Origin of the sequence: Stenotrophomonas sp. ASS1 (genome assembly GCF_004346925.1) — a bacterium.
GTDB lineage: Bacteria > Pseudomonadota > Gammaproteobacteria > Xanthomonadales > Xanthomonadaceae > Stenotrophomonas > Stenotrophomonas maltophilia_A.
In genome coordinates, this window is record NZ_CP031167.1 from 1,910,381 (window position 1) to 1,965,394 (window position 55,014).

The window sequence follows — 55,014 nt, forward strand, 5'->3', positions numbered from 1 at the left end:
GCGCTACCCGGCGCAGGCCTTTGCTGCGCCGGTAGGGGCGTTCGTGCTGCTGCTGCGCGATGGTGTGGCGATCTCCGGCGGTGCCTTCATGCCGCACCGCGATCCGGACACCGCCGAGTTCAAGCGCATCTGGACGCTGCCGGGCCTGCGCCGCCAGGGCATCGCGCGGCGTGTACTGCAGGAACTTGAGGACCAGGCGGCGCGCCAGGGTTACCGACGGGTGTTCCTGACCACCGGCTTCCGCCAGCCTGAAGCCGTCGGCCTGTACCTCAGCCACGGCTACACCGCGCTGTTCGATCTGGAGGCCGATCCGGAATCCATCGCCCACTTGCCGTTCGAGAAGCACCTGGGCGTATCGGCGCCAGCCGTCGTGCCATCACAGACCGTGCTGCACGGAGCCCACGCATGAGCACGCCTTCGACCGCGCTGGATGGCATTGCCACACGCCCGGCGCCAACCCCGGCGTTGAAGATCGTGCCGGCCCGGCATCCGCTGCAGGTGGTCGGAACCCTCCTCGCGTTGGCGCTGATCCTGATCGGGCTGCAATCGGTGTTGGGCAATCCGCGCTGGGGCTGGGGCACGTTCGCCGAGTGGTTCTTCGCACGCCCGGTGCTGGAAGGCCTGGGTCGCACACTGCTGCTGACCGCGCTCGGCACCGGCCTCGGCTTCGCGCTGGGTACCTTGCTGGCGTTGGCCCGCGTGTCCGGCTCGCCCCTGCTGTCGGCGGTGTCGTGGGGCTATGTGTGGCTGTTCCGTTCAATCCCGCTGCTGGTCCTGTTGCTGCTGCTGAACAACCTGGGCTACCTGTACAGCACCATCGAGCTGGGCGTGCCGTTTACCGGCATCAGCCTGTTCTCGTACCCGACCACGCAGCTGATCGGTGTGTTCAGCGCCGCAGTGCTGGGTCTCACCTTGAACCAGGCCGCGTTCTCGGCCGAGGTGATCCGTGGCGGCATTCTGTCGGTCGACCATGGCCAGTACGAAGCCGCAGCGGCGCTTGGCCTGCCACGTGGCCGCCAGGTGCGCCGCATCATCCTGCCGCAGGCGATGCGTTCGATCCTGCCGGCCGCGTTCAACGATGTGATCGGCCTGGCCAAGAGCACCTCGGTGGTCTACGTGCTGGCGCTGCCTGAGCTGTTCTACACCGTGCAGGTGATCTACCGGCGCAACCTGGAAGTGGTGCCGCTGCTGATGGTGGCCACGGTCTGGTACCTGGTGATCCTGACCGTGTTGTCGCTGCTGCAGCGGCGCGTGGAGCAGCGCTTTGCGCGCGGCCAACTGCAGCGCGAGCGTTCGGTATCGCGTGTCTCGTCACCGACGCGCGCCACAGGTGAGGCTGCACCGCGCGTGGTCAATCGCCCGCGCATTGCCGCGCAGGTTGAAGCGGGCGAGGGGGCATCGGTGTCGCTGCATGGCGTAGGCAAGGTGTTCGGCGACCAGCCGGTGCTGGAAGACGTGAACCTGGACCTGCGCGCTGGCAGCGTGACGGTGCTGATCGGCCCGTCCGGCGCTGGCAAGTCCACGTTGCTGCGGCTGATAAACCACCTGGAACGTGCCGACAGCGGTTACGTGACCGTCGGCGGGCAGCTGATCGGCTACCGCCGCGATGGCGACACCCTGTACGAGCTGCCCGAACGTGAGATCCGCCGCCGTCGTGCGGAAGTGGGCATGGTGTTCCAGGGCTTCAACCTGTTCCCGCACCTGACCGCGCTGGAGAACATCATCGAGGCGCCGATCGCGGTGCGCGGCGTGCCGCGTGCGCAGGCTGAGCAGCAGGCGCGCACGCTGCTGGAACGGGTCGGCCTGGCCGACAAGGCCGATGCCTTCCCGCGCCAGCTGTCCGGCGGCCAGCAGCAGCGCATCGCGATTGCCCGCGCACTGGCGCTGCAACCGAAGGTGCTGCTGTTCGATGAACCGACCTCGGCACTGGACCCGGAGCTGGTGGCCGAAGTGCTTAGCGTGATCGAGGAGCTGGCCCGTTCCGGCACCACGCTGGTGATCGTCACCCATGAGCTGAGCTTCGCCCGCCGCGTGGCTGACCACGTGGTGATGATGGACCAGGGCCGGGTGATCGAGCAGGGCACGCCCGAGGCGCTGTTCGAACGTCCGCGCCAGCAACGCACCGCCGATTTTCTGGCCAAGACCCTGTAACCCCGGAAGGAAGACCATGAGCCCTGCAGCACCGCGTCGCCCCTCACGCAGCACCCTGTTGATCGTGGGCGTGCTGGTCATCGGCATCGCCGGCATCGTCTATTCGCGCGTGCGTCAGGCACCGGATGCCGGCACCGTGGCCGCAACCAGCCTGGCGGGTGCGAACACCGCAATCCTGAAGGGCACGCTCGATCCGAAGGCGCAGGCGTTGATTCCGGCCGACTATCGCTTTGTCACGCCTGGTACGTTCACCGTGGCCACCCATCCGGGGCAGCTGCCGCTGGCCGACTATGGTACCGACAGCAAGGACGTGGTCGGCATCGAGCCGGACATCGCGCGGCTGATTGCCGATGGGTTGGGCCTGAAGCTGGTGATCGTGCCGGTGGCGTGGGCCGACTGGCCGCTGGGTCTGGAATCAGGCAAGTACGATGCGGTGCTGTCGAACGTGACGGTGACCGAAGAGCGCAAGAAGAAGTTCGATTTCTCCAGCTACCGTTACGATCTGCTGGGAATTTACACGCGCACTGATGGGCCGATCCAGAAGATCGAAAAGCCGGCCGACGTTGCCGGGCTGAAGGTGGTGGTCGGTGCCAGCACCAACCAGGACCAGATCCTGCGCCAGTGGGACCAGCAGAACATCGCCGCTGGCTTGAAGCCGGTGGAGTACCAGTACTTCGATGACGCCGTGGTTGGGCGGCTGGCAGTGATCACCGGGCGCGCCGATGTCTCGTTCGAGCCCAACGCCACCGGCGCCTATTCGGCGCGCGATGGCAAGGTGCGGCGTGTGGGCCTGTTCCCGGGGGGCTGGCCGAACGCCGCGGCGATCTCGGTGACCACGCGCAAGGGCAGCGGCCTGGCTGATGCGGTGACGCAGGCGCTGAACACCCAGATCGGCAGTGGCACCTATGCGCAGGCGCTGAAGCGATGGAATGTGGCCGAGGAGGCCGTGCCGCAGTCGCAGACCAACCCGCCGGGGCTGCCGACGCTCTGACGCCGGGCATGGCCCGGCAGCTACCGCTGCTTTTGTAGAGCCGAGCCATGCTCGGCTGCAGTTCGCGTGGTGTGCGATGCGTCGAGAATGGCTCGACTCTACAAGAGCATCCACGCATGGCGTGGATCTACTCGCAGAGTCTGATTTCTGTAGAGCCGAGCCATGCTCGGCTGCATTACCAGACCGCTTCCAACGTCCGGAACGGTTTCGCCAGGCGCACGCCCTCGGCATCGAAGTCGGAAACGCTGCGTCCATCCACGCGCACAGACTTCGGCGCGGTCCGGTTCGGCCACCACATGCGCACGGCGGTGTCCTTGCGCAGCCCCTCGCCAATCACCACCGTCAGCAGCCCGTCGCGCTGCCGCGCCTGCATCTGCAACGTGCCATACGCGGTCGGCAGGCGCTCCACCGCCACCCCTTCGCCAGCAACCCACGACGGCGGTGTGCCCGGTAGCAGCGACAGTGCGTCATCGTCCTCGCGCATCAGCATGCCGAACAGCGTGCGGCCGTACTCGGCGCCGATCCAGGTATGCGGCATGTCGCCCAGGTAGCGCGGGAAGCGCTGCCGCGAATGCACGACCTCGGCCAGCACCTGCCATTCAAGCGGGCGTCGATCATGCAGCAGGCCCTGCAGCAGTTCGTCGGCTGCTTCGGGTTGGCCCAGGTGCACATAGCTCAGCACATTGCGGATTTCGTAGGGCGTATAGGCGTACAGCGCGCCGGGCTGGTTGCGCTTGCGTACGTCTTCCAGATAGCGGGCGAAGGTGGTCCGCAATGCATCTGCCGGCAGCACGCTCTGCGCACCGGTGGGGTCCAATGCAATCGAAACGCCGGTGGGATCACCATCGCCCAGATCCGCCGAGGACGGAATGAAGTCGATGCCCTTCCACGCCATCGTCGCCCGGATAGAGGCATGCAGTGCGTCGTACAGCAGCTTGTACTGTTCGCGCGCCCAACGGGCGGTTTCATGGTCGCCAAGTGCCTCTGCCAGCCACGCGCCGTCGTGCCAGCCCTTCAGTCCCCAGTAGTCATCCCAATAGCTGTGGGTGGGCGAAGGGTAGCCCTCGTGGCTGATCGACGGCGCAAGAATGCCCGCGAAGCGCTCCGGCGCTGGCTGGTCAGCCATGTAACCCGCTACCAGCGTGCGCTCGCGCAGCTGCTGCAGGAAGCGCAGCGCCGCCTTCACTTTCGGCAGGTACGCGCGCACCGACTCCGCACCGCCATCGAGGCGGGCGACATCGGCGACCAGTGCCACATACTGGCCCTGGCTGTCGTACTCGATGTCCGAACCAAAGCCGGTGTTGACGCTGCCATCGTCGTTGAGGATCGGCGAGACCAGTCCGCTGCCGTGCACGCCGTGCTGGCTGTACCACGCCAGGTAGTCGCGCGCGACCTTGGCTTCGCCCATGCGCAGCAGCACCGCCGAGGTGGCCATGCCATCGCGGATGAAGGAGCGGTTGTAGTTGCGCGGGCCGGGCTGCATGGCCGGGCCGGTCTGGTTGATCAGCATGTAGGCAGCCTGCGCGCGCAGCATGTCGACCAGCGAGGGATCGGGCAGGCGCAGGCCGACCTGGCCCAGCCGCGCCTGCCAATCTGCGGACGCCTGCGTGGCCAGCGTCTCGAACGCTGCATCGGCATCACGGGGCAGCGTGGCCAGGTCAAGCGCAGGCGCCTCGGGCAGCACGCCATTGGCATCGGCAGCGGCGGTACCGAGTGGGAACGCCACGACCACCGCATCGCTGGCACCGGGCGCGAGGCGGATCCGGTAGCTCAATGCGGCTGCGGCCAGTCCTTGCTCATCGCGCGCCTGCTGGGAGGCAGGCAGACGCCCGGCTGCGATGCCGGCGGTGATTTCCGTTTCACCTTCGTTGCCGAACTGCGCAGCGCCGGCAGCATCCACCGGCGTGAGCGAGCGCAGCAGCGTGCGGCCGTTCACGCGCACCGTGTTGGCTTCGACGGCGACCTCGCGGATCGGCGACAGCCCGCCGTTCTGCCACGGCGGGTTCATCTGCATCGGTCGTACCGCCAGTGTCAGCGTGCCGTCGATCGTGGTGGTGCCGGTGTTGTGCAGTCGATGGCGGAGGAAGGTCACCGGCTGGCCATCGCGCTCGATGGCGAACACCTCACTGCGCAGCTCCAGCCCAGGCTGCGGCGACCAGGTGGCCGAAGGCATCGGCTTCCAGCCGTCGCGCAGTGCGTGCTGCACCTTCTGCCCGGCGGCACCGGCTGTGCTGCCATCGGCATTGCGCCAGATCGGCTGCACCAGCGGTGCGCCCTTGAATGCCTCGATGTTGCCGTACTCGTCGAAGATCGACTTCTGCCGGCCCGCATGAACGCCGACCGCAGTCCAGTAGGTCTGCTGCATCTGCAGCGAAGCGGGGAACAACGCGCGCTGTGCACCGCTGGCGGCGATCTGGTAACGCTTCATCGGCGTCATCACCGCCTTCGGGCCGAGCAGGCGGATGCGTGCCACCTGGGGTGCATCGCCGTCGACCGTCAACCGCAGTGCCTGCAGGTCCAGCGGCGCGCTGGCCGCGAGCCAGCTCTGCTGCCGGGTTGCTGCCTGCGTATCTGCGGCCAGTTCGTGCCAGCGGCCCTGGGCATCGCGTGCCTGCAGGCGCGCAGCGCCGTGCTCATTTGCCCAGTCGACCGCCAGCCCGGTGCTGGACTGCGCGCGCGGCAGAACGATGTCGAGCGTGTGGGTGCCGCCCTTGCCGGCGGGGATCGCCACCGCGCTGCCGCCCTGCCAGAGTGCGGCGGACTGCGTGGCATCGAGTCCGGCCACGCGCGCACTGAGCGTGCTGTCCAGCGGTTCCATTTCGAAGATGGACACGCCCCAATCGGAGGTGCGCTGCGGGTTGGCCAACCGCAGGTAGCGCGCCTGGCGTGGCGCGAAGTACAGCGTTTCGATGCCGCCGAGCGAATCGGCCATGGTGTAGGCGGTCTGCCACTGCATGCCGTCCAGCGAGGTCTGCAGCGAATAGCCCTCTGGATTGGAGACATCCCAGGTGAGGCGTGCGCCGGCCAGCATTGTTGGCGCGCCGAGGTCGATCTGGAACCAGTGGCCCGGACTGAAGGCACCGCCGGTGACGGTCTTGGGGTCGCCGTCGATCAGATGGCTGATGGCCATCGCCGGAACCTGCTGCGAGGAGGCGCTGGCCTGCCATTGGCTGCGTGGTGGCAATGTCTGTGCCTGCGCGGAGGATGCCAGGACGGTGAGCATCAGAGTGGCGGCAGGTCGCCATGGGGCAGGTGGGCGGGAGACCTTGGAGCGTTCGGCGCGCAACGTCATTACGGACAGCCTCGCAGGTTCGACCGGAATCGGGCGAGCGCTACGCTAGCAAGGGATGTAATCGGTTACATGACGCACTGCAGCGCCGCCGGGCGCTGGCGCTGCCATCGCGGGAGCGCTGACGGATGTGGCTCTGGACGGCTGCCGGCTTGCCCCTATCCTGACTGGCAGCGACCACCGATCTGAAATGGATTGATGATGGAATTCAGTTTCACGCTGATGTACCGAGTGCCTGATACCGGAAAAGATCTCAGTGCATTTGAGCGAGGTCTTGCAGAGGTGGGGTGCGACGATGCGCTGCTGGGCAGTGGTTCGCCGGGCGTATTGGCGTTGCGATTCCAGCGAGAAGGCACAGCCGCAGACGATGTCGCGCGTGCCGCATGCGTGCAGGTTCAGAGTGCGCTACCGGAAGCCGAATTGATAACCGTGCATGTCGATGTCAGCAATGCTGCCGGCGTCTCCAATTGCGGTGCCTCCAAAGCTGAGCTTGTTTGACGTCCACGGCGCATTTCTCGGAAGGAGCCGAGCATGGCTCGGCTCTACATGGCTTCCGGCAGGTCAAGCGGCATCCCCCATTACAGCTCCACCGTCTCCCACCAGCGTGTACCCGCCTGCGGCGCCTGCATGTCCAGCGCTTCGCCCATCATCGGCGTGGCCACCGGCACGTTCTTTGCGGCGGCCAATGCGGTGATGCGCTCGAACGGCTGCTGCCAGGCGTGCAGCGCCAGATCGAAGGTGCCGTTGTGGATCGGCAGCAGCCACTTGCCGCGCAGGTCCAGGTGCGCCTGCAGGGTCTGCTCGGGCTGCATGTGCACGAAGGCCCAGCGCGGGTCGTAGGCACCGGTTTCGATCATGGTCAGGTCGAACGGGCCGTACTTCTCACCGATGGCCTTGAAGCCGTCGAAGTAGCCGGTGTCGCCGCTGAAGAAGATGCGGAAGTCATCGTCCTGGATCACCCATGACGCCCACAGGCTGCGATCGCTGTCGCCCAGACCGCGGCCGGAGAAATGCTGGCCCGGGGTGGCGGTCAGGCGCAGGCCGCTGGCTTCGGTCGATTGCCACCAGTCCAGCTGTTCGACCTTGCTGGCGTCCACGCCCCACGCAATCAACTGGTCGCCCACGCCCAGCGGTGCGATGAAGCGCGCGGTCTTGCCGGCCAGCTGCATCACCGCGGCATGGTCCAGGTGGTCGTAATGGTTGTGCGAGAGGATCACGCCGGCGATCGGCGGCAGTTCGTCGATGCTGATCGGCGGTGCGTGGAAGCGCGCCGGGCCCAGCCACTGTACCGGCGAAGCGCGCTCGGAGAACACCGGATCGGTCAGCCAGTATTGGCCACGCAGCTTCAGCAGGATCGTGGAATGCCCGAGCCGGAACAGGCTGCGATCAGGCGCGGCGTCCAGGGTGGCACGGTCCAGCGGCAGCACCGGAATGGGGTGGGTGGGCACGGTGCCCTTGGGCTTGTTGAACAGAAACGTCCACCAGATCTCCGCGCCATCGCGCAGGCCCATCGCCGGACGCGGCAGGGCATTGCGGAACTTGCCGTCGCGGTACTGCGGCGAATCGGGGAAGTCGGGGAGGGACCAGGACTTGCAGAAGGTGTAGGCGGTCACGGCGAGGATTCCAAGCAAAAGGACAAGGAGCAGGCGCTTCATGGGTGACGTCCGCTGGGTACACTGCACAGTGTAGTTTCGTGTTTTTCAAAAGTACACTGCCGGGTGTAAAATGGTGGCGTCCGTTCAGCTATCCGGTTTCCGCCATGTCTCGTGTCCCGCAACGCCTGACCGACCGCAAACGCGAAGCCATCGTGCGTGCGGCGGTGGAGGAGTTCCGTGCATCGGGCTACGAGGCGACCAGCATGGACCGCATCGCCGAGGTGGCCGGGGTCTCCAAGCGCACCGTCTACAACCACTTCCCGAGCAAGGAAGCGTTGTTCTCGATGATCCTGGAGGAGCTCTGGGAGCGCAGCGTGGCCAGCGACGCACTGCCGTACCGCGCCGACCAGCCGCTGCAGGCGCAGCTGATGCAGCTGCTGGGGCAGAAGCTGGAGCTGCTCAGTGATGCCAACTTCATCGACCTGGCACGGGTGGCAATGGCCGAGATCATCCATTCGCCGGAACGTGCGCAGGCCATCGTCTGCCGCATGGGCGAGAAGGAAAGCGGTGAGAGTGCGTGGATCCGCGCGGCAATCGCCGATGGCCGGCTGCGCCAGGTCGATCCGGAGTTCGCCGGCCACCAGCTGCACGGGCTGGTGAAGAGCTTTGCATTCTGGCCGCAGGTGACGATGGGGCAGGCGCCGTTGAACGAACAGGAGCGCGCACGCGTGGCCGAATCGGCGGTGGCGATGTTCCTGGGTTACTACGCGGTCTAGCTGGCGGCGAAGCGGCGGAACTCGTCGGCCGGCAGCGCCGCCGAGTACAGATAGCCCTGGCCGACATCCACACCCAGTGCGCGCAGTTGCTGTTCCTGCGCGAGGGTTTCGGTACCCTCGGCCACCACGATCGCACCGCAGCGATGCGCGACTTCGACGATGAAGCGAACGATCGACTGCGACTTGGCGTCGGACAGGGTGGCAATCAACGCCTGCTCGATCTTGACCTCGGCGATGGCCAGCTGCGAGAGCAGGATCAGGGTTGAATAGCCGGCACCGAAATCATCCAGTGACAGCGTGACCTCCGCCGCCAGCAGCTGTGCGATGTTGGCATCGACCACGTCGCGTTCGACGATCTCGGTCCATTCGACGATCTCCAGGCGCAGCATCACGCCGGGCACATCGTGCAGTGCCAGCAATTCCTGCAGGCGCAGGCCGAAGTCGGGCAGGCGCAGTGACTCGGCCGAAACGTTCACGGCGATCTTCAGCTGCGAGCCATCGCGTCGGCACTGCTGCAGGAAGTGGATGGCCGACTGCAGCGTGGCCCATTCCAGTTCAGCCAACCGCCCCTGCCGGCGCAGCAGCGAGATCACCCGCATCGGCGCGATCAGCCGGCCCTCGCCGTCGCGCATGCGCAGCAGTGCTTCGGCGCCGACCAGCTGGCGATCCTGCAGGCGATGCTTGGGCTGGTAGCACAGGGGGGCATCTCCCTGCTGCAGCCAGCGTTCGAGGGCGACTTCGATCAGGGCGTCGATCTCGCTGTCGCGCTGGATCGGGTCGTCGAAGAACACGACGCCGGATTCGATCGCACTCAGCGCCACGGTGATCGCGCGGAACGGAAGATGTCCTTCGTCGGCATCGGAGGGGGGCTTCAGTTCGACCACCGCACAGCGGAACAGCGGCCGGAAGCCGGGCCAATCGCGGCCGACCCGATCGGCCAGGTTGCTGGCCAGCTCGGTGATCTGCGGCTGCGTGCGCAGTTCGAACAAGGTCAGGTCGCGCACCAGGATCGCCAGCGCGGCATCGCCGAACTGGTAGATCTCCAGCTGCCCGGCTGGCAGCGAGGGCAGCAGCCGATGCACCTCGTCGGTGCTGTCGCGCTGCCACAGGCCGTTGTCCTGCAGCGGCCCGTAGCGCAGGCGCAGATCGCGCAGGTTGCCCATCTCGGCCACGATCAGGCAGGCCTTGCCGATGCCGTCGTTGTCGCGCCAGTAATGCTGCAGGCGTTCGCCAAGTGCACGCATGTTGGGCAGGCCACTGATCGGATCGATGCGCAGCCAGGCCTGTTCGCGCTGACGCTGTGCATCGATCTGCGCATCGTTGTAGACCAGCGCGAACACCGCGCCCAGCATCAGCAGCGATAGTGGCAGTGCCAGCAGGCGCTGGATTGCCAACTCCTCCACGGGCAGCTGATTGGCGCCGATGATTGCGACGCCCAGTGCCAGGCCCAACGCAGTGACGGCGATACGCACGCCCCAGGCCTGCAGGATCACGCGCAGCGAGAGCTCATTGAGCATGCGCGGGTGCAGGCGCCTGCGCAGCCAGACGCCGGCCAGCATCTGCAGCGTGGCCTCGAGGCCGGCCGGCAGGAAATACTGGGTGCCGGCAAACTGGTAGCGCGCCAGCAGGCTGGCGGCCAGGCAGGTCAGGCCGCCGCGCCAACCGCCCAGCAGGCCACTGACCAGCAGGATGTCGAAGCCGAGGTGCAGCTTGACCACACCCTGGGTGTAACGGGCCACGAACCAGGAATTGAACAGGTAGATCAGGCCCAGCGCCACGCCGACATACAGGCGACGGCCTTCAATGGCGTGCCCGGCGCGGCGGGTGGCGATCAGCAGCACGCCGATCATGCCGATCACCGCCGTGGCCTGCAGCAGGTACAGCGGCAGGCTGGGCAGGGCGCTGTCCAGGACCTGGGCCGAGACCCGTGAAAGCGCATCCATAGCAGGTTCCCGCCTGTGACCGACGGCCAGTGACGAGCAGCGTAGTCGCAGCAGGGCGCAGGTTCAATTGCACTGGCTGGGTTCGGGCAGGAGGTGGTCGGCCATGAAATCGACAAACGCGCGTACACGCGGCTGCTGATGGCGATGGCTTGGCCAGAGGGCCCAGAAGGTGCTGCGCTCGGTGCTCCATGGGTCCAGGACGCTGACGAGTTCACCGCGGTCCAGCGCATCACGCGTGGCGAAGTCGGGCAGGCACGCAATGCCATGGCCATCAATGGCCATGTGCAGGATCGTCTCAAGATGATTGGCGGTCATTGCGGTAGTCAGCCGTGGCTCAGTGCCTCCCTCATGCGTGGGCAGCGGCCAACGTTCGATCAGGCCGGTGCCGGGAAAGCGATGGAGAAGGCACGCGTGGCCGCTCAGATCCTCCGGGTGCTGTGGCGTGCCGCGCTTGGCGAAGTACGCAGGGGCGCCCACACAGAGCAGGCGGGCACTGCCGAGGTTGCGGCCGTGCAGCCTGGAGTCGGCGGGGTTGCCCGTGCGGACAACGGCGTCGAAGCCCTCCTCGATGACATCGACAAGACGGTCGCTGAAGTGCAGGTCGAGTTCAATGGCGGGAAAGCGGTGCGCAAAGGCCGATAGCACCGGCAGCATCAGTCCGCTGGCGAGTGGAAGACTGACCTTCAGGCGACCGCTGGGCGCGGCCTGGGCGTCGGTCAGCTCGCGCTCCGCTGCGGCGACCTCGGTCATGATGCGACGGCAGCGTTCAAGGAACTGCTCGCCTTCGGCAGTCAGGCTGACGCTGCGGGTATTGCGATTCAGCAGGCGGGCACCCAGGCGCTCTTCCAGCCGGGCGATGGTCTTGCTTGCCGCCGAAGGGGTGATGCCACGCTGTCGTGCTGCGGCCGCGAAGCTGCGTGCCTCGGCGACCAGAACGAAGAGGCTGAGACCGGCAAAGCTGTCCATGACGTGGCCATTGATGACGTTCATGTCATTAAAGCACGGACACAACGATGGATTTTTACGCGATAGCGTCGTCGATAGCATCAATGGGGTGGCGCCTGGCCACGCTGGAGCTTCATCGACATGTCTGTTGCCTCTGCTGAGACGGCCGGATCATCACGCTTTGGAGTGGTGCTGGCGGGCTGCCTGACGGCGCTCACCATTCCGTTGAGCATTGCCAGCCCCGCCGTGGGCATTCCCGCCATCCGCGCCGCGCTGGGTGGTTCGCCTGCGGCGTTGTCCTGGATCATCAACGCTTATCTGTTGACCTACGGCTGCACCACGCTGGTGGCCGGTGGGCTGGCCGATCTGCATGGCAGGCGCCGGATCTGGCTTCTGGGCGGCGCGTCGTTTGCGCTCGTCACCGGCCTGATCCCCTTGATGCCCGATGTGGCGTGGATCAATGCACTGCGACTGCTTCAGGGGATGGCGGCGTCGGCTGCGTTTGCCGGTGCGATGGCGTCGCTGGCGCAGGTGTTCGACGGCCAGGCGCGGGCCAGGGTGTTCAGCCTGATCGGCACCACCTTTGGTGCAGGAGCCGCAGGCGGTCCGCTGCTGGCAGGCGGATTGATCGATGCGCTGGGCTGGGAATGGGTGTTCTTCCTGCCTGCGTTGCTGGCCGCCCTGACCGTACCGTTGGTCGCCCTGTCATCCGTCGAATCGAAGAGCACCGGTTCGCCACGCCTGGATTGGCTGGGCGCCGTCACCTTCATGCTGGCGCTGGGGGCACTCACCTACGCCATGATCGTGCTGCCGGAACGCGGCCTGTTGCATCCGCAGACGCTGGTACTGCTGGCGCTCTCGATGGTGTTGCTGGCCGCGTTCATTGCCGTCGAGCGCTCCCATCGAACACCGCTGCTGGATCTCGGGCTGTTCCGCAACCGGCGCTTTGTCGGCGTGCAGATTCTCGCCGCTGCGCCTGCGTTCTCGTACGTCGTCCTTCTGGTGGTGCTGCCGGCGGGGTTCATCGGTGTTGAAGGGCTGCGGCCCACCGAAGCTGGACTGGCGATGGCAGCACTGTCTGCACCCTTGCTGGTTGTTCCCCTGGTTGCGGGTCACCTGCTGCGCTGGATTCCGGCGCGGACGCTGTGTTGTGCGGGCCTGTTGATCGGCGCGCTTGGGCTGGCATGGCTGGCGCAGGTGTTCCAGCTACCTTCTGTGCGCTGGATGCCGATGCTGGTCATCGGGATCGGCATCGGTCTGCCTTGGGGGATCATGGATGGCCTGGCGGTCAGCGTGGTTGGCAAAGAGCAGGCAGGCATGGCCGCGGGCATCTTCAACGCAATGCGACTGGCAGGCGATTCCATTGCCCTCGCGCTTGTCGGCATCATGCTCTCATCCCGCATTGGTGGGAGTATGGCGCTTGAGGCCAGCGTCGTGGCCCGTGCCGCCGTGCACAGGCTGTCCATGGGCGACCTTGGCGGAGCGGTGGAGGCATTGCCCGGCGTTTCGAGAACGGCGCTGGCCCAGGCATACATGGAGGCCGTCCGTGGCCAGCTGTTTGTCCTGGCGATGGCGACCGTGCTGACCGCCATCGTGCTCGGGTACCTGTTGCGCGAAGAGGTCGAGCCTGGCCTGCGCAGAGTCGGTCAGTAGCGCGGGTCGGCGATGGCCGGCAGCACCAGTTCGCGCACGAAGCCGGACGGTGACAGCCGCAGCAACGCGCGCACCATCGCAACGACGTCGTGCACCGGCACCAGCTCGCCGTCGCCGCGCGCTGCGGCCTCGGCCACCGGCACTGAAAGTGCATCGTCGGTGTTGAGGTAGCCCAGCTGCAGGCTGGTCACCGCCAGGCGGCGATCGCGGAAGCCCTCGCGCAGTGCATCGGCGATGCCGTTGAGCGCGAACTTGGATGCGCCGAACGCCACTTCCGGGCGGCCGCTGCGTGGCAGTGCCGAGGTCGAGCCGGTCAGCACCAGCTGCGGGCGTGGCGCGCCCAGCACCCGCGGCAGCAGGCGCTGCAGCAGCACCAGGGTGGCGGTGATGTTGACGTCGACCAGTTGGGTGAGCGCGGCATCGGTTTCGTCGAGGAAGGCGTACTCGTCGCTGAAGGCGGTCTGTTCCCAGATGCCCAGGTTGTGGATCAGCACATCCAGATCGGCAGGTGCCTGTGCTGCGATGTGGTCGGCAGCCACGGTCGGCTGGGACAGATCGGCTTCGATCCACTGCAGGGTGACGCCCTCGGGGCATTTAATATCGCGCGGTCGGTTGCGTGAAACGCCGATGACGGTGTCGCCTGCACTGCACAGGCCTTCCACGAACGCCCGACCGAGGCCCCTGCTGGCGCCGATGACCATCAATTTCATGTTGCTTCCTTGTTGTACTGCGGCGGCCTCAGTCGGCAGCCAGAATGGTGTCCCAGTCGGCGAACGCGCGCAGGCCGCTGTGCTCGGCGGTAATGATCGAGGCGGTGTTGTCGAGCTGGCAACGGTACTGAGGCTGCAGCCCGGCCGCCTGCGCGGACACGGCCATGGCGTGTACCAGCTGGCGCGCGTGCCCGCGACCGCGGGCCTCGGGCAGGGTCAGCACGCCCATGTCGGCGAGGGCTGGATCCAGGCTCCACGGGTACATGCTTCCCGCGGTAACCAGCCGCTCGCCATCGAAGGCGCCGAACACCTGCCAGTGGTCCAGCTCGACCCAGGCGGCATCCAGATCCTCCTCGCTCGCGCTGGCCTGGAACCCGTCGAACGCGGCTGCGTCGGCCGGGCCAAGACGGCGGATATGTGGCGGTGCAGGGCGCTCGGCCAGGGCCGCAAGTTCTGCGGCGGGGAAGTAGAAGACGCGATCCGCGCCATGCGTGCGCTGGCCGAGCTGCTGCAGGCGCAGTTGCAACTGCGGGAGCGTCCAGTGCGGCTGCGCGTGCAGTTGCAGGCGAGCGGCCAGGGCCGGGCGCAGCAGTGCGCGCGCGGGGCCCACGACCGGCTGCAGCAGCATGCCGTCCTCGCCCTCATCGAAATCATCGCTGCACGCCAACTGCAGCAGTGGATCATCCTGCAGCATGCGCTGCCCGGAGAACACGCTGCGCCAGGTCGCATCGATCAACGGGGCAAACACATCATCCATGACCGGTGTCTCGCTCAGTGCCGGGGCAGGTCCACCTGCAGGCCGGCGGCCTTCCATTCGGGGTAACCGGCGGCGAGCCGCTGCGCGGTCAGTCCGGCCTCGCGCAGCATCGCCACCGCATCGTTGGACAGCACGCAGTAGGGACCGCGGCAGTACGCGACAATGTGGACGGCACGCGGCAGTTCGTCCATCCGTGCACGCAGTTCCGTAACGGGAATGTTCAGCGCGCCGGGCAGGTGTCCCAGATCGAATTCCTCACGCGGCCGCACATCCAGCAGCACCACGCTGCTGCGTTGTTCCAGCAACTGCTCGACAGTCAGGCCTTCCAGAGCATCGCGGCGCTGCAGGCTGTCGTGGATCACGCCGTGCATCTCGCTGCGCTGGTGGTCGGCATAGTCGCGCAGCGCGGCCAGCAGGTTGCCCAGCGGGCCATCACCACTGCGGTAGAGGATGCGCTTGCCATCGCGTCGGGTCTGAACCAGGCCGGCACGGCGCAGCTGCTGCAGATGCTGGGAGGTATTGGCCACCGACAGCCCGGTCAGTTCGGCCAGGCGCTCCACTGCGCGTTCGCCCTGGGCGATGTGCTCCAGCAGGGCCAGGCGATGGGCATGGCCGAGCGTGCGGGCGATTTCGGCCAAGGCTTCCAGCGGTGAGAGCGGTGGCTCTGTTGCAGCGTTCATGCGGCGGACGCTAGCATCGCTCTATCATTCAAGCAAATAATTGAAGGTGTGCGATATGGCTGGCCTGGCGACATTCGTGATGGATTCGGTGGTAGTCGGCGTGGGAGCGACCGCTGTGATGGACCTGTGGGCGCTGGTGCAGCGGCGGCTGCTCGGCATTCCCTCGCTGGATTTCGCGATGGTGGGCCGCTGGCTGGGGCATCTGCCGCGCGGGCGCTTCCGCCACGATGGCATCGGCCGCTCGGCAGCGGTCAGTGGCGAGCGCGCGCTGGGCTGGACCGCGCATTACGTGATCGGTGTGGTCTTCGCCGCGTTGCTGCTGGCCGTGGTGGGGAACGGTTGGGTGCAGGCGCCGACACTGTGGCCGGCGCTGGCCTTCGGCATCCTCAGCGTCGCCGCACCGTTCCTCATCCTGCAGCCGGGCATGGGCGCGGGCATTGCCGCTTCAAAGACCCCGGCGCCGGGCAAGGCGCGCCTGCGCAGCCTGGTGGCGCACAGTGTGTTCGGCCTGGGCATGTACCTTTCCGCGTTGTTGTTGGCTGCGGTCCATGCAGGATGAGCGAGAATCCGTGGGGTCACCGGCAACAGGAACACCTCGGCATGGAAGCACCCGAATCCATCACTGATGACATGCCTCTGCCGTGTGCGTGGCAGGAGGCGTTGGCCGATGCGCGCATCGAGCGGCAATCGATCGGTGTGTCGCGTGCGGATGTTGCCCGCGTGCATCGGCCGGGCCAGGCCGATGCCTTCCTGAAGTCGGAAGTGATCGACGCCTTCAGTGAGCTGGGCGATGAAATCGCGCGCCTGCGTTGGCTGCAGGCACAGGGACAGTCGGTGCCAACGGTGATTGCCACTGCCGAAGAGGCGGGCCGGCGCTGGTTGCTGATGAGCGCGCTGCCTGGCCGCGACCTGGCCTCGTCGCCGGAGCTCGCGCCGCAGCAGCTGGTGGAGCTGCTGGCCGACGGGCTACGCGGGCTGCATGCGTTGCCGGTGGCAGCCTGTCCGTTCGACCAGCGACTGGCGTCGCGCGTGCAGGTCGCGCAGGCCCGCGTTGAAGCGGGCCTGGTGGATGCCGATGATTTCGATGACGAACGCCTGGGCCAGAGTCCGCAGCAGGTCTTCGCCGAACTGTGCAGCACCCAGCCCGACCATGAAGACCTGGTGGTCAGCCACGGAGACGCCTGCCTGCCGAACCTGATGGCGGTCGAGGGCCGCTTCAGTGGCTTCATCGACTGTGGCCGGCTGGGTGTGGCCGACCGCTACCAGGACCTGGCGCTGGCCGCGCGCAGCCTGGTCCACAACTTCGGCGACACGCGTTGGGTCGCGCCGTTGTTCCAACGCTACGGCGCGGTGGCCGACGAGCGCCGGCTGGCGTTCTACCGGTTGCTCGACGAGTTCTTCTGAGCCCGCGCATGGCTGGCGATGGCCGCGCAGATCAGGCCACCGACCACGCTCAGGTGCTCCAACGCGAAGAACAGGGCCAGTTGCTGTTCGGCACCGTGCTTGTTCCAGAAGGTATGCACGATGACGATGGTCAGCAGCATGAACACCGCCAGCGCGCCGCTGCCCAGCCAGAGCAGGCGATCGAGCAGCAGGCACAGTGCGCCGCCCAGCAGCACCACGGCGCTGGCGATGTTGAACAGCACAGGTGGTTGCAATCCGGCGGCCTGCATTTCGGCCACGCTGTTGTCCCACGCCAGCAGCTTGGCCAGGCCCGAGGACAGGAACACCACGGCCAGCAACAGCCGCGCGAGGAACCACAGCACGCGGCTGTCGAGCAGGGTGGTGATCATCCGTGGCATGCAGGAACTCCGGGTTGAGCGTGGGACAGGCCACGCAGCATCGGGCCTCAACCGCAGTTGAGGTCAAGGCTGGCTGAACGGAGCCCGACGTCGGCCGGATCGTCAGCTTCTAATTGGACGAACGTTCGTTCACTATTTGCGCCATGAACCGAGCCGACCGCAACGAGCAACGCATCGCACAGATCCTGCAGGCCGCCTTGCAGTGCTTCCTCGTGAAGGGATTCCACCAGACCAGCATGCGTGACATCGCGCAGGCGGCCGGCGTCAGCCTGGGCAATCTCTACAACCACTTCCCGGGCAAGGAAGCGATCATCCTTGCGGTGGCGGTGGCCGAGAGCGAAGAACTGGCACCGTTGCTGCAGCGACTGGCCGCGTCCGATGGCGAACGCACACAGGTGATGGCCTTCCTGCAGGACTTCCATGCGCTGTGCCGGCAGCCGGAGTGGGCAACACTTGCAGTGGAGGTGCTGGCCGAGAGTGCACGCAATCCGGCCGTCGCCGAGGCCTTCGCGGCCAATCGCAGGCAATTGCAGGCGACGCTGGCCGAAGCCCTGCAGCAGATGGCACAGCGCGAACGTCGGCGTCCCGTACTGGCGCCGGCACTGCAGGCGCAGGTGCTGCTGGATGCCATCGAAAGCGATGCGCTGCGTCGGGGGCTGGGCGAAGCCGAGGGCGCCGATGAAGCATCGCTGGATCTTGGCCTGCTCGCGCTGCTGCTCGGGGCACGCGCATGAGCGTCGTGGACCGGCGGCTGCACGGACTGGACCTGGCCCGCTACCTGGCACTGGCCGGCATGGTGCTGGTGAATTTCCGTCTGGCGATGGCTGTGCCGGCAGAGGGTGAGGGTTGGCTGGCAGGGTTCTTCCATCTGCTGGAAGGCAAGGCTTCGGCGACGTTCGTTACGCTGGCCGGCTTGGGCCTGGTGCTGGCCACGCAGCGGCAAGGGTGGTGGCCGGCCAGCGTGCAGACCTGGAGGCGCGCGCTGTTCCTGATGGTGCTGGGCCTGCTCAACCTGACCCTGTTCCCGGCCGATATCCTGCACTACTACGCGGTGTATTTCGCGTTGGCAGTGCTGTGGCTGCGTGCCTCGCCGCGGGTGTTGCTGGCCAGCATCGTGGGCCTGGCGGCCTGTTCGTTCTGGGCGTTGCTGCACTGGGACTACAGCCAGGGATGGAACTGGCAGACGCTGGAATACACCGGTCTGTGGCAATGGCCGGGCGCGGCCCGCAACCTGCTGTTCAATGGCTTCCACCCGTTGATGCCGTGGCTGTGCTTCTTCCTGCTGGGCATGCTGCTGGCGCGCCTTCAGTTGTCGCAGCCGCGGGTGCAGCATGCATTGCTGGTGCTGGGGCTGCTGCTTATCGGCGCCGGTCATGGCGTGCAGCATCTTGCGCACGGAACGCCCTGGCAGGCGTGGCTGGGAACGCAGCCGATGCCGCCGGGACCCGCCTACGTGCTTACTGGTGCGGGCGCGGCCTGCAGTGTCATCGCCGCCTGCCTGTGGCTGACGCGTGTACGCCCGGGCGACTGGCTGGAGCCGTTCACCGCGGCCGGGCGCATGACCCTGACCCTGTATGTGGGTCACATCCTGCTGGGCATGGGCACGCTGGAAAGCCTGGGCCTGCTTGATGGCAGTGCCTCGCTCGCGTCGGTGCTGTTGTGGGCGCTGCTGTTCCTGATGCTGGCGACCGCTGCGGCGTGGCTGTGGTCATGGCAGTTCGCGCGCGGTCCACTGGAGGCGGTGATGCGCCGTATTGCAGGCTAGTTCTCTGGTCGTGCCGACGCGATGTTGTGACGGACATGTCTGTGTCGTGGCGAGCGCATCTGCGATAGTGGTGGCAGGTAACACTTTCCGCTTGCATCCATGTCATTCGCTTCGGCGCAGCATCTCGGCGAAGTCCTGCAACAATCCTATGGCATCACCCCCACCGCCGTGGTGCCACGCCCGGTGGGCGCCGACGCCAATGCCAGCGTGTATCGCGTCGATGCGCGGCACGGGCAGTGGTGGTTGAAATGCCGCACCTACCAGGTCGACCCATCGGTGTGGGACAGCCTGCACTGGATGCGCGGCACGTTGGGTATCGATGAGATCGTCGCGCCGTGGCCGGCACTGACCGGTGGTGCGTCGGTACAGCGCTGGGGATTGCAGTTCACCCTGTTCCCTTATGTGGAAGGCCAGTCCGGGTTCGAGGCGGCGTTGAGCCGCACGCAGTGGAAACGGCTGGGTGAGGTGCTGCGGCGCCTGCACGGCGCGCAGCTGCCAGCGGAACTACAGCAGGCGCTGCCGATCGTCCGGCTGGAAACCGCGGCGCTGGAGACCGTCGGGCAGTGGTTGGCCGGCGAGGGCCTGGCGGCCGCGAAGGACGGGCTGGGCCGCGCATTCGTTTCGGTATGGGACCAGCAGCATGCGCGCATCGCGGCGCTGCATTCACAGGCACGGGAACTGCTCGCGGCCTTGCAGGACGTACCGGTAGACCTGCATCTGTGCCACACCGATCTGCATGCCGGCAACCTGCTGATGGGCAATGACGGTGGGCTGCACCTGATCGATTGGGATGGCCTGTCGCTGGCACCGCGCGAGCGCGACCTGATGTTCATCGGTGCGGCGGTTGGCGGGCGCTGGGGGCGCGAGAATCCGCTGGGCTTCGAGGACGGCTACGGCAGCGACCGTGGCGACCCGCGCTGGATCGCCTGGTACCGGCACTGGCGCATCCTGCAGGACCTGATCGAGTTCCAGCAGGTGCTGCTGGGCAGCGATGGTGAGGAGCGCTCGCCGCAACTGCGCCGGCAGTCGCTGCATTACCTGGGCGAGCAGTTCGCGCCGGGCAATGTGTTCGATGCGGCGGAGCGGGTGTATCGCGCGTTGTAAATGCACGTCACCTGCCATGGGTGAACCGTCGCGCTTCGCGCGATGAGTCGAGCATGGCTCGACTCTACAGTTACGCTCGGCAGCTCTTTGTGCCGCCATCGTTGATCGGGCGGACAGGAATCATCCGCGCATGGCGCGGATCTACTCGGCGGGCTTGGCTGCCGCCGAGGCCGCTGCGCTTGCGGCGCGGCGCGACAGCACGGCCTCGCGATGGGCGATGTAGGCGTTGGCGGCGAGGATGATGCCGGCACCGATGATGGTCCAGCGGTCCACCGTTTCGTTGAACAGCAGCCAGCCGAACAGCGTCACCAGTGGCAGTTGCAGGAAGCTGATCGGGGTCAGTGCCGAGACTTCGCCCAGGCGCAGCGCACGCGTCCACAGCAGCTGGCCGATGGTGCCGAGCACGCCGGTGGCCAGCAGCCACAGCCACGCCACGCCGGTCGGCCAGACCCAGACGAACACTGCCGGGATCAGCGACAGCGGCACCCAGAACACGTAGGTATAGAGCACCACGGTGTCGGCGCTGTCGATGCGGGTCAGCTGCTTGATCTGGATCGCCACCAGCGAACTCAGCACGGCAGCGGCCACCGCGACCAGACTGCCAGCGGTGAAACCGGCGGTGCCGGGACGCACGATCACCAGTACACCGATGAAGCCGACGACGACGGCGGCCCAGCGGCGCACGCGCACGGTCTCGCCCAGCCACAGCACGGCGGCGATGGTGACGAACAGCGGCGTGGAGTAGGAGAGCGACACCGCCTGCGCCAGTGGCAGGTGGCCCAGTGCCCAGAAGGCGCACAGCATCGAACCCAGGCCGATCGCACTGCGCACGAAGTAGCGCGGCAGCTGCTGGGTCTTCAGCGGCGCGTGGCCTGGCCGCAGCAGCATCGGCAGCAGTGCCAGCAGGCCGAAGGCATTGCGGAAGAACGCCACTTCCTGGGTGGGCACGTAGCGCGTGGCATAGCGGATCGCCACGGCCATCAGGCCGAAGGCCATCGTGCTGCCGAGCATCAGCAGCGCCGCCCGCATCGGGGTGGCGCTGGGGGAGAGGGCGGGGGTGTTCACCACTGTGCGCCGAGCAGGCGGGGCTCCGGTTCGATTGGCACGCCGAACTTCTCCAGCACGGAAGCAGAGATGCGTCGCGCCAGCGCCAGCAGTTCAGCGCCGGTGGCGTTGCCGTGGTTGACCAGCACCAGTGCGTGGCTCGGCGCAACGCCGGCATCGCCTTCGCGGAAGCCCTTCCAGCCGCAGGACTCGATCATCCAGGCCGCCGAGACCTTGCGCTTGCCGTCCTGGTCGGACGGGAACACCGGCAGCTCGGGGAAGTGCTGCAGCAGCACGTCGACCTGTTCCAGCGGCAGCACCGGGTTCTTGAAGAAGCTGCCGGCGTTGCCCAGTACATCCGGGTCGGGCAGCTTGCGGCGGCGGATCGCGATCACCGCATTGGCCACGTCCACCGCACTGGGCAGCTCCACACCCTGTGCCTGTAGTTCCTCGCGGATGCCGGCGTAGTCCATGCGCAGGTCATGCAGCAGTGGCAGCTTCAGTTCGATGGCGGTGATCAGGTAGCGGTCCATCTGCTGCTTGAACACGCTGTCGCGGTAGGCGAAGCCACACTGTTCGTTGTCCAGCCGCACCCAGGCCTGCTCCTGGCAGTCCCAGGCTTCGACGGCCTGGATGAACTCGCCGACCTGCGCGCCGTAGGCGCCGATGTTCTGGATCGGCGCGGCACCGGCGGTGCCGGGAATCAGGGCCAGGTTCTCCAGGCCGGACAGGCCTTCCTGCAGCGACCACATCACCAGGCCGTGCCACGGCACACCGGCACCGGCGCGGATCACGGCATGGTCGGCGCGATGCTCAAGGAAGCTGATGTCACGGTTGCCGAACACCAGCACGGTGCCCGGCAGATCCTCGGCGATCAGCACGTTGCTGCCGGCACCCAGCACCAGCAGCGGGCCGCTGGCCACTTCGGGCAATGCCAGCACTTCCGGCAGCAGCGTGGGATCGTGCAGTTCCAGCAGCTGAGCGGCGCTGGCCTGCACATGGAAGGTGTTCAGGGCCTGCAGCGGCGCATTGCGGGTGAGCGTCCAGCGCAGCGGGGCGTTGCCGTCGACGGTATCCATGGGCGCGCTCACAGTGGGGCCACCGCGCCGCGGCTCGGCGCTTCGCGGCGGCGACGGATCGCCTCCACGCATTCGGAGACGAGGGCCGGGCCACGGAAGATCAGGCCGCTGTAGCACTGCACCAGGGCTGCGCCTGCGGCCATCTTGGCCACGGCGTCGGCACCGGACAGGATGCCGCCAACACCGATCAACGGCACCGATTCGGGCAGGCGCGAACGCAGACGGCGCAGTACCAGGGTGGACTGCTCCAGCACCGGCGCGCCGGACAGGCCACCGGCCTCGTTGGCCAGCGGGTCGCCGGCCACCTTGCTGTGATCGATGGTGGTGTTGGTGGCGATCACGCCGTCCACCTGCAGTTCGCCCAGCACGCGGGCAGCGGCATCGATGTCGCGCTCGCTCAGGTCGGGCGCCACCTTGACCAGCATCGGCACGCGGCGACCGTGGCGGGCCGCGAGATCTTCCTGGCGGTCGCGCAACTGGCTGACCAGCTGGCGCAGCGCGGTTTCTTCCTGCAGTTCACGCAGGCCGGCGGTGTTGGGCGAGGAAATGTTGACAGTGATGTAGTCGGCCAGCGGGTACACCTTGTCCAGGCAGGCGATGTAATCGTCCACGGCCTGTTCGTTCGGGGTGTCCTTGTTCTTGCCGATGTTGATGCCGAGCAGGCCGCGGCGGTTGCGCGCGCGCTCGACGTTGCGCACCAGCGCGTCCACGCCCGCATTGTTGAAGCCCATGCGGTTGATGATCGCGTTGTGTTCCGGCAGGCGGAACAGGCGCGGCTGCGGATTGCCGGCCTGCGGGCGCGGCGTGATGGTGCCGATTTCGACGAAGCCGAAACCCAGCGCGAACAGCGCATCGATGTGCTCGCCATTCTTGTCCAGGCCGGCGGCCAGGCCGACCGGATTGGGGAAGGTCAACCCGAACACCGTGCTGGGCATCGGCGCGATGCGTGCGGCCAGCAGCGGCGTGGTGCCGGTGCGGTAGGCCAGGTCCAGTGCGGACAGGCCAAGGCCGTGGGCGCGCTCGGCGTCGAGCGAGAACAGGAAGGGGCGGGCAAGCGAATACATGCGTCGGTTCAGTCCAGCGTGCCGAGGAAGGCTCGGGTTCGATATTCAAAAGCGACCTGGTCGTCGACCGCGTGGGCGGCGAACAGGTCCTGCAAAGCGTCGATCATCGGCGCGTGGCGCGGATGACCGGCTTGCGGGGCATAGGAGGAGGACAGCAGGCGCCCGCGCAGGGCGTCGAAGTCCAGGTGCTGCACGTTCGGCAGCTCCACCATGCCGCGCAGGCCGGGGCCGAACCAGGCCTGCATGGTGGCATCGTCCTGGTAGCGCTCGGCCACGGCGGAGTAGTCGGTGCCGTAATCCAGCAGCAGCTGTTCGTAGCCGACCAGGAACGGACTGGCATCGAGCAGGCGCGAATTCCAGTAGATCAGTGCCTGGCCATCCGGACGCAGGATGCGCTGCCACTCGGCGCGCACCGCCACGGTGTCGAACCAGTGGAAGGCCTGCGCGACGCTGACCAGATCGATGCTGGTGTCGTCCAGTGTGGTGGCCTCGGCGCGGCCGTCGACCGCGCGGAACTGCGGGTACTGCGGTGCCAGCCATTGCTCGGCCGCGGCGCGCATGGCGGCGTTGGGTTCAACCGCGACTACCGGATGGCCGCTGGCCAGGAACTGGCGGCTGGAAATACCGGTACCGGCGCCGATGTCGGCGACCAGCGCCTCGCGGCTGACGCCCATCGGGCCGTGCAGCCATTCCAGCAGCGCGGGTGGGTAATCGGGCCGGTAGCGGACGTAATCGGCGACGCGGCTGCTGAAGCGTTCAGTGCTGTCGGAGGCGGTCATGGCAGTCAGTTCGACATCGCAGCGAGCCAGGCCAGGCCGCCGAAGAACAGGATGAAGACCAGGATGGCGGCGATCACCGCGCCGACCATCACCCAGCCCAGTACCAGACCGGTGACGGCCAGGCCATCGCCTTCCAGTTCATGCGGGCGGCGGCGGATCTCGGCGCGGGCCATGTGGCCGGAGATGATGGCCACGATGCTGGCCACGAAGGGCAGGACGGTCCAGCTGGCGATGCCCATGACCAGGCTGACCACGGCCAGGGCGCTTATCTGTCGGGGTGCCACGCTCATCGGGGTCCTCCTTGGCAGTGTGCACATGATAGTGCCTCTGCCCGGGCAATCCCATGCCCGGCGGATGCGATGGCAGGCGTCGACCTTGGTCGACGCAGGGCATTTCAGCCAGGCAGGCCTCGACCTTGGTCGACGAACCGCATTCCAGCCGTGGTAGGCGTCGACCTTGGTCGACGAAAGGCATTCCAGCCGTGGTAGGCGTCGACCTTGGTCGACGAAAGGCATTCCAGCTGTGGTAGACGTCGACCTTGGTCGACGAAAGGCATGCCAACCAAGGTTGGCAACTACCGGAGTGCCGGTGTCAGCCCATCAACACCTGGCCACCATCCACGTTGAGCACATGGCCGGTGATCCAGCGCGCCAGCGGCGAGCACAGGAACAGGGCGGCATCGGCGATCTCACGCGGGTGGCCGAAGCGACCGAACGGAATCTTCGCCAGCGTACCGTGGTACAGGGCGGGATCTTCGGTGCGGCGGCGGTCCCAGAGGCCGTCATCGAACTCGATCGAGCCCGGTGCGATCGCGTTGACGCGGATCCGGTCCTTGGCCAGCGCGAGGGCCTGCGAGGTGGTGTAGTGCGACAGCGCGGCCTTGGCGGCGGCGTAGGGCGCACCACCGGGACGCGGCTGCTGTGCGGCAATCGAAGATAGATTGAGAATGCAGGCGTCGCTGGATGCGCGCAGCCAAGGCAGGGCCAGGCGCGATGCACGCACGGCCGCCATCAGGTCGATCTGCAGGCTGGCGGCCCAGCCGTCCTCGTCGTCGGCCATGCCGTAGCCAGTGGCGTTGTTGACCAGCACATCGATGCCACCGAGTGCATCGGCGGCGGCCTGCAGCCAGGCCTGGATCTGGCCGGGGTCGGCCAGATCGGCGGAGAACGTGTGCAGTTCGTAGCCCTGCACCCGTGCATCGGCACGCAGGGCATCCAGACCGGCCTGGCCGCGCGCGCAGACCGAGACCTGCGCACCAGCGCCGGCAAACGCCAGTGCCATTTCACGGCCAATGCCCTTGCTGCCGCCGGCGATGAGTACGCGGCGGCCGGTGAAATCAATCACCGGCTTGCCAGCCTGAAGAGCCGAGCCATGCTCGGCTGCATTACCTGCGGTGTTCATGGCCCGTCCTGCCGAGCATGGCCCGGCACTACAGAAAGCGTTACAGGTCGAACTTGATGCCCTGCGCCAGCGGCAGCGAATCCGAGTAGTTGATGGTGTTGGTCTGGCGGCGCATGTAGACCTTCCATGCATCCGAGCCGGACTCGCGGCCACCGCCGGTGTCCTTCTCGCCACCGAAGGCACCGCCGATCTCCGCACCGGACGTGCCGATGTTGATGTTGGCGATGCCGCAGTCGCTGCCGGCCGCCGACAGGAACTTCTCGGCGGTCTTCAGGTTCTGGGTGAAGATCGAGGACGACAGGCCCTGCGGCACGCCGTTCTGCATGTCGATGGCTTCGTCGATGGTGTCGTACGGCATCACGTACAGGATCGGCGCGAAGGTCTCATGCTGGACCACGGCGTCGCTGTTCTTCAGGCCCGAGACGATCGCCGGCAGCACGAAGTTGCCAGCGCGGTCGATGCGGGTGCCGCCGGTTTCGATGGTGCCGCCGGCCGCCTTGGCCTGGGCGATGGCATCGAGGAACTGCTGCACGGCGCCATCGCTGTTCAGCGGGCCCATCAGGTTGGCGGCATCGGTCGGGTCGCCGATCTTGCCTTCCACCTGCTTATAGGCCTTGACCAGCGTGGCCAGCACGTCGGCATAGATCGAGCGGTGCACGATCAGGCGGCGGGTGGTGGTGCAGCGCTGGCCGGCGGTACCGACCGCGCCGAACACGATGCCCGGCACGGCCAGCTTCAGGTCGGCGGTTTCGTCCAGGATGATGGCGTTGTTGCCACCCAGCTCCAGCAGGCAGCGGCCCAGGCGGCGCGCAACCTTCTCATTGACGGTGCGGCCAACCTGGGTCGAGCCGGTGAAGCTGATCAGCGGCACGCGACGGTCATCGACCAACTTCTCCGACAGCGCAGTGCCGGCATCGTTGATCAGGAAGAAGATGTCCGGGAAGCCGGCTTCGCGCAGGGCGTCGTTGCAGATCTTCAACGAGGCGATGGCGGTCAGCGGCGTCTTGTTGGACGGCTTCCAGATGCACACGTCGCCACAGATGGCGGCCAGGAACGAATTCCAGCTCCACACCGCGACCGGGAAGTTGAAGGCCGAGATGATGCCGACCAGGCCCAGCGGGTGGTACTGCTCGTACATGCGGTGGCCGGGGCGCTCGGAATGCATGGTGTAGCCGTACAGCATGCGGCTCTGGCCCACGGCGAAATCGGCGATGTCGATCATCTCCTGCACTTCGCCATCGCCTTCCGGCTTGCTCTTGCCCATTTCCAGGGCGACCAGCGAACCCAGGGCGTCCTTGTGCTTGCGCAGTGCTTCGCCGCAAAGGCGCACGGCTTCACCGCGGCGCGGCGCCGGCGTGGTGCGCCAGATCTTGAAGGCTTCCTGGGCGCGAGCGACGACGGTCTCGTACTCGGCCTCGGTGGTCGCGCGGACCTGCGCGATCGGCTCGCCGGTGGTCGGGTTGACCGGGGTGATCAGCTCACCGCTGGTCGCGCTCGACCACTCCCCGTTGCCCAGGTACGTGCCAGCGTTGATCGCGTCCAGGCCAAGGGACTTGAGCAGCTCGGAAGACATGCAGACTCCTGTGTTTCGTTACGTTGTTTGGCGCCATCGCGGGCAGGTGGGGGACGCGATGAACAGAACCGCCGATGGTAGCAGAGGGAGGTTGCTGGGCTTTGGTGCGGTGCGGGGTGGCGTGGGACGTCAAAGAATCGACGTTGAGCCCGTTGGGAAGGTTCAGGTTTGACGTGAAATGACCCATTTTGATGCAAATTGACACATTTAAAATTCGTAATAGTTGCAATGACTTACACCTTGGTAAGGTCGTACGGTCAGGTGTCTGCCCTGTCGAAATTCCTATCTTTTGGCCCAGACATCATTCACAATTCAGTCACGCCTGATTGACAAACCTTTGACAATCACGTGCTGGCTGGGGAGTCCATGCGCGTGAAGACGAACAATTCAGCGTTCGGTCGAGTCGTGAATGGAGAAGTGCTTTGCTACATGGATCAGTAGAAGACCTCCCCGCAGCGCGGGCCCGGGCAGGCCGCCGCCGCGTCGAGGCCCGGGCGGCCCTTGAGTTGGGGTTGCGCCTGGGCGATCTGTTGCTGCTGCCGGGCATGGCGGTGCTCTCCCACATTCTGCTGAACGGAGCAGGCGCGCCGGACTCCTCCCAGCGCATCGTGTTCGGCGCGGTGATCCTCAGCGCCATCGTCTGCTTCTCTGTAGCGCCGATGTACCGCAACTGGCGGATCCGTGGCCTTCTGGCTGATCTCTGGCTGTTGTTGCTGGCCTGGTCCGGCACCTTCGCGTTGTTCTCGCTCTATGTCGTCCTGATCGGACTTGCCGATGCGGTCCCCTCTACCTGGCTGATTGGCTGGTATGCCTTTGGCCTGGGCTCAATGGCGGTGCTGCGCGTATTGCTGAGGGTGCAGTTGCACCGCCTGCGCTCGCGCGGGATGGACCATGAGCGGATCCTGCTGGTCGGACTGCGGGCCCCTGCTTTGAGGTTGCATCGCCTGCTGCGTGGAAAGCCAGAGCTTGGCAAGGACGTCATCGGCTATTTCGCCAGTGCGGGCGATATCGCCACCCGTCGTGGCGGTGATGCGCCGCGGAGGCTGGGTATGCTGGCCGAGGTCCCGCAGTACATGGATCAGCACCGCGGCGAATTCGATCAGGTCTGGGTGTCGATGCCGATGGGGCACGCGGCCGCGATCAAGGACATGCTCAAGCAGATCGAGCGATTTCCGGTGCCGGTGCGCCTGATTCCGGATACCACGGGGCTGGGTGCGTTGAATCCCGGCGTACACCAGGTGGGTGACGTGCCGATGATCGGCGTGCGCCAGGGTCTGGTGGATCATCGCTTCCGCCTGTTCAAGCGGGTTGAGGACATCGTTGTGGCAGGCATTGCGGTGATCCTTCTGGCGCCGCTGTTTGCCGTGCTGGCCATCGGCGTGAAGCTGAGCTCACCGGGGCCGGTGCTTTTCCGGCAGAAACGTCATGGCCTTGGCGGTAAAGAGTTCTGGATGCTCAAGTTCCGCTCCATGCGTGTGCACGCGGAGGGGGAGGGGCAGATCACCCAGGCAACGCGGGGTGATCCGCGCGTCACCCGGTTTGGCGCCTTCCTGCGCCGCAGCAGCCTGGACGAGCTGCCGCAGTTCTTCAATGTGCTGGGTGGGAACATGTCGGTGGTGGGGCCGCGACCGCACGCGATCCAGCACAACAACCACTACGAGCGGGTGATCGAACGCTACATGCACCGCCACTACGTCAAGCCGGGAATCACAGGCTGGGCGCAGGTGCATGGGTTGCGTGGCGAGACGCCGGAGCTGCGCTCGATGAAGAAGCGCGTCCAGTACGACATCGATTACATCCGGCGCTGGAGTCCTACGCTGGACGTGAGGATCATCGTGCTGACGGCGTTGAAGGTTCTGGGGCAAAAATCGGCGTACTAAGGTGGTCGATTTCTGGAACTGCGACGTAATTCCATGAATCTGTTAGCGATTTCATCGCCTGTAGTGTGCTTGTAAGGTATGCTGTGCGGCTGCCGCCGGACCTGGATGTTCTGGTCGCGTGCGCCGCAAGGAATGCCACAGGATCCAGGTCAGTGTTCAAGAACGTTCTTTTTGTATGTGTCGGCAACATCTGCCGCAGTCCCTCCGCAGAAGTGATGCTGCGCCAGGCGGTCGAGGGCAAGGGGGTCCAGGTATCCTCCGCTGGTCTCGGTGCGCTGGTTGGGCATGGCATTGATGCCACAGCGCAGGAGCTGCTGGTCGAGCAGGGCATGGATGGCCTGGCCCATCGCGCGCGCCAGATCGATGACGCCATCCTGGGAGCCGCTGATCTGGTGCTGACCATGGAGCGCAAGCACGTGCGTCGCATTGCCGAAATCGCACCGCAGGCCTCGGGAAAGACGTTCCTGCTGGGCAAGTGGCAGCAGGATCGGGAGATTCCCGATCCGTACCGCCAGCAACGCCCTGCGTTCGAACATGTTTACAAGTTGATGGCCGAGGGTGTGGAGAGCTGGGCGCGGCACCTGTAGCGCTGACTTCTCATCTCTGACTGCACCTACATCCAATTGAAGAGTTCTTACTGATGACCACCGATACCCGTAGTCCGGCGCAGGATGATGCTGACGAAATCGACTTGCGGCAGTTGCTCGGCACGCTGATTGACCACAAATGGTGGATTGCCGGAATTACGGGGACGTTTTTCGCTGTTGCTGCCGCATATGCCCTGCTGGCGACGCCCATCTATCGTGCCGACGCGATCGTGCAGGTTGAATCAAAAGTGCCGAGTCTGCCAGGCCTTTCTGATATCAGTCAGTCGCTCGGCATTGGGGGTGGCACGGCGGAGGCGACAACCGAGATCGCGCTCATCACCTCTCGCGCGGTGGTTGGCAGCGCAGTCGATGCGTTGAAGCTGGATATCACCATCGAGCCCAATCGCTTCCCGCTCCTGGGTGGCTACGTTGCGCGCAAGGCGGAGCGTGCCGATCCAGACGCTCTGGCTGATGTGCGCTTTGGCATGAGCCGTTTCGGCTGGGGCGGCGAGAAGCTGGAGATTTTCCAGCTGGACGTGCCGCGCGCGCTGCTGGCGCGCCCGATGACTCTGATCGTCGGCGAGAACAGCGGCTATGAACTGTTCGACGAAGACGACAATCTTCTATTGAAGGGGCAGGTCGGCAAGGTCGCCAGCGGAAAGGGAGTGACCGCGCAGATTGCCGAGATGCGCGCGCATCCAGGTATGCGTTTTGAAGTGACCCGCCAGCGTCACCTCACGGTGGTGGGAGAGCTGCAGAAGAAGGTTGCTGTAAGTGAGTCGGGCAAGGAGTCGGGCATCCTGACGCTGGCCTATGAGAATGAGGATCCTGATCTTGCACAGCGTTTCCTGCAGCAGGTCGCGCAGGCCTACGTGCGACAGAACGTGGAACGCAACTCGGCTGAAGCTTCTGCGCAGCTGACCTTCGTGAAGGAGCAATTGCCCAACGTACGTAATCAGGTGGACGCCGCGCAGAAGGCGCTGAGTGCCTACCAGACGCGCGCCAACTCCGTGGATCTGAGCTTGCAGACCAAGGGCTTGCTGGATCAGGAGGTGGCTGTGGAAACCAGCATCCAGCAGCTGCGATTGCAGCAGGCGGAGATGGACCGCAAGTTCACGCGTGATCATCCGGCCTATCAGGCGCTGATGCGGCAGATCGGAGAGCTGGAGGGTCGAAAGAGCGGATTCCAGGGGCAGGTGAAGCAATTGCCCGAAGCTCAGCAGGAATTGCTTCGATTGACGCGCGATCTTCAGGTCAGCAATGAGATGTATACCGGCATGCTGAATCAGGCGCAGCAGCTTGATGTGGCGCGTGCGGGTACGGTGGGCAATGTGCGCATTGTGGATGCGGCGGAGGTGGATTCGACGACTCCTGTGCGGCCGCGCAAGGCGCTGGTTGTGCTGATCGGCGTGGTACTGGGCGCATTCCTTTCAGTTGCTATGGTTCTGCTGAAGCAGATGCTCAACCGTGGCGTTGAGGATCCGGCGCAGATTGAAGAGCTTGGCCTGCCCGTCTATGCATCCATTCCCGTAAGCGCGCAGCAGCAGAGCGATTCCGTCCGTGGCAAGTTCCGAGCCGACGGCAAGTTACACTTGCTGGCCGTCAAAGACCCTGCAGACCTCGCCATTGAGGCCGTGCGCAGCCTGCGTACCAGCCTGCATTTCGCGCGCCTGGAGGCAAAGAACAACATTGTCTTGATCTCTGGTGCCAGCCCGAATGCCGGCAAGACATTCGTCTCGTCCAATTTGGCGGCAGTGATTGCGCAGGCTGGTCAGCGCGTGCTGATCATTGATGCCGACATGCGGAAGGGAACCCTGCATAAGGCGCTGGGCGCATTGCAGACGCCGGGTCTGTCAGACCTCCTGGTAGGGAAGGTTGATCGTTCGCAGGTGGTGCGGAGCCTGCCGGGCCTGGACAACCTGAGTTTCATCGCGCGTGGTGACGTTCCGCCGAATCCTTCAGAACTGCTGATGCATGCCAACTTCACCGCGCTGCTGGAAGAGCTTGCACCCCAGTACGACCTGATCATCGTTGATACGCCCCCGATCCTAGCGGTTACGGATGCGGCGATCATCGCCCATCACGCTGGTACCTGTCTGATGGTGGCGCGGTTTGGCTTGAACCAAGCCAAGGAGCTCGCTTTGGCAAAGCGTCGATTCGAGCAGAACAACGTCCGGATCAAGGGGGCTATTTTCAATGCTGTCGAGCGGCGGGCGACGGGCTATTACAGTTACGGGTACTACGAGTACAAGTCGAGTACCTGAGGATTTCATGGGGTGCAGCACACCCAGTCGGAAAAGCTGAATGTGATTGCTTGTGGTCCCTGCGATCAATGAATGGAGGGCCACGGAATTGCTAAACAAGATCGGTTCAAAGGAAGGTCGCAGCGGGCGCTACGTGATGATCATCACGTTGCTCCTTGCCAATGTGACGAATCTCCTGATTCAGATCTTCCTTCCGCGTGCGTTGGTGCCCTCGGAGTACGTTAGCTTCTCTGTCTTCTGGGCGTCTGGTCAGCTGCTGGCTGCCATTCTCTTCGAGTGGCTGCGGATTGGAGTAGTTAGATATTCAGAGGCTGGCCGTCCGGAAGATGCCGAGAGGCTGCGCGCGGCACTGAATTTTTGCTATGCGTTTATTGTCGGCGTGACGCTGATGATATCGGTAGTTTGCATGGTGGTCGGTTCGCTTGGGCAGGCTCTTTACTGGGCCGGCTTTGGACTTCTCTATGCCTGCAGTCAGGGTGCTTTCGATTACAGCCAGGCAAGGCTCCGAGCCCAGTTTAGGAACAAGGCATTTGCGGCGAGCTGGGCGTTGAGGAGTGTTCTATCGCTTGCACTGACGCTTGGTGTCGCCTATTGGACAGGAAGTGCGGCGTCGGCCGCATTGGCGCTCTGTGCCTCCTTCCTTGCTTGGCTCATGACCGTGAGTGTATTTAAGTGGCGCCTGCCGTCCCTCGACAAGCAATCCATTGAATTTCTGGTCCGATACGGTATTCCGGCAGCGCTGGCGGGAATACTTGCCTATGCATTGCCTGTTGCGGCACGTCACCTTATTTCCTCCGCGGCGGATTCGGACCAATCCGCGGGAATGCTTCTTGGTATCGACGTCGCGCAGAAGATACTCATGGCAATAGGTGCTGCGCTGAATCTTCTGCTACTGCAGCCGCTCATCCGATCAGTCGATGCTGATGCCGAGTCTGCTCCTGTCGCGCTTGGTGATCATCTCATCCGTGTCATCGCTATTGTGACTCCTGCAGCGGTTTGCCTCGCTTTGGCGATGTATGAGTTAAGGGCGTTTGTCCCCGCTGCCTATGCGCTTGGCTACACCCTGTACATCTGGCCAGCTACGATCGCCATCGCTCTGCTTTGCGTAAAGAGTTTTGGAATTGATGCGATGTTTGTGGTCACTGGGGGAACGCGCTACTCGGCCATCACAAGTGCCATGTCGTTGATCGTAGCAGCGCTCGGATGGGTCTCGCTTCGTACGTTCAGCGCGCTAGGGCCACTGGAAATCTTGGTCTCGCTCGTGATCGCACTTCTGCTTGGTGCGGGTGTTGGTCTGGCATTGGCGCGTAGAAAGTATGGAATTCATGTCAGATGGCGCGATGTGCTTTGTGTCGCGGCAGCATCCCTGGTAGCAGTCGGCATCAACTGGGCCTTGCCAGGCGGTCTGCACGTGCGTTCTGTTCCTGTAGGCGCGTTGGTTGCTGGCGGGATCTATATGAGCTTTTACCTTGTCTGTAATCTGCAGGGTTGCTCCACGCTGATGAGAGGCTTGATGAACAACCGGGTGCGCTCATGAGGATTTCCCTGCTGAACAACCTGTACGCGCCCTATCACGTTGGCGGTGCGGAGAAGTCGGTCGAGTCACTTGCCCATGGGCTGGTGCAGTTGGGCCATGAGGTTTCAGTGCTGACCCTCCATGAGGGTCTCTCGATCGAGGTTGACTCCGGAAGCGGGATCAAAGTAATTCGAATTCCATTGAGGAACTCGTACTGGCCTTTTGGCGCGAAGAAGGTTCGCGCTTCCTGGCGTAAGGCTATCTGGCATGCAAGAGACTTCTTCAATCTGGGGGCGCGAAAAGACCTGGTGCATGCCCTTGGTGAGGTTCGGCCTGAGGTCGTGCATACCAATAATGTCTCGGGATTCTCCGTGTCTGCATGGGATGCCGCTTCGCGAATGGGCATCCCTGTCGTTCACACTGCGCGAGATTATCATCTGCTTCACCCCAACTCCACTTTGTTCGGTGACGGCAAGTCCAAGGAGGAGCTGGCGTTTGACTCGAGACTGTGGGTCGCCGGAAAGCGACCTTTCTCTCGAAAGGTAGCTCATTTTGTGGCTATAAGTGAGTATGTAAAAGAAATTCATCTTCGTGCCGGCCTGTTCGAGCGCGATTCGGCCAGCGTAATCTACAATTCGGTCAGTGCTCCTGATGCGGATTATTGCCCGGCGCTCCTCGAGGATCAGAAGGTATATGGATTTATCGGTCGACTGGATCCATCTAAGGGGATTGAAAAATTTATTGAAGCCGCCAAACTGCGGCCAGATCTGCGTTGGGTCATCGCAGGTGATGGAAGGTCGGACTATGTCGACTCGCTCCGTCGCTCTGCCCCATCGAATGTGGAGTTTATAGGAAAGGCTCGTCCTTCCTCATTCTTTGCGCAAATCAATGTCCTGGTAATTCCGTCGCTGTGGGCCGAGCCTCTTGGGCGGGTCGCAATCGAAGCTTACATGCACGGAGTTCCCGTTGTTTCATCTGGCCTAGGGGGGCTTGGTGACATCGTTAAGGACGGTTGTACCGGATTTCTATTTGATCCTTTCAGTGTCGAAAGTTTGCTCGGCGCCGTAGAGAAGATCGACGCATCAGACTTCAATGGTCTTGCTTCCAATTGCAGGATCTATTCGAACGAGTTCACTGAGCGAGCGGTCGCGACGCAGTACGTGGATGTCTACCAGAAAGCAAGGGCAAAATTCTAATGGGGCTGCTGCACGATCTGAGGGCGCCGCGTGAGCGCGGTTTTCACGGGCGCTTGGTTATTTCGATAATGCTATTGGAGCGAAGCTGTGGCTGGAAAGCGCCATTCCGCTTGCTTAGAAGGATCATTTGTCAAATGGTCTATCACTGCGAGATCAATCCCGCATCATTCGTTTCATCTTCCGCAATCGCGTCACTTCGATTGCCTCATCCTTACCTAATTGTTGTGCATCGTGACGTGGAAATTGGTGAGAGAGTAACTTTCTTTCATGGTGTAACCATTGGCGCTCGCGAAGGTCGACATACGGGTGTCCCCGTAATCGGTAGCGATTGCTACCTGGGTACGGGTGCGACTGTTATAGGCCCTTTGCGCCTCGGTGACGGGGCGCGGATTGGTGCGAATTGTCTTGTGCTTTCGGATGTTGCCGCCGGCGAGACAGTAGTGAGCAATAGGGTCTAAGGGGAATCGCATGTTCAAGCGGGATCAGTTCTTCTTTGATGATCGGTGGGACGGTCCGACGGGTATCGGCCGCTATTGCAGGGAGTTGAAGCGTCGATTCTCGTCGAGCTTATCTCTTCCGTTGCGGGGAAACCCTGCGGGGGCTCTGGATGTAATCTGGTTAACCGCATTCATGCTCCTTAATGGGCGTGCAAGGGTTGTTTCCCCTGGATTTGCTGCGCCTTTGCTGGGGCTTTCGCGGTTTGTACTGTCTGTGCATGACCTTAACCACGTGGATACCAGTCATAACACTGGATTTCTTAAGAGGCTTTACTATCGATGCGTCCTGCTGAGGGCGTGCCGAAAGGCGGCAGTGGTGCTTACAGTTTCGGAATTCTCCAAGAATAGGATACTGGCATGGTCTGGGGCATCTGCCGACCGTGTAGTAGTAGTTGGCAATGGTGTTTCGGAGGTTTTTCTCAGTAGCTCAAAGAATGATGTGACTCGAGATGCGGGGAGTGGTTACATCCTCTGCGTGGGAAATCGGAAAGCGCATAAGAATGAGCAGGCGGCCGTACGTGCATTGGCGGGACTGGAGGACTACCCAGAGTTGAGCTTAGTCTTCTCGGGAGAGCCATCTGATGACCTCGTGGAACTTGCGCGGCAGCTTGGAGTAGGGAATCGAGTTCGCTTCACTGGATTCGTGAGTGAGGAGCAGTTGGCTTCGTTGTACGCCAATGCATCCTTGCTACTGTTTCCATCCTTCTATGAAGGGTTCGGCTTGCCTGCCGTAGAGGCAATGGCAACTGGCTGCCCTGTAATTGCATCGAGGACAACCGCACTGGGAGAGGTCTGCAATGACGCCGCAGTGCTAGTGTCGCCAGAAGCAGACGAGGAGATCATAACGGCTGTTGATGCAGTACTTGCCTCAGTCGATTTGCGGCTGGAGCTCAAGCAGCGTGGGTTGCGGCGGGCAGATGTCTTTTCCTGGACGGCGGTGCATCAGCGGGCAGAGGCGGCCGTTGCTGGAGCATTTGGCATTAAGGTTCCCCTGAAATGATCATGCGGGCGAATTTTCCCGTTGTTCCATCGGCTGGGGGCCGGGTAGAGGGTCAGTTCGGTTTGCGGTCCTGGCTTTCCTTTGCAATCATTGTATGCATTGGTTTTCAACAGTTTCCTGTGGTTCGTATTGGTGGTTCGTTTAGGCTTTACGAACTTTTGGCGTTGGCGCTACTAATGGTCTCAATAGCATCCAGGTCTATATTCAGGCAGCGTGAACTATGGTCGTTCGCATTTCTGGTGCTCTCGCCGGTGCTCTCGCTAGTCATTTTCTGGGTCGCTTGGAAGGATGACATCAGTGGATACTACGAACGATTTGGCGTACTCGGACAGCTTCGCTACACCGCCTTGGCGGCGACGGTGGTCCCGTGTTTCTATTTCCTGCTTTGTTGGGTTGCATTCTCTGAGATAAGTCGATCGAAGGCGCTTTTTGGTAGGCGTGATCTGGTTATTCGTTGGATTGTGTATTCTGGAAATTTCATAGGTTTGTTTGCGTTGTTCGCCGCGTTCATGAACGGTGTTCTTGGCGTTCAAACTCCAATCCAGTTGCTTCCTGAGTTCGTGCAGAATGTGGGGAAAATTAGCTACGGCTTCAGGGCGTATGGGTTCAGTCAGGAGCCTAGCTTTTATGTGCTCTATCAGGGTTGGGTAATTCTGTTGACCTACTACTATCGACATCTCTTTTCCAGGATTCTGGGGTTATATTTTCTAATTATTGCCGCAGTTTGCTTGATTTTGACAATGTCGAGTGCCCTGATCGGACTTGTTGGCGCTGTTGGGCTGACAAGCCTCATGGTTGGCAGTGTCAGGGGCAGGATGAAGCGGATTGCCGTCTTCGCGGCACTTCTGGCGATTGCTCTTGGTGCTGCGTATCTTGCGGGGTATGGCGGAATGCTTGAGTATGCGTTCTATCACAAGCTGGTAGGATTCTTTTCCGTGCCGACAACCACGTTGGACTCCGGGCAGTTTCGGGCTTACACATCATTGGTCGGTCTGGAGATTTTCAAAGAGTATCCGATAACTGGCGTTGGTCCGGGCGCGAGCATTTTCTTTATGCACGCGCATGAGTACAAGATTCCTATTTATGTCTTTGGCGAGAGTTTGAATCCAGGCTCATTCCCGCAGAATTCGTACGCCGCGATTCTTGCAGAGCTGGGTCTCATTGGTTTTGTTTTCTTTCTGATGTTCTCGTTCTATATTTCTGCAAAGGTTCTCAAGTGCGCGCGTCGCAGTGATGAGGCGCTGCCTTATCTGGTAGGGGTTGTCTTTACTCTTGCGTCGCTACTTTCAATTGCGCCTGCCTATTCCATGTTTATCTGGGTTTTTCCGGCATTCGCACTTTGTGTCGTAAATGGATTGGAGCGAGGACGCCGGGAGCTTGGCTAGACCTCATTGAAGCCATAGAAAAAGCCCGGAGTTCATCCGGGCTTTTTCTATGGCTGAATTCGGTGCCGAAGTGGCGTGCTCTATCCTTCTTTCCCCGCGAGGGTGCTTGCTGCAGAGATTTCCGTTCTCAGGCGTTCACGAAACGAGTTTGGATTAAAGGTCCCGGCATGTCTTGCAATCTGGGCATGATCCCATTGGCGTAGATCAGACTCGAATCGACTAATTGCATCAATTATGGATTCTGCGCTCTGGCACTCAAAGAATGTGCCTGTCTCGCCCTCGATGACGCTATCCAGAATTCCCCCTTTCCCAAACGCAATCACCGGCGTTCCAAACGCTTGCGCTTCCACCGGCGCAATACCAAAGTCCTCTTCAGCCGCAAACACGAAGGCGCGTGCCTCGGCAAGATGCTTCTCGAGCACTTCCTGGGGCTGGTATCCGAGAACGCTCACGTTGTGCTTGGCGAGCCGCTTCATCTGATCCAGCATTGGGCCGCTGCCAATAACAACAAGCTTGCGATCAGGCATTCGATTGAACGCTTCGATGATAAGGTCGATGCGCTTGTAGGGCACCAGCCGGGAAGCGGTGACGTAGTAGTCTTGGCGGATAGAGCTGGGGAGAGTCTCCGGGATATCAACTGGTGGCGGGATCACAACAGATTCGCGCCCGTAGACCTTGCGAATACGCCGAGCAATGAACGTCGAGTTGGCGATGAAATGGTCCACACCGTTGGCGGTCCGAACGTCCCACATGCGAATATAGGAGAGAATGATCCGTGCGATGGCACTCTTCAGGCCCCGGTCCAGCCCGGATTCGCGCAGATACTGCGGCTGAAGGTCCCAAGCATAGCGAATCGGGGAGTGGCAGTAGCACACATGGACTTGATCTGGGCCAGTGAGCACGCCTTTGGCTACTGCGTAGCTGCTTGATAGAACAAGGTCGAAGCCGCTGAGATCAAACTGCTCGATGGCAAGCGGCATGAGCGGAAGATAACTCCGATAGCTTTTGCGTGCACGTGGCAGTTTCTGGATGAAACTGGTGTGAACCTTGTGGCTGCCAAGGAAAGAGCGATCTTCCTCAGGGAGGAAGTCCACCAGAGTGAATATCTCTGCGTGGGGGTACAGCAGTAGCATCTGCTTCAGTACCTTCTCGGCACCTGCATTGACTGTAAGCCAGTCGTGGATGATTGCTACACGCATGTTGTTCTTCCTTGCAGACTTCGATGTTGCCTGTTCAATTGGGTGGAATCGAGATGGCTCGATTTCCATGGGCTTACTTTGCGATGTTTTCGAGATTGTCGAAGAAGAAGTCCGGGTCCCGCTCCGACGTCAATTGGTAAAGCGAGTAGCTTCGACTCAATCGCGCGCCACCGTCTCGATATAGTGGATTCCAGGCGAACGTCGCACGGGCGCGAGTCGAACGAGGCAGCAGGAAGTCGAAGGGAATCGAAATGAAGATGCCCTTGTCGAAGCTGCCTTCGCCAAAGTCCTTGGACGAAACGTCGGTCTTGGTGGCGTATGCGCCCATGTTGACGCCATTGTCGAAGGCGCGCGCAACCGAGATTGTGGCGCCCCAGTCCTTCGCCAGGTAGCGGCCGGCGCTGATCATGCTGGTGATCTTGTGCTCATCGCCCCACTGATAATAGAAGCTGGCGTGGCCGGTGGTGGTGCTGTAGTCGCGGAAGCTGAAGCGCTGATCGAAATCGCGCTGCTTCACCCAGTTCAGCTCGGCCCCTAGCGCCCACCGCTCGTTTAGGGGGCGGTACAGAAGCTCGCCGCCCACGCCGCCATACATGGCCTCGAACAAGCCGGCATATGCCGAGCCATACAGGTCCTTGCCCAACTGATGATTGCTGGTGAACTGCAGGTTGGTCAGGGTCAGGTCTTCCGTAGTCAGGTACCTACGGATGTTCGTGCGGACCCGGGGCAGGTTGCTTGGCGCGTCGTAGCGGAAGCGGTTGTAGTTGTTGTACGCGTTGTAGCTGACCGTTCCACTCAGCCAGGTGTTCCGCGTGAAGTGAAGATTGGCCGAGTAGGTGCCTGCGACCTGGAACAGGAAGAAGCCATCCGGTCCACCCAGCTGCTGCTGGTATCCAATATTGAACGCGCCGTCAAAGCGCTGAAGCGGCGCTGTGTACAGGCTCTCGCGGCGCTGCTGCGCAGGCGCTGCCTGCTCGATGTGGCCCGCCAGCTCGCTCAGCGGGATGCGATTGTCGAGGTAGCTGTTGAAGGCGCTGCGCTCGATGCTGCTCTCCACGACAGGAATGCCGAGGCGGGTGTTCTGGATTGTGAACCACGTGGAATCGGGGGGTAGATCCGCGTCAAGGATGCGTGCGGCCCGGCCAATACCCTGGGCCGGGTAGTAGAACCGGCGCTGTTCGCCACTGACGATAACTTCCGAGCCGCGCCGGCTGATGTCCGTGACACGGAGGCCAGCGTTCTCTTCCAGCGTCCGGCTCAGTGCGGGCCAGTCAATGTCATCCATTGACTGAGTCGGGGGTTCTGCTGAAATGCGTGCGACTGGCGGCGGGTCGAGCAATTTTGGCGTTGACTTCGCTCGAGCCACATTGCCGCGCAAGGTAATGCCGAACATGGCTGTGTCGCCCCGTTCCCAGCCAAGATGCAGTTGCACGTTGGGATTCACGGCATAGCTTGCGCCCAGGTTGATCGGGCTCTTCTGAGTCTGATTGTTGTTCTGTGGTTCGCGCTTGTAGTCGTTGCCGTCATACTCAAGCTTCAGCTGCAGGGGTTCCCATGGGGTCTGGTAAGCGATGCCGCCGAAGATGCCGACGGGACCGCGGAACATGCCCTTGCTGTTGAAGTTGCCGGTGCCCTGCGTGCGCGGACGCTCTTCAAAGCGATCGCTGATCACCCGAAGCGGATTCGAGAAGTCTCCTCGATTGCCGATGTAGCCGGTGGCAAGACCAAGGCTTGCATCGATCGGTCCGAACCGCTTGCTTGCAACCAGGTACTCGCTGGAGAACAGGCCGGTACCACCGATATCGCGGAAGCCTGCGGACACCTCGGGGGCCCATCGGCTTTCCTGCCACAGCCTGATCTTGAGGTCGATCGACTTGTCCTTGTAGTTCTGCTTGCCGCTCAGCCATTCCGGGCCATAGCGTCGGTTCGCTACCGATACATAGCGGAATGCGCCTTCAACCCATGGCAGGGGCTGCATCACCACGTTGTAGCGGCTGTAGGGCGAGGTATGGCTTGCGGTGAAGCTCACCTCGCCGTCGTCGGCCATGCGTGCGGTGGGGGTCTGCAGCAGACCAACGCCGCCCCAATCGCTGGCGGTAGGGGCGGGGGCTGTTTGTGCGTGCAATACAGCGCTGACGCTCAGGCTGAGAAGGGCAACACTGGCGCGTGCCAGTGGGATGGAGCGATGGCGCATCAGTATGAAACTCCGGGTGCATCCAGCACCTGGGTGGCAAGGAAGCGCACGGCATCCTCGTTGACATCGGGGGCAATAGTGCGGATCTTCGCAGCGCTCAATGGTACGTAGATCACGGCGCCTGGCGCCAAGCGCACTGGAGCGCTCCGGTTCCACAGCGCCACGCCGAGCTGCTGCACCTTGCCGTCGGGTTGGATGACGTAGAGATCGTCAGGGCTCGCCACCGGCAGCAAGGCACACGCGTTGCGGTAGCTTCGTGCGTCAAGTGTGGCTTGATGCTGCAGCTTGCACGGCTGTACGACCGCGCCAACAACCTGCACGGTTTCTGGTCGGCCAGGATAGACGACGCGGTCGCCCGCCAGCGCGGGCCGATTCTCCGAGGCACTGGCTTCCAGGCGGCGCGGATCAAGAAGCTGCGGTTCGCGCCCGGTCACTGGCAGGTCACCGAGCTCGCGCGCCAGCTGTGCGGCCGCGTCGGCAAGCTCCGGGGCATCCTGCTGGGAGGCGAGTGTTTCAAGATCGAAGAGCAGGCCCGCTTTGAGGCGGGTCTGTGGCATCAGTGCACGTTGCCGAAGAAGGGCGGTGCCCAGCATATAGGCTTCTTCATCCGGCGCTGCAGCGAGTGCGGCTGCGCTGAGACGGGCCTCGGCGGGAAGCGTGTGCATGCCGGGATTGCGGACATGGCCGGCCGCTTCGATGTTGATCGGCGATGAGGCATGCGCATGTGAGGCCAGCGCCAGTGCCAGCCCAAGGATGATCGGTCGCAGTGTCATCGGTTCTGCAGGTCCTGCGAGTAGGGCTTGAGCTGGACAACTTCAAGGCTGGTGTCGGGTGCAATGGCCTGGATGCTCTTCCAGATGAACCCGTTGGCAGGATCGACCCAGTAGTGGTTGTCGCGCTTCCAGCCGTCGCCCTGAAGTCGCTCCCGCACGTGCAACAGCTCGCGCTCGCTCTCCAGGATATGGACCTTCTCCTTGCCCAGGGTGGTCAGGGTGCCGGTGACGCTCATTCCATACCGGTAATCAGGCATGACGTCGTAATGGCGCTGCACGGTCGTGCCATCCGCTATCCGATGCAGCGCGTGGAAGGGGGAATCCCCTTCGAGCGTCATGTCCTCAAGTTCCGGGCTGCTGCCATGGGTTCCGACGACGATGCCATCCCTGAGGAAGACGATGCTTCGCTCGGAGCTGTACCACGCCTGGCGCCCGGAGTCGATGTTGCCAAGTACCAGAACGGCGCCACCCGCTGGACCGGTGACCTTGATCTGCGGGAATCGATTGGTGGCCACCTCGGTGGCCGTGGGTTCCACGTTGGGCTTGCCCCGAAGCGCCATCTGCACCGACTTGACGCTGGTCTTGCCCACAACGCCGCAACTGGTTGCGGTGATGAGTACAAGCAAGGCCAGCGCCACGGGGCGCTGGCGGTTTGCACGTCGGGTGGCAGCCTGAGCGATCCTGCTCACGGTAGAGACCACGTTACTTGTCCAGATCGTTGCGCGCGCTGGCAGCGTTGCTGATGATGGCGGTGAAGGGTAGCAGCTGGTTCACGAACCGGCTCCAGCGGGTCACGCCAGCGGCGCCGACAAACACGACATCGCCGGGCTGCAGGTCGAACTGGCTGGCCACGGCAAATGCAGCGGGTGACTTCGCTTCCAGGTGGAACACCTGCGACGGAGTGCTCTGCAGGTCATTCGAGCCGCGGATCACGTAGACAGCGTTGCCGTTGGAGGTGGTCTGCAACAGGCCGCGTGCTCGGCCAAGTGCCTGGCTCAGGGAAATCTCGCCGGTCTTGAAGTTCAGTGCACCGGGTTGATTGACTTCACCTACCACGAACACTTCCTTGTGATCCAGGTAAGGCACGTAAATATGATCGCCGGCAGCCAGGAACACATTGGTGTCGCCTCCGCCGTTGCGGCCAAGTCGATCCAGGTCGATGGTGTAGGTGGTGCCGTTGCGGGTGAGGCGTACGCCGGAGAGGTCCGCTTGCGTCGGGTCCAGGCCCGCTTGGCTGATGGCATCGCCCAACGTCAAGGGCACGACCGTGAGCGCAACGGTGGCGGGCTGGCGCGAGGCGCCGGTAACCCACACGCGTTGGCTTGCGTACGTCAGTAGTGATACATCCACCTGTGGCGCCTCGATGTAGCGGGCGAGCTTGGATGTCAGCTCTTCACGCAGCTCTGCAGGTGTCTTGCCCGACGCGCTGATCTTGCCGATGTAGGGATAGAACAGTGTTCCATCCGATTGGACGGGGCGGCCGGCAGCATTCAATTGCTGTTGGGGGCCAGCGGGTACCGTCAGTTCGGGATGATCCCATACGGTGATGTAGAGAATGTCGCCCGCACCGATGCGGTAGGGGCCCGGCTGATACTGGGTCAGGGCGGCGGGCAGTGCCGCGACATCGCGAGTGGCGCGCTCCATGGCGATCAGCTTGGGCGTGATCGGAATCAGTTCGATCTGGTCGTTGCCAATGGGCTGATCATCGCGAGCGAAGGTGCTCGAGCGAAGATGCTGGCCTGGCGCCCACATGCAGCCGGTCAGGGTGAGTGCCACCGTCATTGTGGCTACGAAACGCTTGCAGTCCATCGAAATCTGTTCCTGGCCCGATCGGGCATGAAAAAACCCTCGCCGAACTGACGCCCGGCGAGGGCGGGGTGCTACGTCGGCGTGTCGATCAGCGGGTGGTGCCGGTCGTGCCGGTGGTGCCCGTGGTGCCGGTCGGCGGGTTGGTGGTGCCGCCACCATTGTTGTTGCCCGCGTCATCCTTGCTGCTGTCCGCAGCAACGCTGTACAGCACGCCAGCAGCGGCAACGCCCAGGCCCACGGTGGCGACGGTGGTCAGGGTGCCGGTGGCGGCAGCGCCAGCAGCTTCAGCGCCAGCAACTTCAGCGCTGGTTTCGGCGGCGACAGGAGCTTCCTGAGCGAACACCGGCGAGGACAGACCCAGCAGGGCCAGGGCGGCAATCATCTTCTTCATCTACGGGGTCTCCTACTCCGTGAGGGAAATTTTTCCACCGCTATGTTGGCTGCTATTCATTTGCCCTGTCAAGGAACGTGAAGGAAATGTGGAGTCGCGTTGGCGGTTCTCAGAAATGCTGGAAGATCTCGGTCCTGCCAGAGATGAGCTTTGCCAACGCGATGACGAGCTGGTGTGTGTGGACATCGGGCAATGCGAGGGGCGGGACCATTCCCGCGAGTACGGCAGCAACTGCTGCCACTGCGCTTGGTCGAGACGAGGGACCCGCGGCGTGCGTTGCCCACGTGCTGCAGCCCAATCCAAGCATCAGCCCGGCAATGACCTCCGAAAGGCTGTGCGCATGTAGCGGGATTCGTGACCAGGCAATGGCGGTGGCCAGCAGCACGCCGATTGCCAGGCCGATCGCCCGTGCGCGCTTGCCGGGGCCGGCAAGCAGTACACCAACGACTGGATAGACGACACTGGACATCGCGGCGTGCCCGGAGAAACCGGTGAAGTGCACGCTCTTGATGCCAATCCCCCAGCCCATGAAGGCCAGCTTTGAGGCAAGCGTGACGCCGGCGGTGACGGCGATGGCCAGCAGCCATCGCCATTTCAGGCGTGCGTCTGCACGGGGCAGGGTGATCAGTAGCACTAGGGCCATCGGCAGCAGCCAGCGGCTGTCGCCGAGGGCGGAGAGGGTTCGCCAGACGTCGGACATCCAGTTCACAACGGGTCGCGGCGGGCCAGCATATCTACTCCGAGTGCCCTGCAGAACGCCCCGCGCTTGGTCCATTCAGCCAGACGAGGTATCCTTTCCCGCTGCCAATGGCCCCGTAGCTCAGCTGGATAGAGCGTCCCCCTCCTAAGGGGAAGGTCGCCCGTTCGAATCGGGCCGGGGTCACCATCTTCCGCAGGCGCCTGGCAGCCGCACTCCGGGGTTCTACAACAACCCCCGCCCGCCCAGCACCGCCGCCACCTCCTCGCGCTCGCCACCACGCAGCCCCTGCAACGGCAGCGGCAGGCAGTCCTCGCAGCACAGTCCCAGCAGTGCCGCCGCGCAGGCCATGACGCGAATCCCGCCGAACCGGTCGTACAGGGACCACAGCGGCGCCAGCCGGGCAGACAGGGCAATAGCACCCTCTTCATCGTCACTACCCACGGCCCGCATGATCTGCAGCGCAACCTCGGGGAACAGTCCGGCGGTCACCGAATACCAGCCATCGCACCCCGCCAGCAGTCCACGCACCGCCGAGGCGTCACCACTGACGCCCAGGGTCACATGTGCGGGAACACACGCACGGAGTGCAGCAACGCGCGCGTCAGCCTCGACGGGATCATCAGCGAGGCGCGGAATCTTGATCGAAGCGATGTTGGGCAGCGCGGCGATCCGGCCATGCAAGGCATCGGAGAAGCGGAAGTGCGTGGTGCCTGGATTGTCGTAGACGCAGATCGGTGTACGCACCGCCGTACAAATGGTCTCAAACAGTGCTTGCACCTCATGGTCCTTCAGGGGGTGGTAAGACACGGGGGCGAGCAGCAGGCCTGCAGCACCTGCATCCTCGGCGTCCAGGGCCAGCTCCAGCACATCGTGGGTACGCAGTGCACCGATGCCGGCGATGACCGGTACGCCTCCTGCGTGCGCCAGGGCTTCGCGAAGCACGCGCTTGCGCTCGTGCTTCTCCAGATAGGCGTAGCTGCCAGTGGAGCCAAGCACGCCCATCGAATCAACATCGGAATCGGCCAGGCGCTCGATCAGTCCGGCAAACGCACGAAAGTCGATGCCGGCTTCAGAGAGCGGGGTCAGTGGAAACCCGCTGAGGCCTTTGAACATGGGATCTCCCGAAGGGGGAATGGGCTGGACGCCTGGAATTGTTTATTGTCCTATGACAAAACTCAAGTGTCGCCACGCAGCGTGTCTAATCGCCACGAATGACGCACCATGCGGGTCATGAAACCAAGCCTTTGCGCCGTCCAGCCTTCCCACTACGACACCATTGCCGATTGGCTTGATTCCGCCGAGGCCACCCAGCGCTGGGCGGGCCCCGGCGTGCCGTTTCCCTTGCCGCAGGAACGGTTCGCGCAGGTGCTCGAACTCGGGCCGAGGCCGGGCTGGGCGCTGCTGGACGAGCAGGGCCGGTGCCTGGGCTTTGGCCAGTACTGGATGACAGACGCCGGCACCGCGCACCTGGGTCGCATCATTGTTTCCCCGCTGGCACGCGGGCGCGGCCTTGGCCGGCTGCTCATGCAGGCCTTGAGTACACAGGCACTGCGCGAAGACGGTGTGCAGCGCCTCACGTTGCGCGTCTATCGTGACAACGCAGCTGCCGTGGCCCTGTATCGCGACCTCGGTTTCCAGCAGGTTGATGCGTCCTCGACGCCGGAACTTCTGTTCATGCAGCGCACGTCGGCCTGAACTTCGCTCATGCTGGCAAGGTGGCCTGCAGGGCAAACCATTGCTCGCGGGTGATGCGGCTGATGTGCTCGGTGCGGTAGTCGCCGAGGAAGCTGTTGAACTTGTTCACTTCGGTATGGTGATGCTGGAAACCGCATTTGCTCTGTGCGCTGAGCGATTGCAGGTTGTCAGCGAAGTAGCCGCACCACAGTGCGTCCAGTTCCAGTTGCATGAAGGCGTGCCGCATCACTTCGCGCACCGCTTCGGGCACCAGTCCGCGGCCCCAGTACGGAACGCCGATCCAGTAGGCGATCTCACCCTCTCGATCGCTGATCTCGAAGTTGCTGTCGGTGCCGATCAGGATGCCGACACAGCCGATCGCGTGGCCGTCCTCGCGGCTCTGCAGCGCGTAGACCTCTGGCCGGTTGAAGACGGTGCGGATGATTTCGGTACTTTCCTCAACGCTGGTGTGCACCGGCCAGCCGGCGATGGGGCCCACGCGCGGGTCGCGGGCGTACTCGTACAGATCGGCAGCGTCGGTGTCGCGCCAGGGGCGAAGGATCAAGCGTTCGGTGTGCAGCTGCATGTCAATTCCACGGGAACAAAGAGAGTGCACAGGCTAGGGCGCCAGGCGCGATCGGCCCAGAGCGGGACCTTGATGGTTTCGGTACTTTTCACAACGGGTGGCCGAGCCCGGGTATGCTGGGGCCCGGAATACAGCCGGATCGGCCCATGGATCGCGTACCCCAGCTCCTGGACCAGGACGAATCCATGCGCCTGGAGGTCAGTACGCTGGCCGAAGGGCAAGGCATCCCGTTGTCGTTCGGCCACGCTTATCTGGCGGTGCTGGTATGCGTATCGGGGCGCGCACGCTTTGCACTGAACTTCCGCGAGGTAGCGGTGCAGCGGCACGATGTGCTGGTGCTGGCAGAGGACACGCTGGCGCTGCTGCGGCAGCGCTCACGCGGCTTTCTGGCGGTGGTCTGCCTGATGCCCAAGGCGCTGGCATCGGAGGTGGCCTATGTGCTGCCCAATGCACTGTTCAAGTTCCTGCACGATCAGCCCCACTGCGTGCCGTCGCCGCTGGACGTGCCGCTGCTGCAGGGCTGGCTGCAGCAGTTGATGGATGCACAGCACAATGGCGGCCGCTATCGTCACGTGATGCTGCGCAACCTGCTGCAGACGTTCTTCCTCAAATTCGCAACGCTGTTGCCGGCGCGCAGTCTGGCCGTGGCGCAGGTCAGCCGACGCGAGCGCTTGGCCTGGAATTTCTGGGAACTGGTCGGTGAGCGCAGTACGCGCCAGCGCGACGTGCAGTCCTATGCCGACGCGCTGTGCATCACCCCGTTCTATCTTTCGCAGCTGACCCGCGAGTGCTTCGACGAAACGCCAAAGGCGTTGATTGATCGCCAGGTGGTGCTGGAAATCAAGGCGCTGCTGACCTACAGCGAATTACCGATCGGTCGCATCGCCGAGCGACTGTGCTTCGAGGATGCGTCCTACCTGTGCCGCTACTTCCGGCGGCACACCGGGCAGTCGCTGACCGGCTATCGCCGGGCAGGGCAGGGCGGCACTAGTGCGACACGAACAAGGGCGCCGGTACTTCGGCCAGCAGATCCTCGGTGACCCCGCCGAGCACACGCTCGACCACCCGGCTGCGGCTGTAGGGGCCCAGCACCAGCAGGTCGGCGTCGGCATCGAGCACGTGCTGGCGGATGGTCGCGGCAACGCCGCCCTGGCTTGAACTGATCGCCTGGATCTCTACTTCGACGCCGTGCCGCGCCAGGTGCTGGGCCATCTCGGCGCCAGGTGTGGCCTCGGCCTTGGGCGTGTCGACCATCAGCAGGTGCACCGCTTTCGCACGTGCGAGCAGCGGCAACGCATCGGCTACCGCACGACGTGCCTGCTTGCTGGCATTCCAGGCCACCACGATGCGATGGCCGACCTGGTCGCCATGCCAATGCGGTGGCACCAGCAGCATCGGCACGCCGGTCTGGCGCAGCGTTCCCAGCGGGTGCCAGCCAGAAGGGGCGCCGGGAGTACGCGGATAGCCGGCGATGATCAGGTCGCAGTACAGCGACTGCAGGGCCAGGTCGGCGCCGCCGAGATAGTCCGAGACGATGCGCAGTTCGGTGCTGATCTGCAGCGGCTCGGACACGGCACGCAGGTTCTGCATCAGCTGCGCGGTGCAGGCGGCATCCGCGCGCGCCTCGTGGTCGAGCGCGGCGGCGATGCCGGCACCGCGCGCGAAGCCGTTGGCGATGTCGGTGGGATGCTGGGCGGTGGAGACCGCGACCAGATGGGCCTGCTGTGCCTGCGCCAGATGGGCGGCGATGTTGAGAACGCGGTCCCCGGTGTCGCTGGCGTCGAACAACACAGCGATATCGCGTAGTGGATGCAGCATGGCGTTGTCTCCTTCGATGCCTGTGACGCGTTCCCTGCCGTGCACCGACCCGGGTGCACCGGACGCATCCCTGTTTTAGCGCATCGGTGATCCGAATGAATCATCTTTGATTCAGTTTATTAATTGGTGATTCATGCTAGCGTGAGGGCGAACCCACACCTCAGCGCTTTCATGCGACCTGCCGCAGCACGCACCCGCCGCGACCTGCCCCACGCGCTGGCGGCCACCCTGGTCAGCCATCCACGCTGCACCCTCAGCGAACTCGCGCGCGGGGCCGGTATCAGCCGCGCGACCCTGTACCGGTTTGCGCCCACCCGGGAGGCGATCGACGAGGCACTGTTCGCGGCCGGCTTCGAGCGCGTGGAAGCGGCGGCGGTCTGGTTCGATGAGGGCGGTGACGCGCGCCACGTGCTGGAGCAAGTCACCGCCACGCTGCTGGCGGACTGGGAGCTGGTAACGCTGCTGTTCGCGCGGATGATGGAAGAGCAGCAGCGCCAGGGTGACCTGCATCTGCTGCCGGAGCGCTGGGCGCCGATCGGCGAGCGCTTCGAGGCCTTCTTCCTGCGTGGTCAGGCGGCCGGAGAGTTCAATGTTGGTTTCACCGCAGTGTGGCTCGCGGACTTCTACTGGACCTGCTTCTACGGCATCACCTGGTCACTGGCGCGCGGTCGGCTGGCGCCGGCAGCGGCAGCCTCTACACTGCTGGCTTCGTTCCAGCGGGGAGCGATGACGGGTTGACCGCAGGGCCCTGCTGCCGGGGCAACGTGGATTACGCCTGCTTCAACAACTGCACCAACTGGCGCAGCCGATACGGCTTGGGCAGGAATTCCACCTGTTCCGGCAGGGGCGGCAGTTGCGAGCGCGCATAACCGGACGACAGGATCATCCGCGCCTGCGGCTGTTCGCGCGCCACATGCTCGCTCAGTTCGATGCCGGACATGCCGTTGGGCATGCTGACGTCGCTGAACACCACGTCGAAACGCGCTTCGCCCTTCAGCAGGGCGGCGGCCTCATGCGCATCGGCGGTCGTGGCCACGTCGATGCCGAGGTCGCGCAGGGCCAGGCCGATCATTTCACGCAGATCGGTCTGGTCTTCCACCATCAATACGCGGATCGGGTCATCGGTCATCGGCAGGGTCCTCCATTGCGGGGAGCAGCAGGCTGACCGTGGTGCCGACACCGGGCGTGGTGGACACGTCGACGAAGCCGCCGCTCTGGGTAGTGAATCCGAACACCTGGCTCAGGCCCAGGCCGCTGCCTTTGCCGATGTCCTTGGTGGTGAAGAACGGCTCGGTCGCCCGTTCGGCGATGTCGGCCGCCATCCCGTGGCCCTCATCGCAGACGCTGAGGGTGACATAGCCACGTTGCAGCGTGGAGTCCGCATCCGGATCGAGGCGATGTTCCAGCGCAGTGCCGATCAGGATGCGGCCGCCTTCAAGGGTAGCATCCGCGGCATTGGCGACCAGATTGGCCAGCGCCGTCTGCAGCTGCAGCGCATCGGTGTTGATCGCAGGCAGGCCGGGCGCCAGCTGGGCATCCAGCACCACCGTGGGCGGGCAGGCGCGTTGCAGGTCCGGCAGCCACTGCCGTATCAGCGCATTGATATCCAGTGGTTCGCGGATCAGGGTCTGGCCGGTGCTGAAGGCCAGCAGCTGGCGGGTCAGCAGCGCACCACGATCGGTCGCAGTCTGCGCCGCACCAAGCAGCTCGGCGGCCCGTGCATCGTCACCGTTCACGCGCAGGGACAGCAGGTCCAGGGCGTTGCCGATGGTGGTCAACAGATTGTTGAACTCGTGCGACAGCCCGCGGCTGAGGCGGCCGACGGTCTCGAACTGTTGGGTATTGCGCAGCGCACGCTGGGCATCACGCAGCAGCCGCTGTGCCTGCCACTGCTCGGTGATGTCGCGGGTGATCTTGACGAAGCCGAGCAGCTCGCCTGCTTCGACGACCGGCTCGATGACCACGCTGGCACGGAAAGAAGAGCCATCGCGGCGCACCCGCCAGCCTTCACTGGCGACGTGACCGTGCTGCGCTGCGAGGCGGAGCAGGCGCTGCGGTTCCCCTGCCTCGCGGTCGGCGGCCAGGTAGAAGCGACCAAAGTGGGTACCCACCACTTCATCGGCTGAGTAGCCCTTGATGCGCTCCGCACCCGGGTTCCAGCTGCAGACGATGCCATCAGGATCAAGCAGGTACAGCGCATGGTCGCGCACGCTGTCGATCAGCAGTCGCAGTTGGCGGGAAGGGTCCGTCAGTACGGACGTCGTAGAGGCGGCAGCGTCCACGTAAAAATAAGTGTTACCCCTGTGAGGGACGTGAAGCTAGGCATTCAAGTGTGAAGGAGGCGTGGAGGCGGGACACGTGCCATTTGTCCTGTGCGGCTGAATACGACACGGAGTACCATCACCCACCCTTTGTGTTCTGGAACCGACCTGCATGCGTCCTGGTGCGACTACGCGTGACCGCTGGATCTGGATGACCTCCGCCGTACTGCTGGCTGCGACCATTGCGCTGGAACTGGTGGTTCCGCTGGGCTATGCCGTCTGGCTGGCGTATTTCCTCGCCGTTGGCGTCACGCTGTTCCAGCGCAGTGCACGCGCGCCGTTCATCGTGGCCGTCGTCGCCTGCATCCTGTTGATCATCGGCTACAACGTTGCCCCGGCCAGCTCCAACTCGGCGTTCTCGTTCGTCAACCGCAGCATTGGCGGGTGTGCGTTCCTGATGATCGCGCTGATCGTCTCCCGCGCCATCCAGGCGCGGCGCGACGCGATGCGCGCGCTGTGGCTGCAGGAGGCCGAGAACGCGGTGGCGATGAGCCTGCGCGGTGATCTGGGTCCGGAGCAGATCGCCGAGGCGGCGGCAACCAGCCTGGGGGCTCAGCTGCAGGCCGACGTCGCCGCCGTCTACCGTCTGGAAGGGGGAAGACTGCAGCTGACCGGCGGTCTGGCGTTGCCGTCCGGTATGCCGGCGTCGCTGGCATTGCAGGAGGGCGTGGCCGGGCAGGTGGCACGGGACGAACGCATCCGCCACCTGCATGGGGGGGATGATGCGGTGCTTGAGCTGCAGACCAGCCTGGGGCGGTTGCCGGTGCGCGAGCGCATCCTGGCGCCGATCAGCAGCGATGGTGCGGTGGTGGGCATCATTGAACTGGGACGCACCCGCGCCGGCGAACAGGATCGACTCGATATCGAGCTGCTGGAGCGCTGTGCCGAGACCATCGGCATGGCGCTGCGTGCCTCGCTGTTGCGCGCGCAATTGGTGGTGCTGCTGGAGGAATCGCAGCGCCAGGGCGAGGAGCTGCAGGCCCAGCAGGAAGAGCTGCGCGTGGCCAATGAGGAACTGGAAGAACAGAGCCGCAGCCTGCTGCAGTCGCAGAGCCATCTGGAAGAACAGCAGGCCGAGCTGGAACAGAGCAACGTCCAGCTGGAAGAGCGCACCCACGAGCTGGAGGCGCAGAAGCAGGCGCTGCTGGTCGCGCAGAGCCAGCTGGTGCGCAACAGCAACGAACTGGCCGCCACCTCGCGCTACAAGTCCGAGTTCCTGGCCAACATGTCGCACGAGCTGCGCACGCCGCTGAACAGCTCGCTGATCCTGGCCAAGCTGCTGGCCGACAACAAGGACGGCACGCTCACCGAGGAACAGGTGAAGTATGCGCGTGCGATCCTGTCGTCCAACAACGATCTGCTGGCGCTGATCAACGACATCCTGGACCTGTCGCGCATCGAGGCCGGCCACGTCGAGCTGGCCGATGAAGTGGTGGTGACCGACAGCGTGCTGCAGCGCCTGCGCGAGACCTTCGAGCCGATGGCGCGGCAGAAGGGCCTGGCCCTGCAGATCGAGGCCGATGCGCTGGCGCCGAGCCAGCTGGTGGTCGACAGCCAGCGCCTGCAGCAGATCCTGAAGAACCTGCTGGCCAATGCGGTGAAGTTCACCGAGCATGGCAAGGTCAGCCTGCACGTGCGTGCGGGCGGTCAAGGACGCATCCGTTTCGAGGTCTGCGACAGCGGTATCGGCATTGCCCGCGAGCAGCTGCAGGTCATCTTCGAAGCCTTCCGCCAGGCCGATGGCAGCACCCGCCGCCGCTACGGTGGCACCGGCCTGGGCCTGTCGATCTCGCGCGATCTGGCCGAGCGCATGGGTGGCAGCATCCAGGTCGACAGTGAACCGGGTCGCGGCAGCTGTTTCATCCTGGAACTGCCGTTGCAGGGCGCGCCGGTTTCGGAACCGGGCGAAGTGCCTGCCGCCGCCTCAATAGCGCCTGCGCCGCAGCCTGCGCCGCCGATCGCTGCGCGCACCGCTGTCGCACCGACCGTTGCATCCGTGGCGCCCGCCACCGCCAGCGTGGCCGATGACCGCAGCCGTCGCCAACGCGCCGGCCGCTTGATCCTGGCCGTCGAGGACGACGCTACCTTCGCCGAAGCGCTGGTGGCCCTGGCGCATGAACTGGACTTCGACTGCGTGGTGGCCGGGACCGCCGAAGAGGCGCTGACCCTGGCCAGCGAACTGCGCCCCAACGGCATCCTGCTCGATATCGGCCTGCCGGACGTGTCCGGCCTGAGCGTGCTGGAGCGCCTGAAGCGCAACCCCGATACCCGGCATATCCCGGTGCACGTGGTTTCGGCGATGGACCGCAGCCAGGTGGCGCGCGAGCTGGGTGCGATTGGTTTCGCGATCAAGCCGACCACGCGCGAGCGGCTGGTGACGGCCATCGAACAGCTGGAACAGACCAGCCAGCGCGACGTGCGGCGCCTGCTGATCGTCGAGGACGACAGCGAGCTGCGCCACAACCTGGAACTGTTGCTGGGCCGTGATCAGCTCCAGATCGTTGCAGTGGGAACGCTGGCCGGCGCGCTGGAGCAGCTCAGCACGGTCACCTTCGACTGCATGGTGATGGACCTGTCGCTGCCCGACGGCAGCGGCTACGACCTGCTCGAGCACATGGCCGGCAACGATGATGTCGGCTTCCCGCCGGTGATCGTCTATACCGGTCGCGCGCTCGGCCGCGAGGAAGAGCAGCGCCTGCGCCGCTATTCGAAGAGCATCATCATCAAGGGCGCGCGTTCGCCCGAACGCCTGCTGGATGAAGTCACCCTGTTCCTGCACAGCGTGGAAGCCAGCCTGCCCACCGACCAGCAGCGCCTGCTGCGCGAGGCCCGCCGTCGCGACACCGTGCTCGATGGCCGTACTGTTTTGCTGGCCGAGGATGACGTGCGCAACATCTTCGCGCTGTCCAGCGTGCTTGAGCCGCTGGGCGTGACGCTGGAGATCGCGCGTAACGGCCAGGAAGCGGTGGATCGCCTGGCTGAGCGCGAGGTCGACCTGGTGCTGATGGACATCATGATGCCGGAGAAGGACGGCCTGGCCGCGATGCGCGAGATCCGCGCGCAACGTCACCTGCAGGACCTGCCGATCATCGCGCTGACCGCCAAGGCCATGCCCGATGACCGCGAGCGGTGCCTGCAGGCCGGTGCCAACGACTACATCGCCAAGCCCATCGACGTCGACAAGCTGGTCTCGCTGTGCCGGGTCTGGTGCTCGCGGCAATGAACGAACAGGCGTTGTTCGACCTGGAGCTGAAGGTCCTGCTGGAGGCGCTGTACCAGCGCTACCACTACGATTTCCGCAGCTATGCGGTGTCGTCGCTGCGCCGGCGCATGCGCCAGGCGATGCAGCGCTATGAGTGCGAACGGCTGGTCGACCTGCAGTACCGGCTGCTGCACGAGCCGGAGCTGTTCGCCCAGGCCATGCAGTTCTTCACCGTGCAGGTCTCGGAGATGTTCCGTGATCCAGCGTATTTCCGTGAACTGCGCGAGCAGGTGGTGCCGGTACTGCGCACCTATCCCTCGGTGAAGCTGTGGGTGGCCGGTTGCAGCACCGGTGAGGAAGTGTGGTCGCTGGCGATCCTGCTGCATGAGGAAGGCCTGCTTGATCGCAGCATCGTCTATGCCACCGACATCAATCCGGCCGCGCTGGCCACCGCCGAGGCGGGCGCCTATGGTATCGACCGGATGGCCCAGTTCAGCCGCAACTATCTGGCGGCCGGTGGCACGGCGTCGTTGTCCGACTACTATGCCACGGCCTACGACGGCGCGGTGTTCGACCGCCAGCTGCGCCGCAACGTGGTGTTCGCCGACCACAGCCTGGCGACCGATACCGTGTTCTCCGAAGTGCACCTGGTGTCGTGCCGCAACGTGCTGATCTATTTCAACCGCGACCTGCAGGACCGCGCTGTCGGCCTGTTCCGCGAAGCGCTGGTGCACCGGGGCTTCCTCGGTCTTGGCAGCAAGGAATCGCTGCAGTTCGGATGCCACCATGACGCCTTCGAGGTCTGTTCGCGCGAGCACCGCCTGTACCGGAAGGTGGCCTGATGGCGCTGCCGGCGCGTCCTGCCGTGCTGGTGATCGGCGCGTCTGCCGGTGGCGTGGCGGCCCTGCAGGCGGTACTCGG

At 64.0% G+C, this 55,014-nt stretch carries 52 protein-coding genes and 1 tRNA gene (2 of these 53 only partly in view); 26 read left to right on the forward strand and 27 right to left on the reverse strand.

Annotation, left to right across the window (positions count from 1 at the left end; translation table 11 throughout):
* The 3 genes in view from MG068_RS09095 to MG068_RS09105 are tightly spaced (at most 16 nt apart) and all read left to right on the forward strand, a layout consistent with a single transcriptional unit that may run on beyond the window.
* A protein-coding gene (locus MG068_RS09095) for a GNAT family N-acetyltransferase (RefSeq protein ID WP_049399083.1) crosses the window boundary here: on the forward strand, positions 1–409 show its 3' portion. It extends 143 nt beyond the left edge of the window; only the last 409 of its 552 coding nucleotides appear in the window; the start codon falls outside the window, past its left edge; its stop codon occupies positions 407–409.
* The gene (locus MG068_RS21265) at positions 406–2,151 is read left to right on the forward strand and encodes an amino acid ABC transporter permease/ATP-binding protein (RefSeq protein ID WP_132809966.1); all 1,746 of its coding nucleotides are present in this window, start codon (positions 406–408) and stop codon (positions 2,149–2,151) included. The genes MG068_RS09095 and MG068_RS21265 overlap by 4 nt, the downstream gene beginning before the upstream one ends.
* Positions 2,152–2,167: 16 nt before the next feature.
* Positions 2,168–3,142 carry an ABC transporter substrate-binding protein gene (locus MG068_RS09105; protein ID WP_049399084.1) on the forward strand — a complete coding sequence of 325 codons (975 nt, stop codon included), beginning with the start codon at positions 2,168–2,170 and terminating at the stop codon, positions 3,140–3,142.
* Positions 3,143–3,317: 175 nt separating this feature from the next.
* On the opposite strand, the gene MG068_RS09110 is transcribed toward MG068_RS09105, so the two are convergent.
* Entirely contained in the window at positions 3,318–6,434 is a 3,117-nt protein-coding gene (locus MG068_RS09110; RefSeq protein WP_132809967.1) for a galactose-binding domain-containing protein, read from the reverse strand.
* Positions 6,435–6,632: 198 nt separating this feature from the next.
* On the opposite strand from MG068_RS09110, the gene MG068_RS09115 reads away from it, so the two are divergent.
* Entirely contained in the window at positions 6,633–6,929 is a 297-nt protein-coding gene (locus MG068_RS09115; protein WP_132809968.1) for a hypothetical protein, read from the forward strand.
* Positions 6,930–7,009: 80 nt separating this feature from the next.
* On the opposite strand, the gene MG068_RS09120 is transcribed toward MG068_RS09115, so the two are convergent.
* Complete coding sequence (locus tag MG068_RS09120) at positions 7,010–8,086, reverse strand: MBL fold metallo-hydrolase (protein ID WP_132809969.1); 1,077 nt, start codon at positions 8,084–8,086, stop codon at positions 7,010–7,012.
* A 104-nt stretch (positions 8,087–8,190) separates the two neighbouring features.
* Between MG068_RS09120 and MG068_RS09125 the strand changes: the two genes are divergently transcribed.
* Positions 8,191–8,802 (forward strand): TetR/AcrR family transcriptional regulator, encoded by a 612-nt coding sequence (locus MG068_RS09125; protein ID WP_132809970.1) that lies wholly within the window; start codon positions 8,191–8,193, stop codon positions 8,800–8,802.
* Here MG068_RS09125 and MG068_RS09130 read toward each other — a convergent pair.
* Positions 8,799–10,745 carry an EAL domain-containing protein gene (locus MG068_RS09130; protein ID WP_032129744.1) on the reverse strand — a complete coding sequence of 649 codons (1,947 nt, stop codon included), beginning with the start codon at positions 10,743–10,745 and terminating at the stop codon, positions 8,799–8,801. The two genes, MG068_RS09125 and MG068_RS09130, sit on opposite strands and share 4 nt — an antisense overlap.
* A gap of 63 nt (positions 10,746–10,808) precedes the next feature.
* Positions 10,809–11,735, reverse strand: a complete 927-nt coding sequence (locus MG068_RS09135) for a LysR substrate-binding domain-containing protein (RefSeq protein ID WP_429000432.1) — start codon at positions 11,733–11,735, stop codon at positions 10,809–10,811.
* 96 nt (positions 11,736–11,831) lie between these two features.
* Between MG068_RS09135 and MG068_RS09140 the strand changes: the two genes are divergently transcribed.
* A complete protein-coding gene (locus tag MG068_RS09140) occupies positions 11,832–13,343 on the forward strand; it encodes an MFS transporter (RefSeq protein ID WP_132809971.1) in 1,512 nt (503 codons plus the stop codon).
* Here MG068_RS09140 and MG068_RS09145 read toward each other — a convergent pair.
* Genes MG068_RS09145 through MG068_RS09155 form a run of 3 tightly spaced genes read right to left on the reverse strand, consistent with a single transcriptional unit; the run spans position 13,337 to position 15,490 of the window.
* Positions 13,337–14,053: an SDR family NAD(P)-dependent oxidoreductase gene (locus tag MG068_RS09145; protein WP_132809972.1), complete on the reverse strand. Its 717-nt coding sequence runs from the start codon at positions 14,051–14,053 to the stop codon at positions 13,337–13,339. The two genes, MG068_RS09140 and MG068_RS09145, sit on opposite strands and share 7 nt — an antisense overlap.
* A 28-nt stretch (positions 14,054–14,081) precedes the next feature.
* A complete protein-coding gene (locus MG068_RS09150) occupies positions 14,082–14,810 on the reverse strand; it encodes a GNAT family N-acetyltransferase (RefSeq protein ID WP_132809973.1) in 729 nt (242 codons plus the stop codon).
* A gap of 14 nt (positions 14,811–14,824) precedes the next feature.
* Positions 14,825–15,490: an ArsR/SmtB family transcription factor gene (locus tag MG068_RS09155; protein WP_132809974.1), complete on the reverse strand. Its 666-nt coding sequence runs from the start codon at positions 15,488–15,490 to the stop codon at positions 14,825–14,827.
* A gap of 55 nt (positions 15,491–15,545) precedes the next feature.
* Between MG068_RS09155 and MG068_RS09160 the strand changes: the two genes are divergently transcribed.
* Complete coding sequence (locus MG068_RS09160) at positions 15,546–16,049, forward strand: DUF2938 domain-containing protein (RefSeq protein WP_132809975.1); 504 nt, start codon at positions 15,546–15,548, stop codon at positions 16,047–16,049.
* Positions 16,050–16,090: 41 nt separating this feature from the next.
* Positions 16,091–16,894, forward strand: coding sequence for an APH(3')-II family aminoglycoside O-phosphotransferase (locus MG068_RS09165; RefSeq protein WP_132809976.1), 804 nt, complete (start codon positions 16,091–16,093; stop codon positions 16,892–16,894).
* On the opposite strand, the gene MG068_RS09170 is transcribed toward MG068_RS09165, so the two are convergent.
* Positions 16,867–17,292: a DoxX family protein gene (locus MG068_RS09170; RefSeq protein WP_088025763.1), complete on the reverse strand. Its 426-nt coding sequence runs from the start codon at positions 17,290–17,292 to the stop codon at positions 16,867–16,869. The genes MG068_RS09165 and MG068_RS09170 overlap by 28 nt on opposite strands.
* 143 nt (positions 17,293–17,435) lie before the next feature.
* Here MG068_RS09170 and MG068_RS09175 point away from each other — a divergent pair, with 143 nt between their 5' ends.
* The 3 genes from MG068_RS09175 (at position 17,436) to MG068_RS09185 (ending at position 20,161) form a co-directional block, all read left to right on the forward strand.
* The gene (locus MG068_RS09175; RefSeq protein WP_049421318.1) at positions 17,436–18,026 is read left to right on the forward strand and encodes a TetR/AcrR family transcriptional regulator; all 591 of its coding nucleotides are present in this window, start codon (positions 17,436–17,438) and stop codon (positions 18,024–18,026) included.
* On the forward strand, positions 18,023–19,057 hold the full coding sequence (locus tag MG068_RS09180) for a DUF418 domain-containing protein (protein WP_132809977.1): 1,035 nt from the start codon (positions 18,023–18,025) through the stop codon (positions 19,055–19,057). Before MG068_RS09175 ends, MG068_RS09180 begins: the two co-directional genes overlap by 4 nt.
* A 99-nt stretch (positions 19,058–19,156) precedes the next feature.
* A complete protein-coding gene (locus MG068_RS09185; protein WP_049462048.1) occupies positions 19,157–20,161 on the forward strand; it encodes an aminoglycoside phosphotransferase family protein in 1,005 nt (334 codons plus the stop codon).
* A gap of 141 nt (positions 20,162–20,302) precedes the next feature.
* Here MG068_RS09185 and MG068_RS09190 read toward each other — a convergent pair whose 3' ends face one another.
* The 7 genes from MG068_RS09190 to amaB all read right to left on the reverse strand — a co-directional run bounded on the left by MG068_RS09190 (position 20,303) and on the right by amaB (position 27,101).
* A complete protein-coding gene (locus tag MG068_RS09190) occupies positions 20,303–21,190 on the reverse strand; it encodes a DMT family transporter (protein ID WP_049398545.1) in 888 nt (295 codons plus the stop codon).
* Between the two features lie 32 nt (positions 21,191–21,222).
* Positions 21,223–22,284, reverse strand: coding sequence for a UDP-N-acetylmuramate dehydrogenase (gene murB, locus MG068_RS09195; RefSeq protein ID WP_107431775.1), 1,062 nt, complete (start codon positions 22,282–22,284; stop codon positions 21,223–21,225).
* Positions 22,285–22,292: 8 nt separating this feature from the next.
* Positions 22,293–23,348 carry a quinone-dependent dihydroorotate dehydrogenase gene (locus MG068_RS09200; RefSeq protein WP_032127499.1) on the reverse strand — a complete coding sequence of 352 codons (1,056 nt, stop codon included), beginning with the start codon at positions 23,346–23,348 and terminating at the stop codon, positions 22,293–22,295.
* Between the two features lie 8 nt (positions 23,349–23,356).
* Positions 23,357–24,127, reverse strand: a complete 771-nt coding sequence (locus MG068_RS09205; RefSeq protein ID WP_132809978.1) for a class I SAM-dependent methyltransferase — start codon at positions 24,125–24,127, stop codon at positions 23,357–23,359.
* A gap of 5 nt (positions 24,128–24,132) precedes the next feature.
* Positions 24,133–24,417: a DUF4190 domain-containing protein gene (locus MG068_RS09210; RefSeq protein ID WP_132809979.1), complete on the reverse strand. Its 285-nt coding sequence runs from the start codon at positions 24,415–24,417 to the stop codon at positions 24,133–24,135.
* A gap of 301 nt (positions 24,418–24,718) precedes the next feature.
* Positions 24,719–25,528 carry an SDR family NAD(P)-dependent oxidoreductase gene (locus MG068_RS09215; protein ID WP_071228917.1) on the reverse strand — a complete coding sequence of 270 codons (810 nt, stop codon included), beginning with the start codon at positions 25,526–25,528 and terminating at the stop codon, positions 24,719–24,721.
* A gap of 40 nt (positions 25,529–25,568) precedes the next feature.
* Positions 25,569–27,101 (reverse strand): L-piperidine-6-carboxylate dehydrogenase, encoded by a 1,533-nt coding sequence (gene amaB, locus MG068_RS09220; RefSeq protein WP_132809980.1) that lies wholly within the window; start codon positions 27,099–27,101, stop codon positions 25,569–25,571.
* A gap of 512 nt (positions 27,102–27,613) precedes the next feature.
* Between amaB and MG068_RS09225 the strand changes: the two genes are divergently transcribed.
* From MG068_RS09225 to MG068_RS09260, 8 genes are all read left to right on the forward strand, one after another.
* Complete coding sequence (locus tag MG068_RS09225) at positions 27,614–28,981, forward strand: undecaprenyl-phosphate glucose phosphotransferase (protein WP_240792128.1); 1,368 nt, start codon at positions 27,614–27,616, stop codon at positions 28,979–28,981.
* 152 nt (positions 28,982–29,133) lie between these two features.
* Positions 29,134–29,568, forward strand: coding sequence for a low molecular weight protein-tyrosine-phosphatase (locus MG068_RS09230; protein ID WP_132809982.1), 435 nt, complete (start codon positions 29,134–29,136; stop codon positions 29,566–29,568).
* 53 nt (positions 29,569–29,621) lie between these two features.
* A complete protein-coding gene (locus tag MG068_RS09235) occupies positions 29,622–31,832 on the forward strand; it encodes a polysaccharide biosynthesis tyrosine autokinase (RefSeq protein WP_132809983.1) in 2,211 nt (736 codons plus the stop codon).
* A gap of 88 nt (positions 31,833–31,920) precedes the next feature.
* Positions 31,921–33,369, forward strand: a complete 1,449-nt coding sequence (locus MG068_RS09240) for a polysaccharide biosynthesis protein (protein WP_132809984.1) — start codon at positions 31,921–31,923, stop codon at positions 33,367–33,369.
* The gene (locus MG068_RS09245; protein ID WP_132809985.1) at positions 33,366–34,544 is read left to right on the forward strand and encodes a glycosyltransferase family 4 protein; all 1,179 of its coding nucleotides are present in this window, start codon (positions 33,366–33,368) and stop codon (positions 34,542–34,544) included. The genes MG068_RS09240 and MG068_RS09245 overlap by 4 nt, the downstream gene beginning before the upstream one ends.
* Positions 34,545–34,678: 134 nt before the next feature.
* Positions 34,679–35,002: a hypothetical protein gene (locus tag MG068_RS21320; protein ID WP_197617937.1), complete on the forward strand. Its 324-nt coding sequence runs from the start codon at positions 34,679–34,681 to the stop codon at positions 35,000–35,002.
* A gap of 10 nt (positions 35,003–35,012) precedes the next feature.
* Entirely contained in the window at positions 35,013–36,041 is a 1,029-nt protein-coding gene (locus MG068_RS09255) for a glycosyltransferase family 4 protein (protein WP_132809986.1), read from the forward strand.
* A complete protein-coding gene (locus MG068_RS09260) occupies positions 36,038–37,426 on the forward strand; it encodes an O-antigen ligase family protein (RefSeq protein WP_132809987.1) in 1,389 nt (462 codons plus the stop codon). Before MG068_RS09255 ends, MG068_RS09260 begins: the two co-directional genes overlap by 4 nt.
* An 80-nt stretch (positions 37,427–37,506) precedes the next feature.
* On the opposite strand, the gene MG068_RS09265 is transcribed toward MG068_RS09260, so the two are convergent.
* The 7 genes from MG068_RS09265 to MG068_RS09295 all read right to left on the reverse strand — a co-directional run bounded on the left by MG068_RS09265 (position 37,507) and on the right by MG068_RS09295 (position 44,492).
* A complete protein-coding gene (locus MG068_RS09265; RefSeq protein ID WP_132809988.1) occupies positions 37,507–38,625 on the reverse strand; it encodes a glycosyltransferase family 4 protein in 1,119 nt (372 codons plus the stop codon).
* 73 nt (positions 38,626–38,698) lie between these two features.
* Positions 38,699–40,819, reverse strand: coding sequence for a YjbH domain-containing protein (locus MG068_RS09270; protein WP_132809989.1), 2,121 nt, complete (start codon positions 40,817–40,819; stop codon positions 38,699–38,701).
* Entirely contained in the window at positions 40,819–41,592 is a 774-nt protein-coding gene (locus MG068_RS09275) for a capsule biosynthesis GfcC family protein (protein ID WP_132809990.1), read from the reverse strand. The genes MG068_RS09270 and MG068_RS09275 overlap by 1 nt, the downstream gene beginning before the upstream one ends.
* Positions 41,589–42,281, reverse strand: coding sequence for a YjbF family lipoprotein (locus MG068_RS09280; protein WP_132809991.1), 693 nt, complete (start codon positions 42,279–42,281; stop codon positions 41,589–41,591). The genes MG068_RS09275 and MG068_RS09280 overlap by 4 nt, the downstream gene beginning before the upstream one ends.
* 13 nt (positions 42,282–42,294) lie before the next feature.
* Positions 42,295–43,401, reverse strand: a complete 1,107-nt coding sequence (locus MG068_RS09285; RefSeq protein WP_132809992.1) for a polysaccharide biosynthesis/export family protein — start codon at positions 43,399–43,401, stop codon at positions 42,295–42,297.
* An 88-nt stretch (positions 43,402–43,489) separates the two neighbouring features.
* Complete coding sequence (locus tag MG068_RS09290; RefSeq protein ID WP_132809993.1) at positions 43,490–43,792, reverse strand: hypothetical protein; 303 nt, start codon at positions 43,790–43,792, stop codon at positions 43,490–43,492.
* A gap of 109 nt (positions 43,793–43,901) precedes the next feature.
* On the reverse strand, positions 43,902–44,492 hold the full coding sequence (locus MG068_RS09295) for a phosphatase PAP2 family protein (RefSeq protein WP_132809994.1): 591 nt from the start codon (positions 44,490–44,492) through the stop codon (positions 43,902–43,904).
* Positions 44,493–44,601: 109 nt separating this feature from the next.
* Here MG068_RS09295 and MG068_RS09300 point away from each other — a divergent pair.
* Positions 44,602–44,678, forward strand: a tRNA-Arg gene (locus MG068_RS09300).
* A 36-nt stretch (positions 44,679–44,714) separates the two neighbouring features.
* Here the strand turns inward: MG068_RS09300 and MG068_RS09305 are convergent.
* A complete protein-coding gene (locus MG068_RS09305) occupies positions 44,715–45,605 on the reverse strand; it encodes a dihydrodipicolinate synthase family protein (RefSeq protein ID WP_132809995.1) in 891 nt (296 codons plus the stop codon).
* Positions 45,606–45,722: 117 nt separating this feature from the next.
* On the opposite strand from MG068_RS09305, the gene MG068_RS09310 reads away from it, so the two are divergent.
* Positions 45,723–46,187 (forward strand): GNAT family N-acetyltransferase, encoded by a 465-nt coding sequence (locus tag MG068_RS09310; protein WP_206138696.1) that lies wholly within the window; start codon positions 45,723–45,725, stop codon positions 46,185–46,187.
* 7 nt (positions 46,188–46,194) lie between these two features.
* Here MG068_RS09310 and MG068_RS09315 read toward each other — a convergent pair whose 3' ends face one another.
* A complete protein-coding gene (locus MG068_RS09315; RefSeq protein WP_132809997.1) occupies positions 46,195–46,752 on the reverse strand; it encodes a GNAT family N-acetyltransferase in 558 nt (185 codons plus the stop codon).
* A 146-nt stretch (positions 46,753–46,898) separates the two neighbouring features.
* Between MG068_RS09315 and MG068_RS09320 the strand changes: the two genes are divergently transcribed.
* Positions 46,899–47,792, forward strand: a complete 894-nt coding sequence (locus MG068_RS09320; RefSeq protein ID WP_132809998.1) for a helix-turn-helix domain-containing protein — start codon at positions 46,899–46,901, stop codon at positions 47,790–47,792.
* Here the strand turns inward: MG068_RS09320 and MG068_RS09325 are convergent.
* Positions 47,740–48,570 carry a universal stress protein gene (locus MG068_RS09325; RefSeq protein ID WP_032127431.1) on the reverse strand — a complete coding sequence of 277 codons (831 nt, stop codon included), beginning with the start codon at positions 48,568–48,570 and terminating at the stop codon, positions 47,740–47,742. The genes MG068_RS09320 and MG068_RS09325 overlap by 53 nt on opposite strands.
* A gap of 171 nt (positions 48,571–48,741) precedes the next feature.
* Here MG068_RS09325 and MG068_RS09330 point away from each other — a divergent pair, with 171 nt between their 5' ends.
* Positions 48,742–49,308 carry a TetR/AcrR family transcriptional regulator gene (locus MG068_RS09330; protein ID WP_071228897.1) on the forward strand — a complete coding sequence of 189 codons (567 nt, stop codon included), beginning with the start codon at positions 48,742–48,744 and terminating at the stop codon, positions 49,306–49,308.
* Positions 49,309–49,339: 31 nt separating this feature from the next.
* Here MG068_RS09330 and MG068_RS09335 read toward each other — a convergent pair whose 3' ends face one another.
* On the reverse strand, positions 49,340–49,699 hold the full coding sequence (locus MG068_RS09335) for a response regulator (protein WP_010482617.1): 360 nt from the start codon (positions 49,697–49,699) through the stop codon (positions 49,340–49,342).
* A complete protein-coding gene (locus MG068_RS09340) occupies positions 49,689–50,852 on the reverse strand; it encodes a two-component system sensor histidine kinase NtrB (RefSeq protein ID WP_071228896.1) in 1,164 nt (387 codons plus the stop codon). Before MG068_RS09340 ends, MG068_RS09335 begins: the two co-directional genes overlap by 11 nt.
* 151 nt (positions 50,853–51,003) lie before the next feature.
* Between MG068_RS09340 and MG068_RS09345 the strand changes: the two genes are divergently transcribed.
* The 3 genes in view from MG068_RS09345 to MG068_RS09355 are tightly spaced (each overlapping or abutting the next) and all read left to right on the forward strand, a layout consistent with a single transcriptional unit that may run on beyond the window.
* Entirely contained in the window at positions 51,004–54,114 is a 3,111-nt protein-coding gene (locus tag MG068_RS09345) for a response regulator (RefSeq protein ID WP_132809999.1), read from the forward strand.
* Entirely contained in the window at positions 54,111–54,935 is an 825-nt protein-coding gene (locus MG068_RS09350; protein WP_032127427.1) for a CheR family methyltransferase, read from the forward strand. Before MG068_RS09345 ends, MG068_RS09350 begins: the two co-directional genes overlap by 4 nt.
* Positions 54,935–55,014 carry the beginning of a chemotaxis protein CheB gene (locus MG068_RS09355; RefSeq protein WP_132810000.1) on the forward strand. 496 nt of this gene lie beyond the right edge of the window, so 80 of the gene's 576 nt are visible here — the first part of the coding sequence; its start codon is at positions 54,935–54,937; its stop codon lies off the right edge, out of view. The genes MG068_RS09350 and MG068_RS09355 overlap by 1 nt, the downstream gene beginning before the upstream one ends.

Excerpts from the sequence above, each read along its gene's own strand:
- MG068_RS21265 (WP_132809966.1), top strand. The coding sequence starts at position 406 with ATGAGCACGCCTTCGACCGCGCTGGATGGCATTGCCACACGCCCGGCG.
- MG068_RS09105 (WP_049399084.1), top strand. The coding sequence starts at position 2,168 with ATGAGCCCTGCAGCACCGCGTCGCCCCTCACGCAGCACCCTGTTGATC.
- MG068_RS09110 (WP_132809967.1), bottom strand. The coding sequence starts at position 6,434 with ATGACGTTGCGCGCCGAACGCTCCAAGGTCTCCCGCCCACCTGCCCCA.
- MG068_RS09115 (WP_132809968.1), top strand. The coding sequence starts at position 6,633 with ATGGAATTCAGTTTCACGCTGATGTACCGAGTGCCTGATACCGGAAAA.
- MG068_RS09120 (WP_132809969.1), bottom strand. The coding sequence starts at position 8,086 with ATGAAGCGCCTGCTCCTTGTCCTTTTGCTTGGAATCCTCGCCGTGACC.
- MG068_RS09125 (WP_132809970.1), top strand. The coding sequence starts at position 8,191 with ATGTCTCGTGTCCCGCAACGCCTGACCGACCGCAAACGCGAAGCCATC.
- MG068_RS09130 (WP_032129744.1), bottom strand. The coding sequence starts at position 10,745 with ATGGATGCGCTTTCACGGGTCTCGGCCCAGGTCCTGGACAGCGCCCTG.
- MG068_RS09135 (WP_429000432.1), bottom strand. The coding sequence starts at position 11,735 with ATGAACGTCATCAATGGCCACGTCATGGACAGCTTTGCCGGTCTCAGC.
- MG068_RS09140 (WP_132809971.1), top strand. The coding sequence starts at position 11,832 with ATGTCTGTTGCCTCTGCTGAGACGGCCGGATCATCACGCTTTGGAGTG.
- MG068_RS09145 (WP_132809972.1), bottom strand. The coding sequence starts at position 14,053 with ATGAAATTGATGGTCATCGGCGCCAGCAGGGGCCTCGGTCGGGCGTTC.
- MG068_RS09150 (WP_132809973.1), bottom strand. The coding sequence starts at position 14,810 with ATGGATGATGTGTTTGCCCCGTTGATCGATGCGACCTGGCGCAGCGTG.
- MG068_RS09155 (WP_132809974.1), bottom strand. The coding sequence starts at position 15,490 with ATGAACGCTGCAACAGAGCCACCGCTCTCACCGCTGGAAGCCTTGGCC.
- MG068_RS09160 (WP_132809975.1), top strand. The coding sequence starts at position 15,546 with ATGGCTGGCCTGGCGACATTCGTGATGGATTCGGTGGTAGTCGGCGTG.
- MG068_RS09165 (WP_132809976.1), top strand. The coding sequence starts at position 16,091 with ATGGAAGCACCCGAATCCATCACTGATGACATGCCTCTGCCGTGTGCG.
- MG068_RS09170 (WP_088025763.1), bottom strand. The coding sequence starts at position 17,292 with ATGCCACGGATGATCACCACCCTGCTCGACAGCCGCGTGCTGTGGTTC.
- MG068_RS09175 (WP_049421318.1), top strand. The coding sequence starts at position 17,436 with ATGAACCGAGCCGACCGCAACGAGCAACGCATCGCACAGATCCTGCAG.
- MG068_RS09180 (WP_132809977.1), top strand. The coding sequence starts at position 18,023 with ATGAGCGTCGTGGACCGGCGGCTGCACGGACTGGACCTGGCCCGCTAC.
- MG068_RS09185 (WP_049462048.1), top strand. The coding sequence starts at position 19,157 with ATGTCATTCGCTTCGGCGCAGCATCTCGGCGAAGTCCTGCAACAATCC.
- MG068_RS09190 (WP_049398545.1), bottom strand. The coding sequence starts at position 21,190 with ATGCGGGCGGCGCTGCTGATGCTCGGCAGCACGATGGCCTTCGGCCTG.
- murB (WP_107431775.1), bottom strand. The coding sequence starts at position 22,284 with ATGGATACCGTCGACGGCAACGCCCCGCTGCGCTGGACGCTCACCCGC.
- MG068_RS09200 (WP_032127499.1), bottom strand. The coding sequence starts at position 23,348 with ATGTATTCGCTTGCCCGCCCCTTCCTGTTCTCGCTCGACGCCGAGCGC.
- MG068_RS09205 (WP_132809978.1), bottom strand. The coding sequence starts at position 24,127 with ATGACCGCCTCCGACAGCACTGAACGCTTCAGCAGCCGCGTCGCCGAT.
- MG068_RS09210 (WP_132809979.1), bottom strand. The coding sequence starts at position 24,417 with ATGAGCGTGGCACCCCGACAGATAAGCGCCCTGGCCGTGGTCAGCCTG.
- MG068_RS09215 (WP_071228917.1), bottom strand. The coding sequence starts at position 25,528 with ATGAACACCGCAGGTAATGCAGCCGAGCATGGCTCGGCTCTTCAGGCT.
- amaB (WP_132809980.1), bottom strand. The coding sequence starts at position 27,101 with ATGTCTTCCGAGCTGCTCAAGTCCCTTGGCCTGGACGCGATCAACGCT.
- MG068_RS09235 (WP_132809983.1), top strand. The coding sequence starts at position 29,622 with ATGACCACCGATACCCGTAGTCCGGCGCAGGATGATGCTGACGAAATC.
- MG068_RS09245 (WP_132809985.1), top strand. The coding sequence starts at position 33,366 with ATGAGGATTTCCCTGCTGAACAACCTGTACGCGCCCTATCACGTTGGC.
- MG068_RS21320 (WP_197617937.1), top strand. The coding sequence starts at position 34,679 with ATGGTCTATCACTGCGAGATCAATCCCGCATCATTCGTTTCATCTTCC.
- MG068_RS09255 (WP_132809986.1), top strand. The coding sequence starts at position 35,013 with ATGTTCAAGCGGGATCAGTTCTTCTTTGATGATCGGTGGGACGGTCCG.
- MG068_RS09260 (WP_132809987.1), top strand. The coding sequence starts at position 36,038 with ATGATCATGCGGGCGAATTTTCCCGTTGTTCCATCGGCTGGGGGCCGG.
- MG068_RS09265 (WP_132809988.1), bottom strand. The coding sequence starts at position 38,625 with ATGCGTGTAGCAATCATCCACGACTGGCTTACAGTCAATGCAGGTGCC.
- MG068_RS09270 (WP_132809989.1), bottom strand. The coding sequence starts at position 40,819 with ATGCGCCATCGCTCCATCCCACTGGCACGCGCCAGTGTTGCCCTTCTC.
- MG068_RS09275 (WP_132809990.1), bottom strand. The coding sequence starts at position 41,592 with ATGACACTGCGACCGATCATCCTTGGGCTGGCACTGGCGCTGGCCTCA.
- MG068_RS09285 (WP_132809992.1), bottom strand. The coding sequence starts at position 43,401 with ATGGACTGCAAGCGTTTCGTAGCCACAATGACGGTGGCACTCACCCTG.
- MG068_RS09290 (WP_132809993.1), bottom strand. The coding sequence starts at position 43,792 with ATGAAGAAGATGATTGCCGCCCTGGCCCTGCTGGGTCTGTCCTCGCCG.
- MG068_RS09295 (WP_132809994.1), bottom strand. The coding sequence starts at position 44,492 with ATGTCCGACGTCTGGCGAACCCTCTCCGCCCTCGGCGACAGCCGCTGG.
- MG068_RS09305 (WP_132809995.1), bottom strand. The coding sequence starts at position 45,605 with ATGTTCAAAGGCCTCAGCGGGTTTCCACTGACCCCGCTCTCTGAAGCC.
- MG068_RS09310 (WP_206138696.1), top strand. The coding sequence starts at position 45,723 with ATGAAACCAAGCCTTTGCGCCGTCCAGCCTTCCCACTACGACACCATT.
- MG068_RS09315 (WP_132809997.1), bottom strand. The coding sequence starts at position 46,752 with ATGCAGCTGCACACCGAACGCTTGATCCTTCGCCCCTGGCGCGACACC.
- MG068_RS09320 (WP_132809998.1), top strand. The coding sequence starts at position 46,899 with ATGGATCGCGTACCCCAGCTCCTGGACCAGGACGAATCCATGCGCCTG.
- MG068_RS09325 (WP_032127431.1), bottom strand. The coding sequence starts at position 48,570 with ATGCTGCATCCACTACGCGATATCGCTGTGTTGTTCGACGCCAGCGAC.
- MG068_RS09330 (WP_071228897.1), top strand. The coding sequence starts at position 48,742 with ATGCGACCTGCCGCAGCACGCACCCGCCGCGACCTGCCCCACGCGCTG.
- MG068_RS09335 (WP_010482617.1), bottom strand. The coding sequence starts at position 49,699 with ATGACCGATGACCCGATCCGCGTATTGATGGTGGAAGACCAGACCGAT.
- MG068_RS09345 (WP_132809999.1), top strand. The coding sequence starts at position 51,004 with ATGCGTCCTGGTGCGACTACGCGTGACCGCTGGATCTGGATGACCTCC.
- MG068_RS09350 (WP_032127427.1), top strand. The coding sequence starts at position 54,111 with ATGAACGAACAGGCGTTGTTCGACCTGGAGCTGAAGGTCCTGCTGGAG.